This is a genomic window from Streptomyces sp. NPDC058751, from assembly GCF_042746485.1.
In the GTDB taxonomy this organism is placed as follows: domain Bacteria; phylum Actinomycetota; class Actinomycetes; order Streptomycetales; family Streptomycetaceae; genus Streptomyces.
In genome coordinates, this window is record NZ_JBHYPZ010000030.1 from 1 (window position 1) to 54,423 (window position 54,423).

The following is a 54,423-nucleotide window of genomic DNA, read 5'->3' on the forward strand; positions in this document are numbered from 1 at the left end:
AGCCACAGAGAACCCCGCCGCTTCGCGGCTCCGGGCCAAGGATGCATTCCCTCCCCTGCTAAAGCCGGGGATACCCTGCAAGATCAGGGATGGAGGTGGCGCCGAGGCCGGTCAGGGAGGTGGACTTGCCCGTGCGGGCCATGCCCGCGAAGGCCGTGGCGCCCTCTGTCTTCATTCCGGCAGTGGTGCCGTTCGCCTGGGCGCGGGCCTCGCGCATGGTGTCGCGGAGCCGGGTGATGTCGTCCAGCATCTGGCCCACTACGGGGGAAGCAGGCCCTCTCCCCCGTCGCCACCGTCTCCGCTCATGCCGGCTCACCGCCTTCCGGACGTCAGCGGGCGGTCCCTCTGCCGTCGGCCCGAACGAGTCGGACGAGGAAAGGGCTGCCGGTGGGTATTGGTGGGACAAGGGGATCCACTGCAGCCCTCTACCGATCAAGGGTGGGACCGTGGAGCATGGACTCCCGCGATTTGTTCGGAGTCCATGTGTCGAAAAAGAAAAGGAACCGCGAAAGCGCCCAGGCGGCGGCCGGCGCGGAGGCTGAAGAAAACTCCAGTTCTCGGATGCAATCCCAAGAAGAGAAGCCAAGGAAGCGAAACTATCCAGGGATCGTCATGGAAGACGTCTATGACGGCATGAATCCGTTTCCCGACTACGACCCCGACCTGGATCCCGAGTAGTTAGGAAGTCGCGTGACCGCAGGCGAAGTGATGACCGCCTACATAGAAAAGGGGCTCGCTGGAATGCAGGCCAGGAAAGCCGCGGTCGAAGGCCGGGGCGTAACGGTCATCACTTCGTCAGGAACCCTGGTCACCCTGCTCCTGGCGTTCCTCGTCGTGTCTCCCGGCAAAATGGAGCACAACACGGGGGCGAAAATTCTTGTCGCCCTGTCCCTGCTCGGCTTCACGCTGTCGTCGACATTCGGAGTCCTCGTCAACGTGCCGCGCAAGGGGCAGGAACCCCGGCCCGATTCTCTCCACGGGCACTTGGCCGAGCCCTACTGGTCAGCCAGTGCGAACGAGGCGCAGAAGGTGATAGCCACGGCTCAACTCCACACATGGCAGACGACATTCGATGCCTGGCGCAGCAAGTCGAAGCTGCTCCTCTACGCCTTCGTCTCACAGCTCTTCGCCGTTTTGACCCTCGGCCTTGGGGTGCTGCTCGTGGTGTTGTGACGGGAGCCCACCTCGTTGCGGACAAACGAGGTGCTGAGCAGGTGACGCTGTCGGGGATCTCGGAGATCGCGGTCGGGCTGCGGTCGGGGCGATCCGGTGCTGTGGCCGGGTTCATGGCCGGTCCTGTGGTCAGGGTGTGTCGCCGGAGTGGTAGAAGCGGCACGCGACGCCGGGCCCCTGTGTGCGGGGTTCGCCGGGGCGGGGGTCGTACAGGGCGCGGCCGCCGGGCCACCGCGACAACTCGGTGGGCAGGGCCACTCCGTCGTCGACCTCCTCGGTCCGCCACCCGTGGATGTCCAGCAGCAGACCGTCCAGCGGCCCGCCGACCAGTTCGGCATAGGTCCGCTGCGGAAGCGGGCCGGGATTGGGGTCCTCGTGGTCCGCACCGTAGACCCGGCCGTTCAGCAGCTGCTCGTCACCGTTCATCCGATCAGCTTCGCAGCCACCACCGACAACGCCGGCCCGCCCAGAGCCACTGCGGGCCGCCCGCGTGACCGGTCGCCGCGGACCGCCCGGACCGGACACGAAAGCGGGAAGCCGGCCGCCGGCCTTCTGCGCGGCCTGCTCGGCATCCTGCTCCTGGCGGCGGCGTCCTGTTCCTGGTACTCGCATTCGTCGGCTCCGGCCTGCGCCCGCTGAGGGCATCCGGTACCGAGCAGCCGTGACGGCACCTGAGACGTGTGTTTTCGCGGTCGAGCCCGAGAGCTGGTCAAGAGCTATCGAACGAAGACCTTCGTTCGCGAGACACTCGGAACGGCCCCGACACCGGTCCAGATCGGTGCGGCTCACCCGACGAGAAAGCCGTCACGACCGCGATGTCCGGCGGGGAGGGAGGGCCGTGTACCGGCCGGCTTCCTCTGTGTCGCACAGTCGCCCGAGCCCGTGTCGCCGATCCGCTCACGGTAAGGAACGAGGTTTCTGCTTTGGCTGCGTCCGCTTCCACGACCGGGTCCGCTCTGCCGTCGCTGCTCGGTGTTTTCGCCCACCCCGACGACGAAAGTCTGCTCGCCGGCGGTGTGCTCGCCCGGCATGCCGCAGCCGGCGCCCGCACGGCCGTCGTCACCACGACCTGGGACCAAGGCACCGCGCGGGCGGCCGAGCTGGCCGCGGCGTTGAGGGTTCTGGGCGCGGGCGAGCCACGCCTGCTCGGATACGGTGACACCCGTAACCCGTCCTCGGCGCCCGGCCGGCCCCGTTGGTGCGAGGTGGACCTGGACGACGCCGTCGCTCAGATCGTGGCGCACATCCGGCGGTTCCGTCCCGATGTCGTCGTCACGCACGACGCGCTCGGCCAGCTCACCGGCCACCCGGACCACCGTCGGACCCACCAGGTGGTCCTGCTCGCCGTGGAGGCCGCCGGAACCGGTCGGCTCCACGACGGGGCGGGTGAGCCGTGGCGGACCGGCGCTCTGTACGGAGCCACGCACCCGCACTCCGCGATCGGCGACCTCGGGCCGCTGCTGGCGGGCGTCGGCAAGACGCTGCTCGCCGTGGCGGACGAGGACGTGGCCGCGACCGTGGACGTGACGCCCTGGCTGGCGCAGAAGTGGGCCGCGATCTGCTCACACATCAGCCAGCTCGAAGGCGAGCGGCCCCTGCCCGCACTGCTGGCCCGCCTCGACGAGGCAACGCGCGACCGGATCCTGGCCACCGAATACTTCACCCGTATCGGTGCCGTCCCCGCTCCGGCCGTCTCGCACGTGCTGTCGCCGTGATCTTCCCGTCCGTGCTCCTGAAGGGGCGCGGGTCCGTGCCGCAGCCCGGTTCTTCGCTGTCGCGCTCCCGCAGGAACCGGAACGCCTGCTCCTACGCGCCTTGCGTCCGGCGCCGCGAGAACGTTCACGGCTTCCAGCACTGCCCCGCCGCTGGGGCGCCGAACGGTCCTTCGCCTGGCTCCTGTGCAGTACGACACCCCTGCCCAGACCGCAGAATCCCCCGACCGGCACGTCACCTGCCCAGTGATCACTACCGGATTCGCCACATGGCCGGCCTTCAGGACAGCACTGTCCGGCACTCCCGCCAGGCATCTTCGCTCAGCAGCGGGCGGAAGCGGCCGAACAGGCGGAGGAGGCCAGGGCCCCATTTCTCGCGGAAAGCACTGTCGACGCGGGCGATGTCGAGTTCGTTCGCCGCGGACAGCTCAGCGAAGTCCCGTCGCAGTTGCAGGGTCGGGGTGTAGACGCGGTCGGTGAACCGGTCGCGGAAGGCCGCGTCGGTGTCCGTGAGCGTGGGATGGGAGGCTTTGCGGTCACAACTGGCGTAGAGGTACACGACGGCCTCGGCCTCGGCGCCGATCACCGCCGCGAGTTCGGCGCGGTGGCGGTGGGAGAGCAAAGCGGTGGCGAAGCCGTCGGTGCCGTAGAACGCGTGGCACAAGCCTGCGAGTTGGAGGGCGGGGCGCGCTCCCCATTCAGAGAGGTGTGCCTGTACGCGCTGAAGGTGGGCGAGGAGAGTACCGCCGGGGTGGGGCAGGTCTTCGGCACCGAGCTTGCGCAGGAGCGCGACGGCCTGGGCGGTGGCGTCGGTCGGCAGGGACACGGGGTTGTTCTCCCTTTCGGTCTTGGCGGGTCGGCACCCGCCCCTGTCCTCACATGGGGTCCGGACCGCCGCGAAGACTCAGACGGGTTGCCGCCCGGACCCTGCGCCGATCGTCGCGACCGCCGGCGCCCAAGTCAATCCTGCAATTCTCTATGAACCCCCAAGCGACAGCTTGGGTTTGTGGCCCTCGATAATCCGCGTACTTTTGCGGCGGACGGTTTCGCCCACGTCGTGGTGGGGCGCCCGTCTCCGCAGGTCATTGCCTTGAGGGATGGCCGACGAGGGGTTTCGTGACGCTCCTCCCGTGTCCGCTCGGATCGGTCAACGGCGCACCCGATAGCGCAGGTGAAGCACCCGGTCGCCCTGGATCACCGCGTCAGGATCCTCCAGCAGGTGCTGTGCGTGGACCGACCCGAAGTAGCGCTTGCCGGACCCGAACACGACGGGTACGACGTCCATGCGCACCTCGTCGACCAAGCCCGCGGCAAGCACCTGGCCACCGACGTCTCCGGCGGCGACCTCGACCGTGCGCTCCCCCGCGAGCTCCTGTGCCTTGGCCACGGCCGCCTCGACGCCGTCGACGAAGTGGAACGGCGCCTCGGGGTCCCAGCCCTCGGGTTCCGGCCGGTGCGTCACGACGACCACGTGGTCGATCCCGCCCGGCGGCTTCCCGTCCCATCCGTCCGTCATGTCGAAGACGTGGCGGCCGACGATCGTGACTCCGATCTGGTCCCAGTACGGCCGGGTGTAGTCGTAGGACGTCCGCGACACCTTCAACCCGCCGCTCTCGTCCAACGGGACGTCACCGCTGGACAACCAGTCGAACAGCGGGCCGGGCCGGTCGTTCTCGTCGGCGACGAAGCCGTCCACCGACACCGAGCTGTACATGACCACCTTGCCCATGGGGCTCTCCTCCGCTTTGGGGTGCCCCCAAAATTAGCGGGTCGTGAGCTGTCGCTCTCGTAAGAGATCAATCGGCCGGCAGCCGACAGGACTGTCGCATCCCGCATGCACAATCCGCCCGGAACTCCCAGGCGGCTACTGAAGGAGCGCAGGCGCCGAGAACCACCCCACCCCGGCCTGTCGACATCGCGTCCGTGTTCCCGGAGCTGGCGCCGTCGGCCAGGCAAGCCGTCCGCCTACTACCCGTACGAGCTCTCGGTCGCTCCTGGCTGGAAGGTCGGCGGCTGGAGCCCGTGGAGCTTCTGCGATCCCAAGCCTCTGCACTGCGACACCTGCAACGCCCGGTACGAGCCCCTGCTCACCATCGCCTCCGGCGAAGGCAACTGCTGGAGCGACGGCTGGACCCCTCTGAAAGACCTCGAGGAGCCGTCAGGTCCCACCGGGCTGCGCACTCCCGCCGATGCGCCGATGGCGAAGATCGGCAGGGGCTACGACATGCAGATCTACGTCTGCCCGACGTCGTTCGGCCATCCGCATCTCGAAGTCACGCAGTGAGCGCGTCCGCGTCCCGCCCGCCGGGCGACCAGTTGGCGCCGATCGGCCTGAAGCCCGAGCAGGTCCCCGTGACCGCCGGCTCAGGAGCGACGGCGTCCGTCACGCGATGCCCGGCATCGCGCGCCCGCACAGCCTCGTACTCGCCGGGTGACGGACAACGGCACCGGTCACCCCTCATGCCGTAGATCATTTGCCGAGGGGCCGGCTGACGGCGCCGGCGAGGACGGTGGCGGCCGGCGCGCCGGGGGCGCTGTGCGGCGGCCCGGTCGGCGGGGGTGTGCGTGTGGGCGGCGAGGTCGGTGGGGTGGTCAGTCCGTCGCACCGCGGGGGAAGACGGTGTCACCGGTGCGGTCCTCGCTCGCGGGTTCAGGCGAGGGCGGCGGCCAGCAGGGTGAAGGCGGCGATGATGACGGCGACGCGGATGTAGTGGTAGCGGTTCCAGCGGTTCAGTTGCTGCTTCCAGTCGGCGGGCCGGTTGTCGGGGGTCCAGGTCTTGTTCCGGTTGTTGATCGGGACGAGCAGCAGGATCGACATGACCACGCTGACGATCAGCAGGCCGACGGCGGCGGTGACGAGTCCGGCATCGTGGTGGTGCCGTTCGGCGGCGGCCCAGATCGCGCTGAGGACGAGTGAGCCGATGTACCAGAACGGCATCAGGGCGCCGAGCATCCGGCCGCCGTGGGCGTGGCCGAGCTGGCCGCTGTCTTCGGGGAGCGCGTCCAGGATCCGGTTCATGATGAAGGCGACGGAGAACTCCACCCCCACCATCACGCCGACGACCACGGTGGTGATGACCTCGAGTGCGTTGAGCATGACGACCCCTTCCGGAATCTAGCATTGCTAGCTGATGATGCAACGCTAGCGCTGCTACTGCTTGTTTGTCTAGCAGTGCTAGGATCCATTCATGTCGGTACAGGAACGCAAGCAGCGCGAACGGGCGGAGCGCGAACGCCTCATCGTGGCGACGGCCCGCGAACTCGCCGAGCAGCAGGGCTGGGACGCGGTCACCACCCGCCGGCTCGCCGAGCGCATCGAGTACAGCCAGCCCGTCCTCTACAGCCACTTCCGCGGCAAGCGGGAAATCATCGGCGCCGTCGCCCTCGAGGGCGCCACCGAGATGGCCGCGGCGGTGCGGGCCGCGACCTCCGCCGAGGAAGGCCCGCGCGGCAGGGTCACCGCCCTGGCCCGCGCCTACCTCGACTTCGCCGAACGCAACCCGGCGGTCTACGACGCCTTGTTCCAGCTCGACGGCGGCCTGGCATACGCGCAGGAGGACACCCCCGAGCCGCTGAAGGACGCCTTCGCCGCCCTGCTCGAGTGCCTTGCCGAGGTCGCCGGGGACGGCATCGACCCGGGGCTGTTCACCGAGGTGTTCTGGGCGTCCCTGCACGGGCTCGCCACCCTGACCCGAGCGGGCCGCCTGCTGCCCGGGGAAGCCGAGCAGAGGGTGCGGCTGCTGGTGGACCGGCTCGCCATGGTCTGACGCGCCCTGCGGGCAGGCGGCCGGGGTCCTGCGGGCAGACAGCCTGTCGGCGACGTCGGCGAAACCCCGATCCCGGCACCGGCTTCTCCGCCCCCGGGCCTCGCGGGCACGGCGGACGGGCCGGGGTGGGGCGGGGCGGGGCGGAGGCCGGTGATTCACGTGACCGGGCGGAGGAGCCGGCCGGCCTCGAAGACGGTCTCACGACGACCGCGCGCGGACGGCGTCCCTCTTCGGCCGACGGTCCTCGAGTCCGGCGGCGTGCCGCCCACGACCCGCCTCAGCCCGTCGGCGACCGCGCCTCCCAGGGCCGCGGTCCCGTACCCTCCTGCCAGCACCGCAGCTGCGGACCGTCGACGCACACGATGCCGCACTGCTCCGCGTAGTCGAGCGCGGGGGCGGTGAAGTCGCTGGTGGTGACCACGGCGGCGACGTCGGCGCCGTGAACGGTGAAGCAGGTGCCGCCGAAGCGCTGCAGGTCCTGTGAGCCGACCCGGTTGCCGTCGCAGTACCGCTTGCACTGGATGACGACCGAGCGCCCGTCGGGCGTCCTCGCCACGACGTCGGCGCCCAGGTCGCCGGCCCCGCCCACGACGTCCACGTCGAGACAGCCGTCGCGTCGGCACAGTTCGGCCACCGCCTGTTCGAACTCGTCCGGGTCCAGGGCCTCGTAGGCGGTCTCCACCGTGTCCGCGGGCGCCTCGGGCACGGTCCCGGGAAGCAGGACGGTGGGTTCCGTGCCGCCGCAGGCGCCGGCCCCGGCGGGGACCAGGCCGACGGCGGGAGCCGGTGACGCCGCGTCGAGCGCTTCGACCGCCGTCCGTGTGGCTTCGTCCAGCGCTTCGGCCGAGCGGCGCGCGATCCTGGCCGCCGATATGCGGCGCTTCCCGCGGCAGCCGGCCATGACGGCGCCGACGCCCATGAGGGCGAGCGCCGCAGCCCAGGCGGGACGGTGCGCCGCGGCCGCGACCACGGTGCGGACGGCCGCGCCCGCCAGAGCGAGGATGATGGCGAGGAGGGCGAAATAGACGGCCGTCGACCGGAGTTCGAACCGGCGGGGGCGGCGCGCGGTACGCCGGGGGCGTGCGGGAACGGCCATGGTGATGTTTCCTCCCCTGGGACGTCAACGAAGATCGATTCGCGTCTTCCCGGGCAGCGGCCGTTCTACCGGGTTCCGTCGTGCACACCTCTTCCGGCCCGCCGGCAGGCGCGGGCCCGCCGCCGTCGGCAGGCACCTCGGGGTGGACCTGCGCGCCGGCATTCCGCGCCCGCGGACACCGATCGGCAAACGCGTCATCGCTCTGGTCGCCCTCACCGCACGGCCAACGGCCGGCTGAATCGGTTCGTCACAAGAGCCCCCTGCCGGACTGACGCTCCCGAGCCGACGTGCTCTCGACGGCTCGCCCCGGCCTGTCGTAGTGAGCCGGGTCCTCTCCTCGACGGTGCCGCAGGCACGAACGCCGATGACGGCGGCTCCGGACACAACTTCTGCGTCCGGCCCAGCAGCGGCCACCACGTGCCGGGGCAGCGGTCCGGCGCGCAGGCCGCTTCGGCCGGGTGGCGATCTGGATCAGGTCGCCGCAGGTGCCGCCGAAGACGGCGGTGGTGACGGGACCCCGTCTTCGCCCGCTGCAAGCGTCGTTGGAACGCGACGGGCTCGTCGAACGCCGCGGTCAAGACGTCGAGCACGGGCTGAAACGCCTGAGCCGGACCGCGCCCCTTCTCGATGCACGGCTGCACGGATGTCACGGACCGAGCCGTTGCTTCGTCTCAGGTGCGGAAGTCCTCGATCACGGAGTTGCCGATGAGCAGTGCGCTGTGGATCACCGCCGGAGTTCTCGCGTCCCTCTGCCCCATGGGCAGCTCCCGGAACGACCGTCGCCGGCAAACCGCTGACCGCTGTTCTTGCCGTCTTCTCCACCGGGGCCTTCTCGGCCCACGCTCGCACCGGCTGAGCGCGGACGGCACCCGTCAAGGTGACACGGGGACGGCCGAGTTCCGCTCGAAAAGACCGTCAGGTTGTTCTGTCTCTATAGAAAGATCACTGGCATGGAGATCCTCAGGTACGTGTTCCTCGTCTTCCACCTCTTCGGGTTCGCCGCGCTCCTGGGTGGCGTCTTCTACCAGCTGCGCGGCAAGGACCTGGTGACCGGCGGTTACATGGTGACCAGCGCGATCGTTCAGCTGGTCACGGGCGCCGGACTCGTCTGGACCCGCATATCCCTGGATCTGCCGGTGGCTCACGCGAAAACGGGAGTGAAACTGGCCCTGGACGTCCTGGTGGCGGTGACAGCGCTGGTGGGCATGCGGAACAAGCAGCCGTGGGCCTTCTTCGCCGTGGCGACCTTCACGGCCGCTGCGGCCGTCGTGGCGGTCGTATGGAAGTAGCCGCCAGGTGCGAAGCGGGTCCGCACAGTGCGGTGGGCATCGTTTCACCTCCCTGCAGGCTGTCTCACTACGATCGCGGGGTGTTCGAGTACCACGGATGGATCACGGTCGGGGAGTCCGCGGCCGAGGACGACGAGCACAGGCTGCGGCGGACCGTCGACGGAGGGGTTGCTGTCTCCGTGCGTCCCGACGGTGGAGGATCCCTTCACGGGTTGAGGCGTCGTCGGCGCGTCCCGCTCAGGTCCGGAGCCGGACGCGCCGACTGCACGGCCACGGGCAACGGACGGTGGAACACTCATGATCCGCCGGACATGCCTTGGCTGCGGATCCGTAGCCCTCCATCGGGCAGCAACCGTCCTGTCGCCTCGACGGCGAGGGTGGGTCCGGAACGTCCGGCACAGGAACTGCACCGCGGTGTCACAGCGTCCGGAGCATGCAGCACCGAGACCATCGGTCCAGGCCGTGTGCGGCCTCGCGTTCACGGATTCTCCGCAGCCCGGGCGTGAGCTGGTCGTCGTCCAGGAGCCGGAAGCCACAGCGCGCGTAGTAGGGGGCGTTCCAGGGGACTTCGGTGAACGTGGTGAGAGTCAGGGCGGCTGCCCCTTGGCTCGTGGCTTGATCCGCCAGACGGTCCAGCAGCAGCCGGCCGACTCCGCGGCGTGCGCTGCCCGGGTGCACCGAGACCTGTTCGACATGAAGGTTGCCGTCGACCCGTTCGGCGATCAGGTAGGCGACCGGGAAGTCAGTGTCGTCGACCGCGACCCAGGCGAGCCCGGCCTCTTGGCAGCGGGTGAGTTGTCCGAGCGGGAGCGGTTCGTCGTCGGCGATCTCCGGCATGCCGATGTCGTGGAAGCTCTTCCCGGCGGCCCGTTCGATGTCCTGCAGGAGGGGCAGCTCGTCCGGACGTACGGCTCGAATACGCATGGGAGGCATTGTCCAGGACCGGCGTACCGCGGCGCCGGGCCCGGCGATGTCGATGTCGACACCGCCGGATGCTGCCGCCCTGCCCGCCGGGGCGCGGCTGCCGGGCCTGCTCGCCCCGTCCGCTGCGGCCACTCACCGGCCGGCCATCCCCCGGCCTGCCGTGCCGCCGCGGATCAGGACGTCGGTGCGGTTGCCCATGGCCAGGTCCATCCGGTCCAGGGCTACGGGCTCGGTGAAGGTGACGCCGTCCTGCGCGATCTGGTGCATCGTCAGGCTTCCGCGCTCCCCCGTGATCTGGAGCCGCAGTGCGGTGAAGGCGGTCGCGGCGACCAGGCGCCAGCGCTGGACCTCGCCCGGGCGCAGGTGGAGGGTGGGGTTGAGCGTGCCGTTGACCGTGAAGGTGGAGGGGACGCCGGTCACCCAGCCGCCCGAGGTGAAGGCGGGAACCCTCCCGTCCTTGAATTTGAGTTCGTTGATGCAGACGACGATGTCGGCGGCCGCCTTGACCTGAGGGACCTCGTCGACGTCGCCTTCGACGATGATCACCCCTGCCATGCCTCCCACCATCTGCTCGGCGATGGATCCGTGCAGGTGCGGGTGGTACCAGTAGGTGCCGGCCGGATGGTCGGCCGGGGCGTGGACGATCGTCACGTACCGCGGCTCCGCGGCGCCGGCGGCGGCCTCCTCCGCCGTGCGTGGCGCGAACTCGCGCAGCACGTTGTCGGCGTGCCCGGACGGGCAGACGTGCATTCCGTGGGTGTGCAGGTTGAAACTGTTGGCGTGGTGCGGCGTGTTGTGACCGCCGCTGTGGGGCGTGTTGGGCGGCACGCCGTTGACGTGCGTCAGCCGCAGGGTGTCACCGCCGCGTACGCGCAGCGTCGGCCCGGGGATCGTCCCGTTGCAGGCCCGTGTCCGTACCGGTCCGTACCCGGGGACGGAGACGTTTGTGAACCGGACGTCGAGTGTCTGTGCCACGACCGGCGACGGCGAGCCGGGCGTCGGCCGCCGGGCCGACACCGCCGGCTGGAGAAAGGGCGTCGCCCCCGTCGTCGCGCGGTGCCCGGCCGGGCTCCTGTCGATCGCCGCCGCGAGGCCGACGGCGGGGATGGCCTTGAGCATCAGTCGGCGACCGATTCCTCCACTTTGTCCCATGACCGGCCAATCTAGATCAACTCGGCCGGGAGCCCGGGCCGCGCACCGGGGTCCTGCGGGCGGGGCCGCCCGTCTTTCGGGCATCGGCGCGGGACGGACCGGGTGCGGGCGGCGCCGTCGTCGTCCCGGGGTGGCGGCGAAGAGGCGGGCCATGGCCCCGCACGACTCCTCGGGGGGTGTACTCGGGCACGCCGTGCGTGCCGCCGCCGACGGGTGTACGGCGGGAAGGGGTCTGCTTGGATCGGTCCATGATTTCTGTCGATACGCCGGACGAGGGACGAGAGAGAGCAGAGCTCGCGGTCTGGTTCGGTGGAGCGTCCTTGGCGTGCTGGTTGTGCTGCCCGTTCTGGGTACTGGTCAGTTTCGTCACGCTGCCTCTGGCACTCGCCGGTGTCGTGCGGGCCTTCGTCGAGTACCACGCGTCGAAGTCGGGGCGGGCGAACGGGACGCGCGCCGTGGTGGGGGGTGTGTTGTCCCTCCTGGGGGCGGCAGCGGCGATCGCCTACATGGTCTTTCTGGCCACCCATCCCGATCTTCCCGTCCAGGGGTAGCGGTCGAGGATGCCGCCGCGTCGGTGGCCCTGCTTCGGCACGGCCGGGCGGACGAACAGCCACCGCTTCAGGAGTCCGGCCGCCGGGCCACGGTGCCCGGCGGGCCGCAGGGCGGTACGTACGAGCGGGCCGACAGCCGTGAGGTGAATCACATACCTCCCGCTCGCGGGCGGGGAGTTCCGCTGTCTCGCAACCGTGCTGGACTGCTTCAGCCGCAAGGTCGCCGGCTGGTCCGTCACCGACCACATGCTCACCGGCCTGGTCGCCGACGCCCTCCGGATGGCAGCCGCGACCCGCGGCGGCCTCGACGGGGCGGTGTTCCACTCCGAGCACGGAGCGCAATACGGATCCCGGGCCTTCGCCGGCCTCCGCGACCGGCTCGGTGTCACCCGGGCCGGGCTTCCCCGTCAGTGGGCCCGGCCGCTCTTCGGCCCGGTGCCACTGGTCCTGGCCGGGGTTCCGTCCGGGGCGAACGCGTGGCGGAAGGTGAAGGCGTGCGGCGCGGGGCCGTGGTCGTGGAGGTGCTCCAGCCGGGAGACCCCGTCCCGCCAGGTGGGTGTCACGCCGTCGGGGACCCACCAGGACACGTGATTGGGGTGCGCTGTCCTCTCTAACCAGTCGTGACGCCTGTTCAGCGCCTCGCGGTGCGGACCGGTGTAGACGGCGTCGGAGGCGGGGCGCAGGCCGGTCCACAGCGAGAGGCTCGCGGCCAGGGCGGTGGTCTGCGGGGTGCGGCCCTCGCCGTACCAGGTGGGTACGGCGAACTCTCCCCACGCGCCCCAGTCCGCCTCGAAGAGCGCGCCCCGGTCGCCGTCCGCCGCCTCGGCGTGCGCGAGGTGTCCGGGGTGCCGGCCGATGTTCCGGTAGACGGTCTCGCCGGTGTCGTAGAACTCGCGCGTGAGGGGTGCGGGACCGGCGAGAGGTGACTTCAGGACGCCGAACGTGTACAGAGCAAGATGGGGCATGCGTCTCTCCCTGGTCGGGGCTGTCTGGCGTGGACCCGGTCGGTGGCTTGCGCAGGGGGCGAGGGTGCGTGGGGCGTGACCGGCTCGTCCCGTCGCGGCCGGCCCGGCCCGGAGGAACCCCTGTGCGGCCGTGGGCGGCCACCGAAGACCGCTGAAGGTAGCCGCCTGTGCGAGCCCTGTCGAAGTTGCGATTTCCCTGTCCACGTGGCCTCTTGGACAAGTCCTTGTGGGAACTGGCCCGGCCGGCGTCGCCGGTCTTCGGTTCCCTGGCGGGTGCGGCGGGTTCGGTGCCGCGACCGGGTCAGCGTCTGCGGCCGGCGTGCAGTTCCAGCCGCTCGGCTTCGAAGCGCGCGCGGAAGCCGCGGTCGTGCGAGACCGCGACCACCGCCCCCGGGTACGCCGCGAGCGCCGCCTGAAGGTCCTCGACCAGGTCGAGTGCGATGTGGTTGGTCGGCTCGTCGAGGACGAGGAGGTCCGCGGGCCGGGTCACCAGGGTCGCGATCTGGAGCCGCCGCCGCTGTCCCACGGACAGGGCGGCGACCGGGACGTGCAGGTCCTGTTCGCGGAACAGGCCCAGGGACAGGAGCTGTTCGGCGTGCTCCTCCGGCGGCCCGGGCCGTCCGGCGGCGAACGCGGCGAGCAGCGGCAGCCGAGTGGTGCGCGCGGACAGTTCCTGGGCGAGGTAGCCGATGCGGGCGGGGCGGCGCACCGTGCCGGCGTCCGGCCGCAGGTCGCCCGCGAGGACGCGGAGCAGTGTCGTCTTGCCCGCGCCGTTCTCGCCCGTGACGAGGAGGCGGCCGCCGGGCTCGATCGCCAGGCGTCCGTCCAGGCACAGCCGTTGCCCGACCCGTACGTCGTCGAGTTCGGCGAGTGTGCCCTGGGCCGGGGCGTCGGCTGCCGAGGGCAGGGCCGTCGTGAACCGGAGCGGTACCGGCGGCTTCGCCACGGGGTCGCGCCGCAACCGCTCCAGGCGCTCGCGCACCGAGCGCACCTGTCCGCCGAGCTTGGCCTCGCTGGAGCGGCGGTGCTTGCCGAAGCCCTGACCGGGATCGCGGCCGGTGGTGGACAGCCGCCTGCCCGCGGCCTCCAGCAGTTCCTGCGTGAGGGCCACTTCCTCGGTCCAGTCCTCGTACCGCTGCTGCGCCGCGCGCCGGGCGGCGGCCTTCGCGGCGCGGTAGCCGGCCCAGCCGTCGCCGTACCGGCGCACGGTGTGCTCGTCCCGGTCGACCTCGAGGATCGTGGTGGCGATGCGCTCCAGGAAACCGCGGTCGTGGGTGACCGCGACGACGGTGCCGCGGTGTGCGCGCAGGTGTTCCTCCAGCCAGCGCACGGCCGTCGCGTCGAGGTGGTTCGTCGGTTCGTCCAGGAGCAGCAGTTCGGGGGCGGCGGCCAGGACGCAGGCGAGCGCGAGCCGGGACTGCTCGCCGCCGGACAGCGAGCCGAGCGGGCGCTGCCGGGTGGTCCCGGCGAGCCCGAGCCCGTGCATGGCGGCGTCCACCCGGGCGTCCGCCTCGTATCCGCCGCGTTCCTCGTAGGCGGTCAGCAGTTCGCCGTACGCGGCGAGTTCCTCCCCCGAGGCGTCCGCGAGGGACTCCTCCGCCGCACGGAGTTCTCGCTCCATGTCGCGCAGTTCGCCCAGGGCGAGGTCGACGGCGTCCTGCACGGTGCGGTCCGCGTCGAGGCCGAGGGTCTGGGCGAGGTGGCCGGTTCCGCCGGGGAAGCGGACGGTGACCTCTCCGGCGTCCGGCGTCTCGGCCGTGGCGAGCAGCCGCAGCAGGGTGGACTTGCCGGAGCCGTTCTCACCGATGACGGCGGCCTTCTCGCCGGGCCGGACGGTGAAGGAGACCTGGTCGAGGACCGTGCGGGTGCCGTACGACTTGGTGACGGACTTGACGGACAGCTGCGCCACGGCGGTGGCGGTGGCGGGCAGGGCGGTATGGGCGCGGTCGCGCATGTGGCTTTCCCTGGGCGTGTGAAGGGTCTACGGGCGGCAGAAACGGCGGCGGGAGCCGTGCCCGGACTCAGACGAAGAAGAGGAAAGCCATGCCCCCTACCGTAGCAAGCAAGGCGGATCGCCTCGCCTCAATTTGCGCGGGGGCGCGAAAGGGCCCGGTACGACACGGCCCGGCTGCATGCGCCGGGCCGTGTCGTACCGGCCGGGAGGAGCGGGGGCACCGCGCCGTTGTCCCCGCCGGTCGGTTCGACGAGCGGGATCGGGGCCTGCCGCGGCTGCCGGCCGGGGTGTGCGGCGGACCGGTCCGGCCGTGCCCGGGGCTTCAGTGGTTGCGGTCGAGTACGACCACGTCGTCGCCCATGCCGATGACGAGGGCCTGGCCGGCGGCGGTCACGCACTGGGCCCTCGCCGGCAGTGCGATCTTCTCCCGGAGCCGGGCCGGGGCGAGGTCCCAGACGTGGAGCGTGCCGCTGCCGTCCACGGTGACGGCGTCCGTGCGGTCGTCCCGTGCGGTGCAGGCCACCGCGAGGACTCCCGAGGGGTGTCCGGGGAGGGTGGATCGCAGGGTGCCGTCCGTCAGGTCCCACACCTGTACCGCGGTGTCGTTCGCGCCGACGGTCAGCGCGTGCGGGCGGCCGTCCAGGTCGGTGACGGCGAGTGCCCGTATCCAGTAGTGCCCCGTGCGGACGGTGGCGGTGACGCGCCGGCCCTTCCCGGTGAGCCTCCACAGCCGCAGTGCGGCGTCCTCGCTGCCCGTGAGGAGGTGCGGGCGGCCGTCGACGGTGACGGGTTCCATGGCCCGTACCGCCGAGCGGGTGCGGTCGGTGAGGAGCGGGCGTTCCCCGTCCTCGTCCAGGTCCCACACGCGAACGGTGCGGTCCTGGTCGGAGGTGACCGCGTGGGGGCGGCCCTCGACGTCCGCCCACGCCACGCTCTGCACCCGGTGGTCGGGGCCGGGAAGGGCCCGAAGTCCGGTGCCCGCGGCGAGGTCCCAGACCCGGGCGGCACCGCAGCAGCCTCCGACGACGGCGTACGGGCTGCCGTCGACCGTCGTGCACGCCAGCGCCTCCACGCGGTGTCCGTGGGACAGGGTGCGTCGCTCCGTCCCGTCGGCCAGGTCCCAGAGCCGGATCGTGGTGTCGTCGCCCCCGGTGACGGCGTGCGGACGTCCGTCGATCTCCACGGCGCCCACGGCCCGTACGGTTTCGGTGTGGCCCTCGCGCGGGGCGGGCAGGGCGGCGTCACCCAGGTCCCACACGCGCGGGCTCGCGGAGTGCCCACCGCTCACGGCGTACGGGCGCCCGTCGATCTCCGTGCAGGCCAGCACGTCCACATAGCCCTGGTGTCCGGTCAGGACCGCGCACTCCGTGCCCTCGGTCAGGTCCCACACGCGAATCGCGCAGTCACCGCCGGCGGTCAGCACGTGGGGGCGTCCGTCGAGGTCGACGCAGCTCATGGCGGACGTCCACGAGGCGTGCCCGCCCAGCACGGCGCGCTCCGAACCGTCGGTCAGGCACCAGACCCGTGCCGCGCACTCCCCGCCGCCCCCGGTGACGGCATGGGGGATGCCGTCGATCACCGTGCAGGCCACCGAGTAGACGGCAGAGGTGTGACCGGTGAGCACGGCCCGCTCGACGCCGTCCTCCAGGTCCCACAGCCTCACTGTGTCGTCACAGCCCCCGGTCACGGCCACGGGGCGGCCGGCGACCTCGGCGAACGCCACCGCTCGTACCTCCTCGGTGTGGCCGGGCATCCGCGCCCGTTCCGACCCGTCGACCAGGTCCCACACCCGGACCAGACAGTCCTCTCCCGCGGTGACCGCGTACGGCCGGCCGTCGATCACCGTGCAGCCCACCGCGCGTATCCAGCCCTTGTGGCCCTTGAGGGTGAACCGCTCGGCCCCGGTCTCCAGGTCCCACACCCGTACGCCGCCGGAGCAGGTTCCGGTGACGACATGGGGGCGCCCGTCGATCTCGGCGCAGTCCAGTGCGTAGACCCCGTCGTCCTCGGTGATGACGAGGCGTTCGGTACCGTCCACCAGGTCCCACACGCGGACGCTCGAGTCGTAACAGCCGGTCACCGCGTGGGGGCGCCCGTCGATGACGGTGCACGCGGCGGCGTCCACGCCAAGTCCCGTCCGGGTGAAGCGCAGTGCGGGATGGACCATCGCGCCGGTCGCCCAGCGCGGTCGCCACGGGCGGCCGCGGGACAGCTCCCGGGCGAGGCCGCTCTCGCCGTGGCGTGCGGCGTCGACGGCGAGGATGTCCCGTCTTTCGGGCAGGGTCGCGGTGGCGTGGACGTGGACGGATGCCCGGTAGACGCCGCGCCGCACCCGCCCCTGGGCGGAGCCGGGGACGTTGAGCGCGCGGAGCAGCCCCCGCGGGGCCGCGTGCACCAGGTATTCGGCGTCCTCCAGTACGTCGTCCAGGACACCGGCCGCGGCGGCGTGGGCGGCGAGGTGGTCGACGATGTACGGTGCGGCGGCCGACCAGTCGCGGTGCCCGCCGGCCCCGTCACGGGGAACCTCGGCCAGCAGGGCGTTCGTGATGGTCCGTTGCGTCCGCCGCTCGTCCGGCCGGTCTCCCCCGGCACGCAGCCGGTAGACCACGCCCGCCGGTGTCCGCGTCTCGGCCAGGAGTTCGCCCGCCCGGTCCCGGAACGCGCTCACGTCCTGAGCCGTCCACGGGCGGCCCGACAGGGCGCGTGCCAGGACCGCCCACAGGGCGAGGGGCAGACCCGCGCCTTCGGCGAACGCCAACGGCCGCAGCAGCGCGGCTTCGTCACCGGAATCCGGCACCGGCCCGCCGGCCCCGTCGCTGTTCGCCATCGCCCCACGCTCCTCGCAGCCCGTTCACGACTCCGTGCCCTCCCTAGACGGGCGGCCGGATCACCAACCTGGCCACGGATGCTACCGACGGCCACTGACAGCGGCGGCGGAGGCGTCGTGCGCGGCCGTTGCGGTCATGCGGCCCGGGAGAAGGAGCACCGAGTCTCACTCATCGGAGTCGGGCCACGTCGCGGCGAGTGCCCGCCGGTCCGGGAAGCGGGGGCCGGGGACTGTCTCCTGGGTGGGTTCGCCGTCGAGCCAGCACACTTGCTCCGGGGCACCGTCGCCCGTGTCGAACAGGCAGCACACTCCCGCGCTGTCGGCGGTGAGGCCGGTGAACGCCTTCCTGATACTGGCCGACCGCGCGAACAAGCGGCTCATCTCCGATGTCGCCGCCCAGCACTCGATCGACGCGTAACCGGGGTGCCAAGAGGACTCGAACCGGATCGTCGCGTAGACATACCCGATCTGGACGCGCCCGTCCGTCCCGGGTTCGAGGCCGTTCGTCTGCGCGTACTCCCGCAGCGCGTCATCGGCGTCGAACATGAGGGAGGTGTCGAGCTCGAACGTGCCGCTCGTGGAGCAGTCGACCGGCTCGCTCTTGAAATCGGACGTGAACGGCAGGACGAGCCGGTCGCCGCCGGGCAGGGTGATCTCGAGCGGCGGCACGGCACGGGCCGGTGGCGCCAGCCCGGCCAGACCGTTCAGCGCCCTGGCGACGTTCCGGCGACGCAGATGGATGTCGTAGCTGTAGATGAGCCCCACGCTTCCCCCCTGTCCCCGGTGGAACCGCACCCTCTCACGGCCCGGTCCTCGGACGCTTGTCCAATTGGCCGGTCCGGTCGGCCGGAGCGCTCCGGTTCAGGGGCCGGGCGGTGCACCCGTCTTCGACGGCATGGACGTGCGAGGCGCGCGGTGCCGGTCAGGCGACGCGTTCCAGGCCCGCCCTCACCGACTGCCGGGTGCCGTCCCGTTTGATCGTCTCGTAGGCGAAGTCCACCGTGCCGCCGGGGCGCAGCGTCAGGACGATACGGCCGTTCGTGACGCAGTCGCCGGACTGGATGCTCTCCCCGAGGGTCACCCGGTCCGTGCCGTCGACCGAGGTCAGGGTCGCGGTGCCGTAGCAGTCGGAGGACTCCATCGCGTAGTGGACGCTGCCGACCTGCTCTCGCAGTGTGCCCTGGTCGAGTTCCACGGTGACGCGGTAGTGGTCGGTGCGGGTGGCGTCGACCTCCTCGGCGTAGCCCTGCCAGCGTCCGAGGAACTTCTCCGGCAGGCCGACGGACGTCGGAGCGGTGGGGGTCGGGGCGGCCGGGGTCCCGTCGGCTCCGCCGGACGCTCCGGAGGCCGCGAGTGCGCTCGGCGGGAGGGAGCCGGGAGCGGTGGAGGTGTCGGGCGCGCCAGGGGTCTCGGAGGCGGGTGGCGCGCCGCCGAGCGACGGGCCTGAGGCGCGTTGCTCGGTATCGCCGCTCAGTTGCACGAACAGTCCGATCAGGGCCGCGACGATCGTGGCCGCGGCGCCGATCAGGGCCACGACGAGCGCGCTGCGGTGGGATTCACCGGGGGCCTGACGGACCGGGCGCTGCGGCCTCGCGTAGGGATCCGGCGGGGACTGTGGTCTGGTCATGGCGCGGCCTCTGGTGCGTGGTTCGGGGAAGATCAGGCCATATTGCCGTCCAGACACCGCGACTTGTGCGACTTTCAGGCAAATATGCCGAATAGATCATGTCGAATCGATTCGCCTCGCGCGCCGTTCCGGTGCGGTGCGCCCACCGGCTCGCGGACACCGGCCCCACCACCGGATCCGGTCCGGGGCGGGTCTCACTGCCGTGCCTGCTCACTCGCCGGGTGGTCCGGTTCGTTTATCTTCCCGAAGGGGATGTGCACGCTGGGCGTGCTGCGGGCGGTTCCGGTCAGGTGGCCGACCTGGTCGTCGAAGAAGATGTGGGGTCTGAGGACCTCCATGATCGCGCTCTTGTCTATGCCGCCGAGGAAGAAGGCGTCGTTGACGGCCACGCCCCAGTTCTTCAGGCTGCGCACCGGGCGTTCGTGAGCGGGTGCGTTGCGGGCGGTGACGAGGGAGACGTGGACGCGGATCTTGTAGCCGGCGTCCTGCGCCCGCCGTTCTTCTTCGCGCCGCTGGAGCCGGTTGACGCCCGCGAGGAAGTCACGCAGAGGGCCCGGGTCGTGCGGGGTGGCGGCGTTCGCCGCTTCGTGGAAGCGGAAGTCCTCGAGGCCGCCGGCCTGGTAGACCTGTTCCGAGGCGTCGTCGGCGAGGACTCCGTCGAAGTCGAAGGCGATCCGCAGGTCCTGGTCGTCGTCCTCGTCGGCCACCGCCGGGCCGAGGACGCGGCCGGCGGGCAGGCCGAGCGCGACGGCCTCGCGGACGTCGTCCTCGTTCGCGGAGAGGAACAGGGACATGTTCAGGGCGGGCATGAAGCGGTGGGGCGAGCGGCCCTGCATGAAGACGGCCCGGCTGATCGGCAGGCCGTGGGACTGGATGGACCGCATGACCCGCAGGCCGGTGTCGGGATCGTTGCGGGACAGGATGATGACCTCGACCAGAGGATCGTCGGGTGAGAGGTCGTTCAGGGACAGCAGCCTGCGGATGAAGGGGAAGGCCGCCCCTTTGTCCAGCGTGTCGTCCAGGTGCCGCTCCTGGTAGGCGCGGTAGGCCTCTTCTCCCTGATCGCGGAAGACGGCGTCCGCCTCCGCCAGGTCGAACAGCGCGCTGGAGGCGACACCGACGACCAGGCGGTTCTTGAGTTCGTAGACGGCCACGTCGTACCCCCCGGCACCGATTCGCATACATGCCCCGATGATGTTAAATCACCGCAGTCACCGGCCTGATGGCCACCCCGATGGCACGGGCTCCAGGGGCTGTGTGATGTCGTGATCAGTTGGTGGGTTCTTCCCTCTTCGGGCGAAGGGGGCGGGCCGCAGGGACGGCTGACCGCCGCCTCGCAGGAGGCAGCGGTCTTGTCGCGTCCGGCGGCGGTGCCAGGTGGTGCGGCTCACCGGGTGTTCCCTCCCCTGCGCCGCCTCGGGCTCGAACGCACCACAAGTGCCCGGCCGTTGGCGGCACGGGTACACGGGAGGAGGACAGGACGACGGCGCGACGGCCGTGCGGGGCGACCGCCCTCGCCGGACCCGTCCGCGGCCACGGCTCACACGCTGAGTGCCGCCCGTACGGTCTGCTCGGCGGCTGTTCCGCCCTCACCCGAGGACGTCACCCGCCCGGCCTCCAGTACGTAGTACCGCTGGGCGGCGCGCATGGCGAAGCCGACGTGCTGTTCGACGAGGAGGACGCCAAGGCCGCCGCGCCGGGTGAGCGCGAGGATCGTCTCCTCGATCTCGGTGACGACCGACGGCTGGATGCCCTCCGTCGGCTCGTCGAGCAGCAGGAGCCCGGGGCGGGTGATCAGCGCGCGGGCGATGGCGAGTTGCTGGCGCTGGCCGCCGGAGAGCAGGCCGGCGCGGCGGCCGGACAGTGCGCGCAGGGCCGGGAAGAGGTCCAGTGCCTCGGCGGTCGCCGCTCTGCCGTCGGGGCGGCCGTCGGCGACGAGTTGGAGGTTCTCGGCGGTGGTGAGGTGGGGGAAGGACTGCTGGCCCTGGGGGACGTACGCCATCCCGCGGGCGACCCGCTGGTGCGGGGCGAGGTGGGTGATGTCCTCGCCGTCGAGCCGGACGGTGCCGCTCCTGGGCTTGATCAGGCCCATGGCGGTGCGCAGCAGCGTGCTCTTGCCGGCGCCGTTGTGGCCGAGGACGGTGGCGACAGCGTCGTTCGGGACGGTGAGGGTGACATCGTGCAGGACCGTGGTGCGGTCGTAGCCGGCCTGGACGGAGCTGATCTCCAGCATCTGGCTCACGCCTCCTCGGCGACGGCCACGGCAGTGGCGGGAGCAGACCCTGGTTCCGCGGCGCGGCCGAGGTAGACCTCCTGGACCTTGGCGTCGGCCTGGACCTCGGCGACGGTGCCCTCGCTGAGGACCTTGCCGGCGTGCAGGACAGTGACGCTGCGGGCGTAGGAGCGCATGAAGTCCATGTCGTGTTCGATGACGACGACCGTGCGGTCCGCGCTGATCCGCTGGAGCAGCGCACCGGTGGCCTCGCGCTCGTCGTGGCTCATGCCGGCGACCGGCTCGTCGAGCAGCAGCAGCCTCACGTCCTGGACGAGCAGCATGCCGATCTCCAGCCACTGCTTCTGCCCGTGGGCGAGGACGCCGGCGGGGCGGTCGCGCAGGTGGGTCAGTCCGGTGGTCTCCAAGGCCTTCGCGACCGGCTCGGGGATGTCCTTTCGGCGCCTGAGCATCGTCCACGGGCTGCGCCCCGCGCCCGAGGCGATGTCGAGGTTCTGCAGGACGGTCAGTTCCTCGAAGACCGTGGCCGTCTGGAACGTACGCCCGATCCCCATGCGGGCGATCTTGTGGACCGGCCTGCCCAGCAGGTCCTGGTCGCCGAAGCGCACCGAACCCGTCGCCTTCACCAGGCCGGTGACGGCATCGACCAAGGTGGTCTTGCCGGCGCCGTTGGGGCCTATGAGGAAGCGCAGGTCGCCGGGGCGGACGTTCAGGTCGACACCGCCGACGGCGGTGAAGCCGTCGAAGGTCACCCGCAGGTCGCGGACGGTCAGTTGCTCGCCGTTCATGCCGTCTCTCCCGTCGTACGAGCAGTGGTGGCGGTACGGCGTCTGCGCAGGACGACGCCCAGGGAGGCCAGACCGCCGGGCAGGAAGCCGACCACGACCACGAACAGCAGGCCCTGGAGGTAGGTCCACGCGGCGGGGAAGGCGTCGGACAGCGTGCTCTGCGCCCAGGCCACCGCGATCGCGCCGAGCACCGCGCCCACCAGCGAGGCCCGGCCGCCGACCGCCGCGCCGATGACGAAGCCGATGGAGGGCACGATCCCGATCAGCGCCGGGGAGATGATCCCGACCGCCGGGACGAAAAGGGCGCCGGCCAGGCCCGCCGTTCCGGCCGCGAGGACGTACGCGAGGAGCTTGACGTTGGCCGGGTCGTAGCCGAGGAAGCGCACCCGCTCCTCGGAGTCCCGTGCGGCGACGAGGAGTTCACCGAACCGGCTGACGAACAGCTGGCGGGTGCCGGCCATCAGGAGCAGCAGGACGGCGGCGATGACGAAGTACACCATCCGCTGGTTGACGGGGTCGTCGAGGGAGTAGCCGAAGAAGCCGTGGATGTCGGTGAGGCCGTTGGTGCCGCCGGTGGTGGCCTGCTGGCCGATCAGCCAGATGGACAGGGCGGCGGCCAGGGCCTGGCTGAGGATCGCGAAGTAGGCGCCCCTGACCCGGCGGCGGAAGACGAAGAAGCCGAGCAGCGCGGCGACCGCCATCGGCAGCAGCACGGTCATGGCGAGCGCGAAGGCCGGATCGGCGAACGGCTTCCACCACCAGGGCAGGGTGTCGCCGGTGCCGTAGAGCTGCATGAAGTCGGGCAGGGTCTCGCCGGTGGCAGCCGCGTCGGTGAGTTTGAGGTGCATGGCCATGGCGTAGCCGCCGAGGCCGAAGAAGACGCCCTGCCCGAGCACCATGAGCCCGCCGCGGCCCCAGGCGAGGCTGACGCCCACCGCGACGATCGCGTAACACAGGTATTTGGCCAGGAGGTTGAGGCGGAAGTCGGAGAGTGCGGCTGGCGCGACGCCGAGGAGGAGTACGGCGCCGGACACGAAGGCGGCGGGGACGCGCAGCCGCTTCGGCAAGGAGGGGGACGGCGGCTTCGCCGTGGCGGGGGTGGGGGTGGTCGTTGTCGTCATGCCAGGCTCCGGGTGCGCAGCGTGTACAGGCCCTGGGGTCGCCACTGCAGGAAGGCGACGATCGCCACGAGCACGATGACCTTGGCGACGCTGAGGGTCGTCGAGTATTCGAGGACCGATTGGAGGATGCCCAGCGCGAAGGCGGTGATGACGCTGCCCTTGAGCTGTCCGATGCCGCCCACGACGACGACCAGGAAGGCGTCGACGATGTAGTTGGTGCCCGTCGTCGGGCCGATCGGGCCGACCAGGGTGAGGGCGACGCCGGCCACGCCCGCGAGGCCCGAGCCGATGAAGAAGGTGATGCGGTCGACCCGCCCGGTGGCGATCCCGGAGGCCTCGGCCAGGTCGCGGTTCTGGACGACGGCCCGGATACGGCGGCCCAGTGGCGTGAGTTTCAGGGTGAGGGCGAGTGCGAGGACGCTCAGCAGGGCCAGGCCGAGGATGAACAGGCGGTTGTTGGCGAAGGTGATGCCGCCGCCCAGCGAGATGTTGCCGGTGAGGACGTCGGGCGCGGCGGTCTGCACGTTGGGGGCGCCGAAGATGTCGCGGGCGAGTTGCTGGAGCATCAGCGAGACGCCCCAGGTCACGAGCAGCGTGTCCAAGGGACGCGTGTAGAGGCGGCGGATGAGCAGCCATTCGAGCAGGGCGCCCATGGCTCCGGCGGCGAGGAAGGCGATCGGCAGGGCGACGAGCAGCGAGACGCCCGCGCCGCTGATGGACTTCTGCAGCACGTACGTGGTGTAGGCGCCGGCCATGATGAACTCGCCGTGCGCCATGTTGATCACGCCCATCTGACCGAAGGTCAGGGTCAGGCCGAGGGCGATGAGCAGCAGGACGGCACCGATGCTGATGCCGGTGAGGGACTGGTTGAGGATGACCGTCATGGGTCGGCTCCGGGTCGGGGACGCGGGTGCGGGTGTGCGCGGGTGCCGTGGGCTCGGCCCGGCCCCTGGAGAGGGGCCGGGGCCGGTGACGGGCGGGTGGGGCTCAGGAGAGCCGGGAGGCCCAGGGGTAACCCTTGAGGTAGGGATCCGGCTTGATCGGTTTGCCGGAGTTCCACACCTCGGTGATCAGACCGTCGGAGCCGACCTTGCCGATCCGGGCGGTCTTGTAGACGTGCTGGGTGGCGCCGTCCACGGTGACCTCGCCTTCGGGAGCGTCGAGTTCGATGCCGTCACAGGCGGCTTTGACCTTCGCCACGTCGAAGGACCCGGCTTTCTCGACCATCGCCTTCCACAGGTGGACGGAGATGTAGGCGGCCTCCATCGGGTCGGAGGTCGGCTTGCCCTTGCCGTACGCCGCTTGGTAGGCGGCCACGAACTTCGTGTTGGCCGCGCCCGGGGTGGTCTCGTAGTAGTTCCAGGCCGTGAGCTGGCCGTCCAGGTACTGGGTGCCGATGCTCTTGACCTCTTCCTCGGCGATGGAGACCGAGAGCACCGGCAGGCTTTTCGCGGTCAGGCCCGCGGACTTGTACTCCTTGAAGAAGGCGACGTTGGAGTCACCGTTGAGGGTGTTGAACACGGCGTCGGCGCCGGCGTCCTTGACCTTGTTGACGATGGTGCCGAACTCGGTGGAGCCGAGCGGGGCGTAGTCCTCGCCGACGACCTGCATGCCGTTGGCCTTCGCGTACGCCTTGATGATCTTGTTGGCGGTGCGGGGGAAGACGTAGTCGCTGCCGACCAGGTAGAGCTTGGTCAGGCCCTGCTTCTTGAGGTAGTCCAGTGCGGGCACGATCTGCTGGTTGGTGGTGGCGCCGATGTAGAAGATGTACGGCGACTGCTCGAGTCCTTCGTACTGCACGGGGTAGAACAACAGGGACTTGTACCGCTCGAAGACCGGCTTGACGGCCTTTCGGCTGGCCGAGGTCCAGCAGCCGAAGGTGGCCACGACCTTGTCGTCCTTGATGAGGGTCTCCGCCTTCTCGGCGAAGGTGGGCCAGTCGGAGGCGCCGTCCTGGCTGACGGCCCCGAGCTTCTTGCCCAGCACGCCACCGGCGGCGTTGATCTCCTTGACCGCGAGCAACAGCGCGTCGTGGACGGTGACTTCGCTGATCGCCATGGTGCCCGAGAGCGAGTTCAGCAGACCGACCCTGACGGTGTCGCCGGACGTGTCGGCCTTGGCGCCGGAGCCGGTGGACGTGGTGTCGCCCGTCTTGGCGCCGCACGCGCCGACGGCGGCGGACGCGCCGGCGGCCGACAGAGCGGCCAGGAGAGCGCGTCTGCTGATGCTGAGCCCGGACATGCACAACCTCCTTGCCCCGAAGGGCGGTACGAAGAGAGCGGAAGACTCTGGGGAGGGAATGAGGGGGCGGCGCTTCAGGGGCGGCGGTGTCGACGCATGGGTTCCCCAGCCGTTCCGGGGTGCGTTTGGGCCGGTCGCTGAAGTGCGACCACAGCCTGCGGGGAAACTGTTTCAACCGCGTTTCGGAGCAATTGATGAAAAGTTTCCAGTGAAAGTAACGCGGTCGACCAAAACCGAGGAAGCCGCCGCCGAATACTCTCGGCCGAGAGCATGAAAGCAAGGCGATCAATGCTTCCCACAGAAAGGATCAGTTATTCTGATTCCCCCTTTTCCGAGAGGCCGGTGATCGGCGGTAGGCTCGAGCACCGGTCGGCGAGCACGAGTGGAGGAGCACGATGGCGAGACGGCCCCAGGAACTGCTCCGCCTGCTCACGCGGGCCGAACGGCTCGCCGTGCGCCGAGTGCAGTCCGTCCTCGACGAGTTCGACTGCTCCGTGGATGCCTGGCGGGTACTCGACCTGCTCTCCGACGGAGGGGGTCACAACATGACGGCCATCGCCGACCACGCCTTCCTGCCGGCCCCGAGCCTGACCAAACTGATGGACCAACTCGTCGACCAGAACCTGGTCTACCGTCGCATCGACCCGGCCGACCGGCGCCGCGTCCTGGCCCACCTCACCCCACGGGGCAAGCAGCGGTGGCAGTTGCTGGCGCGTGAAGTGCGGGCCGACTGGGGGGACTTGGAGCATCTGCCCGAGAGCGAGGAGCTGGGCCACCTGCTCGCACAGCTGGCCGAGGCCCTGGAAGGACGGCCCGTACCCGATCCGGCGCATGTCACGACAGGTCGTGCGGGGAAGGCAGTTGGGCGAGCACGTTGAAGTCGGACCCGGCCGCCTCCGCCAGGTAGATGCGCTGGCGGACATGCCGGTCATGAAGGTGGAGCAGGCCGCGCGGACCCTCGTAGGAGACGGTCTCGGCGGCGGCCGAGATCGCGGAGACGTCCAGGGTGCGGGCCCGCTCGATGAGCGAGGCGAGCAGCAGCACCCCCTCGTAGCACGACTCGCCGAGGCTTCCGGGGGCCGGTGCCTCGAAGCCGAAGCGGCCGGTGTAGCGGCCGTGGAAGTCCAAGGTGTCCTGGTTGGCCAGTGAGGCGAAGAAACCGGCCGTGCTGAACAGGTCGACGGTCGCCTCCGGGCCACTGGCCATCAGCATGTTCTCGTCCATCAGCGTGCTCAGCCGCAGACACCGCTGATCGATGCCCGAGGCGGCGAAGGCCCGGTTGAAGCGGACCGCGTCGCTGCCGACGAGCAGCATCAGCACACCGTCCGCGTCCGTGTGCTCGATGCGCCGCAGCACGTCGGCGAAGTCCTCGGTGCCCAGCGGCAGATACGCCTCGCCGCAGACCCGTCCGCCCCGCAGCGCGCGGGCGTAGCGGCGGGCGGCCCGGGCGGTGCGCCGGGGCCAGACGTAATTGTTGCCGACGACGAACCACCTGCGTACCCGCCGTGTCTCGGCGAGCAGCCGCATGGCGGGCTGCAGTTGCCAGTCCGGCGTCTCGCTGGTCATGAAGACGCCGTCCGTGCGTTCCCCGCCCTCGTAGAGGGCGGTGTACACGTACGGCACCCGGTGCGCGATGCGCGGCGCCACCGCCTGCCGGACCGAGGAGATGTGCCAGCCTGTCACCCCGTGCACCGCGCCGGTCACCACCAGGGCCTCGACCTCCTCGGCGACCTTCTCCGGCCGGGCTCCGCCGTCGACCTCCAGCAGCCGCAGCTCCCTGCCGAGTACGCCGCCGGCCTCGTTGATCTCTTCGGCGGCCAGCCGCGCGCACGTCTCGCAGGCGGGACCGAAGATGCCGGCGGGCCCTTGCATCGGGTACACGAGCGCGACGTTCAGGGTCGAGCCGTCGACCGTCAACCACTCTGGGCTGTGGAGGTGGAGCGGCCGGCGCATGTCCACATGATTGCCCGACGGCGATCGGCGCCCAAGCACCGGCCGGGATCGAAACCGATTCGTAGGCGCGAGGAAGGGGCGCGCAGCCGCGGCTCCCGCCGCACCGTGCACCGCTCTCCCCTCCCGCCCCCGCCATCGTCCGCCCCCGGGGGGCCGGGACCCGGCAGACGGCCGGTGAGGCGGCCGTCCGCCTGCGGCCGGCACCGCTCGGTCCGTTCGGCAGGTACGTGCACGTCCTGGGCCGTCGTCGACGGCCGCCTCGATCCGGTTCAGCATCCGCCGGACACGGTCCGGGCCGCCATGACCCGCCTCCTCGGCCGGAATCCAGCCGTTCTTGCGCCGCAACGGAGCGATCAGACCCCGTCTATGGACCAGTGCCGACTCCTGCGGCTCCGACCGGCTGAACCGGTGCACGAACCGCCCATGCACAACAGCCGGTTCGCTCGCCCGCACGCACATCAGCACCGGCCTGACGCATCCGACGAGGATGACATGATGCGTCCATGCCCGAGTACACGATCAGCACAGCAGACGGCGACGCCTGGCCGGCCCTTGGCGCCGGCCTTGCCGCGGTTCTCCAGCCCAGATCCCGCCAGTGCGAGATTCTGCAGGACGACGCCCTGCTCAGACTCCGCACCGAAGGCACCGACGTCGAAGCGTCCTGGGAACTGGCCGGCACTTGGTACGTCTACGTCGAAGGCGCGCCGTCGTTGGAAGCCGCCGATCAGATGGTGAACGAGATGGCCGCCCAACTCGGCGAAGCGACAGGGAAGCAGGCCGTCCACCACAGGATCACGGACTAGCGCAGAACGACCAAGCTCAAAATCACCGGACTCTTGAACCGGCCATCAGAACTCCACCGACCTCGGTCGCCCAAGTGTCGCTTCAGCGCAGCTCTTCTCGCAGCAGGCCCATCGTGTACTGGTCGTACCACTGGCCGTCCCGGTAGAAGACCTGCCGAAGCCGCCCCTCTTCCACGAAGCCGATCTTCTTGTAGACGTGACGCGCCGCGTGGTTCTCCGTGACAACGGTCAACGAAATCTTGTGCAGTCGCATGGTGTCGAACCCGTACCGGCACATGGTGCGAAGCGCGTCGGTGGCGTAGCCGCGACCCCAGTGGTCCTTCTCGCCCAGATAGATGTCCAGCTCGGCACAGCCCGTCTCAGGTTCGGCGTCTCGCAGACGCACGAGTCCGACAAGGGTCCCGTCGCCCTGCACTTCGATGCCGTACAGCGTGTCCCCGTAGCTGTTCGGCCCCCGCTCTTCGAGACGCTTGCGCACTCCGTCGAGGTGCTGGTCATAGTGGGCGTCCATCCAGCGCATCACCTCGCGGTCGTTGTTCCATCGCCACAGCGCTTCCGCGTCGGACGGCGCCAGAGCCCGCAGACGTACAAGATCTCCAAGGGTCATGGCGCGCATTGCAGCACAAAGCGCACGGGGAGTCCAACGGAATTTCCCCCAGGGAAGGACGGCCGGCGCCGGGCGCCGGGAGGACCACGGCGCGGGACGACGATCCGGCCGGTCACTGAGCACACTCGTCGGCACTTCCGTGCCCAGTGGGCGAAGGGCATCTGTTCAGTCGAGGATCGCGGTGGCCTCTATCTCGACCAGATGGTCGGGGACGTCCAGGGCCGCAACACCCAGCAGCGTGGCCGGCGGGACCGGGGTGACGCCCAGCTTCACGGACGCCCGGGAGATGCCCTCCAGGAGCGCGGGCATCTTGTCGGGGGTCCAGTCGACGACGTAGCAGGTCAGTTTCGCCACGTCGTCGAAGGAGCCGCCGGCCTCGGCCAGAGCGGTGCCGATATTGAGGTAGCACTGCTCGACCTGCGCGGCGAGGTCGCCTTCGCCGACCGTGATCCCCTCGGCGTCCCAGGCGACCTGGCCGGCGATGAAGACCAGCTTCGACCCCGTCGCGATCGACACCTGCCGGTAGACGTCGATCGTGGGCAGTCCACTCGGGTTCACCAGGTTGACGGCCATGCTGCCTGCCTCCTCGTCCTGAGCGCCTGGGGGCTCGTGTCCACCCGGCCAAGGCGCCCTCGGTCTCTTGTGGTTACTCAGGAACCGTAGGAGAGTGGGCGCCGACATGGAAGAACGCACTTTCCAGTGACTGGGGAACCCGATGGTGACCAACCAGATCAAGGGCCCGTCCGAGGAAGCGGACCTCAGGCGCGCGGACTCGTTGGCGCGGGAGATCTTCTCCGACATCGCCAACAAGTGGGCGTTCCTGATCATCGAGACTCTCGGTGAACGCACCCTGCGCTTCAGCGAACTGCGGAACGAGATCGAGGGCATCAGCCACAAGATGCTCACCCAGAACCTGCGCATGCTGGAGCGCAACGGCCTGGTCGACAGGAACGTGCACCCCACCGTCCCGCCGCGTGTCGAATACACCCTCACCGAGCCGGGCCAGGGCCTACGCGCGACCGTCGACGGAATGTGCGACTGGACGCACCGCTACTTCGGGCACATCGAGGCCGCCCGCCACCGCTTCGACGCCTGACGGCTCCCGGCTCCCGGCTCCCGGCTCCCGGCCCGATCCTGCCGCACTGCGCACGCCCGCCGGAGCCGGGGTCCTCACGTTCTTCATGCGCTGCACAACGAGCGCCACCGGCCGCCGGCCAGGCCCGCGGCCGGGGTGCCCCGGGGCGCCGTCCGGTCTCCTCAGGACCGGAGGGCCTTGCTCCGCGCCGCCGCGCGGGCCTTGGCCCAGGCCTGCGGAAGCTGTCGCTCCCGGGTGCCGGCCGCGGCCCCCTCCTGGCCGTGCAGGACGCCCCAGGTGAAGCCGGGCTCCCCCGACGCCTGGGCGGAGACCGCGAGTCGGCGCAGGGCCTCACGCGTCACCACGCTGTCGTGCTGGGCCCCGCTCACCCGCTGCACGGCCTTGGCGCGCTTGCCGAGGCGCCGTACGGGCCCGCCCAGGGCCGGACGGGCCGCCTCCGCGGCGTAGCGGAGCCTCTTGGCGGTCTTGCGGGCGTCGTGGATCGCGGTGTCGCGCTCGGGGCCCGGTGCCATGTCGAGCGCCGGGTCCATGCGCCGGGCGAGGCGGCGGTATTCCTTCCGGAGTGCCTTGCCGAGGACCTTCCCGGGTTTTCCGGCCGCCTTGGCGGAGCGCAGCGGTGGCGCTTCGGTGAGGGACTTCAGGTCCTCCAGCAGGCTCAGGTAGCGGGGCGAGGCGAGCGCGTCGAGCGTGCGGCGGCGGGCCTCGGTCCGCCGCGCCACGTCCCAGGCCTTGAGCCGTGCCTCGACCGGGCCCAGGACCAGTTCGCCGGGCAGCTCCCGCACGCCCGAGGTGAGCCTCTCGCGAAGCACTTCGTGGTCGCGTTCCACGCCGAGTTCGTTGGCGAGCCACTTCAGATCGCGCCGGACGGGGTCGGTGGCCTCCCTGTCGAGGACGGAGCGGTAGGAGCGCAGGCAGCCGCGCAGACGGCGCGTCGTGGTGCGCATCCGGTGGACGGAGTCGGGTGCGTCGCGGCGGACCGCGGGGTCGAGGTCCGTGAGAGCGCCGACGAGTCGGTCCACGTAGGCGAGCACGTACGCACCGGCCGATCCCTGGGCGACGTCGGGGTGCGCGCCAGGTGTGTCCTTCAGGAGCGACGTGGTCTCCGTCAAGGCCCGGACCACCTTGGACGGGCTCTGCGCCCGGTCGAGACCGTGCCGGTGCAGCACCTTCTCGACATCGTCCAGGAGGGCCGGGTCGCCGTCCTCGACGAGTTCGACCTCCATCTCCGTCCAGACCGCGCGTCCTTCGTCGTCGAGGAGCGCCTCGGCGGACACCTCGTCCATGCTCAGCTCCGCCAGGACGTCGCCTTCCGCGTCGAGGAGGTGGTGCAGTGAGCGGCTGGAGCGGACGCGTACCACGGGTCGCAGCGCCGTGCCGTGGGTGCGGGAGAGGGTGAGGTCCCGCAGTTCGTCAGGGACGTCCTTCGAGGCCAGGGGGGACTCGATCTCCTCGCGGCTGTCGCCGGGGAGGGGGAGTTTCAGGTGCCAGCCGGGATCGGTGCCGCCCGTCCTGCGCCCCAGGGACGCGCGGGTGCCGGTCAGTCGCAGGTCGTCACTGTCGTAGTAGACGGCGTCGAGTTCCTGCATCCCCTGGTCCGCGACGGAGGCGACGGGTCCCGTACCGGCCAGGTCGGACAGCCAGGAGACGTCGGCGTCGGGCGCCGCGTATGTGCGTTCTGTCTCTCGCGTCGAACGAGCCATGTCATCCGCGTAGACCCATTCACGGGATTCAAACCCTTTGGCGACCGGTTGTGCGCTTTCGGCGGCGGGCAACCCGGGCCGGGCCGCGCCGCTCCGGCCGGAGAACATCGGGAACCCCATTGCAGGGCACAGCAGTTGATGTATTGGCGTTCGCCGGGCGTCCCGGCCCGCACGGGCGGCAAACCGGCGCCGCTCCTCGACCGGCGGCGGTGTTCCCGGCGCGTCACGCCCGGAACACCGCCGGTGTCCTACCTGGTGAGACCGGTCGGTTCGTCGAGTCGTGTCAGCTTCCGCGGGTTGGACGTCGCGAAGATCCGGGTGATGAGCCCGTTCTCGATCAGGAGGCTGACCGCGGCCCGTCCGCCGACGGATTCGATCCGGATCGAGGGAGCGCCGTTGAGCCACACCGGCACGGTCTCGGCCCCGGCCCGTTCCGTGCCGGCGAGCAGCTTCGCCACGAGCTCGGCCCCGTGGACGGGGGCCAGTGCGGCGGCCGTGAGCCCGCCCCCGTCGGCAACGAGGACCACGTCCGGCGCCATGATCTCCATGAGGTCCTGGACACGACCGGTGTGCAGCGCGGCGAGGAACCGGTCCATCACGGCCTTGTGTTCCGTCGGGCTCACGCTGACGCGCGGCCGGCGGGCGGTGACGTGGTTCCGGGCCCGTCTGGCGATCTGCCGAACCGCGGCCGGGGTCCTGCCCACGGCCTCGGCCACCTCGCCGTGCGGCACGTCGAAGACCTCGCGGAGCACGAACACCGCGCGTTCCACCGGTCCGAGCGTCTCCAGGACGGTCAGCATGGCGATGGAGACGTTCTCCGCGAGTTCGACGTCGTCGGCGACGTCGGGGTGGGTCAGCAGGGGTTCCGGCAGCCACTCGCCCACGTAGTCCTCGCGGCGGCGCGCGAGCGTGCGTATGCGGTTGAGTGCCTGGCGGGTGACGGCCCGGACGAGGTACGCCCGCGGGTCGTGGACCTGCGACCGGTCGGCGTCGGCCCAGCGCAGCCAGGTCTCCTGCAGCACGTCCTCCGCGTCGGCCGCGGAGCCGAGCATCTCGTAGGCGACGGTGAACAGCAGGCCGCGGTGGGCGACGAACGGGTCCTCGGTCATGCCGTGCGCCCTACGGCACGGGACGTCGCCGGGCGCTCTGCCAGCGGGATCTCGCAGGCGTCGGAGAAGCCCTGCGAGGTGACCCCGTTGGCCACGTTCGCCCTGGTCGCCAGGTTGACGAAGGCGATGAAGGCGGTGAGCTCCACCATCGCCGGCGTTCCGAGCCGTTCCAGGAGCGCGGCGTACTGCCCGTCGGTGACGGTCGGCGGCGTGTTCGTCATCGCCTCGGCATACTCCATGACGTCGCGCTCCAGCGCCGTGAACACGTCCGACTCCCGCCAGCACGGCACCTGGCTCGCCCTGGCCAGGTCCAGGTTCTCGTTGCGGGCCTGGAAGTAGCCGACGTCCAGGCACCAGCTGCAACCGACCTGCGACGCGACGGCCATGTGCGCGAACGACTTCAGGCTCGGGTCCACCCCGTCCCACGCACCCACCTTGGCGCCGAACTCCAGGTTGTCCCGGGTCACCCGGGGGCTGTGCCACAGCACCTCGACGTTCTCGGGCACGACACCCAACTGCTCGATCATGTTCTCCTTCAGCTCGGCGGGAAGCTCGGCCTTCGGCAGGCGCAGCGTCATGACGTCTCTCCTCGAACGCGTCTTCGTGGGCTGTTCGGCATGAAGACACCGGCCGGTCCGCACATGTGACAACCGCTGAACCCGGTCCTCACGCCTCCGGCGTCGGCGGCAGCGCCGTCGGCCGGCCGGCCGGCGGCATCGGACCCGTCGCCGTCACCTGGTACGCCCCCTGCTGTTCCTCGAAGATCAGCGCGCTCGAAGGCACCATGGCGCGCAACTCGTGCAGAACGACCAGGGCGGCGTGCAGCCGGTCCGTGCCCTCGTAGGCGTCGTACGCGAGCACCAGGCGGGCGCGGCCCTCCAGGTTCTGCCAGGCGTAGCGGCGGCGGAGGTTCGTCATGTGGCGGGCGTCGGAGCGCAGGAAGGTCGCACCGGCGGAGAAGCCCGCCGACAACAGGGCGAGAACGGCGGCGGGGATGCGGGCGCCCTCGGAAGCCAGACCGGCCGCGCCGGAGACGCCGGCCAGGACGGCGGCCGGAAATCCGAGACTGAGGTACACGGCGTGCCAGAGTTTGGCACGGCGCTGCGCCCGGCGCGCGCCGATGTGCGCCTCAGAGATGATCTTCTCGACCTCGGCACGCAACGCGAGCAGCTGCGAGCCCTCTCCCGCACCGGCGCCGGCCCTGTCCCCGGCGTCACTTCGGGCCATCAATCCCCCTGTTTCGTACGGGAGTTGAGAACTACCCGGGCTGGGATTGTACGAGTGCGAGCCGGGTCCGCGACAGAGGACGACCCGTGTGACCGCTCCTCGGCGTCCTGGCCGCGCGCCGGGCGCCAGGGATCGAGGGCGTGCTTGCCGTGGGTCCGGCCCGCCTCGAGTTGCCGCAGCACCTCCGGCCCCTCGGCCAGGGGGTGGATCCGAGGGGTGCCTGGCGGGTAGACGCCGTGGGCGATGAGTGCCCCGAGCTCTACGAGGAGCGACTCGTAGAGGGACGGGGCCGCGGTGGCCAGCGCGCCGATGTGCAGGCCCTTGATCTGGACCTGATGAGCGAAGACCAGGTCGTGCGTGTCGAGCGTGGCGTCGCCGGAGGCGGCGCCGAACACGACGACGCGTCCGGTGAAGGGTTTGGTGACCGACAGGCTGACCTCGAACGTGGCTCGTCCCACCGATTCCAGGACCAGGTCGACGCCGCCGGTCAGGCGGGTGATCTCGGCGGCCAGGTCGGGGCGGCGGCCGTCCAGGACCTCGTCGGCGCCGAGCGCTTCGACGATGCCGTGCTTGGCCGGTGACGCCGTGGCGATCACGCGCGCGCCGTAGTGGCGGGCGAGACGGACGGCGGCCTGCCCCACCCCTCCGGCCGCGGCGTGGACGAGCACCACGTCGCCCGTCGCGATCTCGCCCAACGGCTTCAGTGCCGCCAGCGCGGTCGCCCAGTTCAGCACCAGGCCGAGGGCTTCGGCGTCGCTCCAGCCGGACGGCACGGGAAGCGCGCCCGCGGCCGGCATCGTCATGTACTGCGCGAAGGCGCCCGGCCCGACCCCGACGACGTGTGTACCGACCGGCAGTGGGCGCTCGGTCTCCGGGCCGACGCCCACGATCTCGCCCGCGGCCTCGAAGCCCGCCACGTAGGGCGCCCGCGGGCCTCCGCCGTAAGCTCCGCGGGCCTGCATGACGTCCGCGAAATTGACCCCGGCGGCGCCGACGCGGATCAGGTACTCGCCGGGTCCCGGGACAGGGCGGCGGTGACCGGTCGTGAGGGTCAGGTCCTCCGGTCCCCGGTGCGACCGCTGGACCAGTGCTCGTACCGTCTGCTCGGCGGCGTGCCGCCGCTCGTCGATCTCCATGCTCCGAACGTAGGAGCCTGACACTTGTGTCAAGGTCAAGCGGCTGTCGTCGAGCGGCCATCCGAGCGACCGTCAGGAACCGGCGCGGCGGGCCTCCCGCAGATAGGCGTCGAGTGCGTCCCGCTGATCGCTGAGAACGGCGATGCGCGCGGCGAGCCGGTCGCGGTGGCTCTGCACCTCGCGCAGGAACTCCGCACGCACCGCGTCCGTGCCGGCACCGGGTCCGTCGGTGAGGCCGGGCAGAACGTCCCTGATCAGCCGCACGGGCAGCCCGGACTCCAGCAGCGAGCGGATGACGAGCACCCGGTCGACGGTGGACCGGCAGTAGTCGCGGAACCCGTTGCCGAGACGCCCGGGGACGATCAGGCCCTCGTCCTCGTAGTACCGCAACGAACGCGCGCTCACGCCACTGACCCTGGACGCCTCCCCGATCTTCATACCCGGAATCAACGTCCAGGAGCTCCGCGGTCTTCCGGCACCGCCGCCCGAAGGCGTGCCCCCGGGGACCGGCGCGGCGGGGCTCAGTGCGCGGGGGCGCTCGGCTCGTGCACCGGCAGCCGCACCTCCGGGTCGTCGAGGCTGACTCCCGTACGCAGGTCGAACTCCTGCTTGTACATCGGGGAGGCGATGACGGGGCGGCCGTCGCGGGTGCCCATGATGCCGTGGGCCATGACGTCGGCGCCGGAGTAGGGGTCGTGGTTGCCGACCGTGTACAGGTTGCCCTCGCTGTCCTTGAAGACCGCCGCCTCGGTGCCGTCGGGGAGGACGGCCACCCTGCCGCGGCCCGGTTCCAGGTCCTCGGCGTCGGGCTCACCGGTCAGGTGTCCGAAGCGGCTGAGCTTGGCCGGGTCGGCGAGGACCGCGGCCCATTCGTCCTGGTAGCCGGCGACGTGCCGGTCCATCTGCGCCTCCAGTTCCGCGCACAGGCCCAGCGAGTCCTCGATCAGGACCTCCTTCAGGTGCTCGACGCCACCGTCCAGGCGTTCCAGCCAGGTGGAGGTGCGTTCCAGGCGTTCGGCGGTGCGGACGTAGTACATGAGGAAGCGGTCGATCAGCTTCAGCAGCGCCTCCCGGTCCAGGTCGGCGGCCAGGAGTTCGGCATGGCGGGGACGGGTGCCGCCGTTGCCGCCGACGTAGAGGTTCCAGCCGCCCGCGGTGGCGATGACCCCGAAGTCCTTGCCGCGAGCTTCGGCGCACTCGCGCAGGCAGCCGGAGACGCCGCCCTTGAGCTTGTGCGGGGAGCGCAGGCCGCGGTAGCGCAGCTCGATGTCGACGGCGAGCTGTACGGAGTCGCCCTGGCCGAAGCGGCAGAAGCGGGAGCCGATGCAGGACTTCACGGTGCGCAGCGACTTGCCGTACGCGTGGCCGGACTCGAGGCCGGCCGCCACCAGCCTGCGCCAGATGTCGGGGAGTTGTTCCCTGCGGGCGCCGAACATGTCGATCCGCTGGCCGCCGGTGATCTTCGTGTAGAGGCCGAAGTCGTCGGCCACCTGGCCGATGGCCACGAGCTGTGCGGGGGTGATCTCGCCGCCGGGGATGCGCGGGACGACCGAATAGGTGCCGTCCTTCTGGAGGTTGGCGAGGTGGAGGTCGTTGGAGTCCTGAAGCGTGGCCTGTTCGCCGTCGAGGATGTGGGTGAGGCCCAGCTCCGGGGACAGGGTGCCGAGGACGTTGGCGACCACCGGCTTGCAGACCGTGCAGCCCTCTCCGCCCTTGCCGTGACGGTTCATCAACTCACTGAAGGAGCCGATGCGTTCGTCGCGTACGACGGCGTAGATCTCGGAGCGGGAGAGGGTGAAGTGTTCGCACAGGGCCGTGCTGCGTACGACGCCCTCCGCGTCCAGGATCGCCTGGAGCGTACCGAGGCAGCCGCCGCAGCCCGTGCCGGCCTTGGTGCACTTCTTCACCCCGGCCACGTCGGTCAGGCCCTCGGTGGCGATGGCCGCGCGGACCATGCCCTTGGTGACGTTGTGGCAGGAGCAGACCACGGCCTCGTCGGGGAGCGTGTCGGCACCCGGCAGTTCGGCGGACTCCGACGGGCCCACGTAGGCGGCGGGCGGGGCGGGCAGCGAGCGGCCGGTGTGCGGCCTGAGGGTGCCGTACGCCTGCGCGTCGCCGACGAGGATGCCGCCGAGCAGCCGCCCGTCGGGGGCCAGGAGCAGCTTCTTGTAGACGCCCTCGCTCTCGTCGGAGAAGACGACCGCGGTCGCCCCCGCCTCGAAGGGGTCGCCGAAGGAGGCCACGTCGGCGCCCATCAGCTTGAGCTTGGTGGAGGTGTCCGCGCCGGTGAAGCGGGCGGTGCCGGTGCCGGTGAGGGCGTCGGCCGCGGCCTCGGCCATCTGGTAGCCGGGTGCGACCAGGCCGTACACCCGGCCGTCGACGGTCTGCGCGCACTCGCCGACGGCGTACACGTGCGGGTCGCTCGTGCGGCAGTGCTCGTCGACCACGACTCCGCCGCGGTCGCCGACGGCGAGGCCCGCCTCCCGGGCGAGGCCGTCGCGGGGCCTCACGCCCACGGAGAAGACCACCACGTCCGCGTCGATCGTGCGGCCGTCGGAGAGCTGGAGCCCGCGGGTGACACCGTCCGTGTCCGTCTCCACCCGGCTCGCGGCGACGCCGGTGTGCACGGTGACGCCCATCTCCTCGATGGTGGTCCGCAGCACCGCCGCGCCGCCGTCGTCGACCTGCATCGGCATCAGCCGGGGCGCGAACTCGACGACGTGCGCCTCCAGTCCGAGGGTGCGCAGCGCTCCGGCCGCCTCCAGACCGAGCAGGCCGCCGCCGACCACCACGCCGGTCCGCTTGCCCCGCGCGTACGCGGTGAGGGCGGCGACGTCGTCCAGCGTGCGGTAGGTGAAGGCGCCGGGGGCGTCGGTGCCCTCGACGGGCGGGACGTAGGGGTCCGAGCCGGTGGCCAGGACCAGGGTGTCGTAGGGCTGGACGTGGCCGGAGGCCGTGGTGACCGTGCGGGCGGCGGTGTCCAGGTGCTCGGCGGGGTCGCCCAGGCGCAGCTCGATGCCGTGCCGGTCGAGGAAGTCCTGGGTGGTCAGGGCGAGGTCGGCGGGGTCGGTGCCGGTGAAGACCGAGGTCAGGTGGACCCGGTCGTAGGCGGGGCGGTCCTCCTCGGCGAGGACCACGACCGGCCGTCCGGCGGTGCCGTCGCCTCCCAGCGCCCCGCGGTCCGCGAGGACCTCGAGCAGGCGCTGGCCGACCATGCCGTGGCCGATCAGGACGAGGGGCTGCGGCTGCGGCATGAGGGTCACACTCCTGGGCGGGGGGCGCAGTGACGTCTGCGGGTCTGTACGTCCTTTCGACCGTAGGCCGCCTCCGGGGCGGAACCGACGCGCAAACGTCCCCATCTGCGGGACCTTCGGCCGGTGGGCCCGGGGCCCGAAAGTCCCGACGGGTCGTGACCGGACGGCCGTACCGGCGCGTCGGCGGGCTCCGTAGCGTCGGGAGCATGGCCACCAGCTCCCCCGCCCTCGTACTCGCCGTCCACGGCAGCGCCGACCCCGCGGCCGCGGCGGTGACCGGTCTCCTCTCCGATGCCGTGGCGGCGCTGGACGGTGTCCGGCCTCAGGTCGGCTGCCTCGACGAACGAAAGCCCTCCCCCGGCGTCGGCCCCGACCTGCGGTGGCCCTCGCTCGACGGGCTGCTGGACCGGCTCGCCGCACGGGGGCACGGGCACGCCGTGGTCGTGCCCCTGCTGCTCGGGGACGGTTTCCACCGCAGGGTCGACGTGCCGGCCGTGCTGGCGAAGCCCCGGACGCTGCGCTGCGCCCTCACGCGGGGACTGAGCGGCGAGCCGGACGTGGCCCTGGCCCTGTACGACAGGCTGCGCGCCGCCGAGTCGGCGGCGGGCGGACGGGCCGACGCCGTGGTCCTGGCCTCCGCCGGCTCGCGCCGCCCGGACGGCACCGCCGGGGCCAGGATCGCGGCCGGACAGCTGCGCGCCCTGCTGACGGCGGCTCACGGCGGTGAGCCCGCCGTGCCCGTGCTGCCCGCCTACTGCTCGGCCGCACGGCCCACCGTGCCGGAGGCCGTGGCCGGGCTGCGCGCGGCGGGCCACCGGCGCGTCGCCGTCGCCACCCATCTGCTGGCACCGGGCCGCTTCAGCGGGGAACTGCGCGACGCCGGAGCCTGGACGGTCGCCGAACCGCTCGGGGCCCACCCGCGCATCGCCCGCCTGGTGGCGCGGCGCTACGCCCGGGCCGCGGACGCGGCACGCCATCCGGCGGCCGCCTGAAGCCGGTGCGCCGGCGGAGTGTCCGGAGCGGCGGGCGCCGGGGGAACCGGTGGCTCCCCCGGCGTCGTGATCAGAGAGCCCGACCGGCCACCGGCGGTCTGGCGGTGTCCTGGGCGGTTCCCCCGCGCCGGGCCAGGGCGGACAGGGACAGGGCGCCGGGTCCGAAGAAGACCAGGAGCAGGAAGCCCCAGCAGAACAGCGCGGGCGACAGGCCGCCGTTCTGCAGGGGGAAGAGGCCGTCCTTCTGGTGCTCGGTGAAGTAGGCGAAGGCCATGGCCCCCGAGCTGAGGAACGCGGCGCCGCGCGTCACGACCCCCAGGAGTATGAGGACGCCGCAGACCAGCTCGATGACCCCGGCGTACCAGAACGGCCAGTCGCCCACGGGGCTGCTCTCCCGCCCCAGTATCCCGAAGAGCGTGGCGGCGCCCTCGCTGGCGAAGAGCAGGCCGAGGACGATGCGGAACAGACCGAGGACGAGGGGCTGGTGACTCGACAGCCTGCCGCTCAGGCGTGCGTCGCTCATGGGTGCGTACTCCTTGGATCGGCCGGGCGCGTGCCCGGCTGGTATGAGGGACCGCGCATTGTACGAGGGCCCGTCCCTCCCCCTTTACGTATGCGCGGGACCGTCGGTTCAGCGCGATGGCCCGGCGCCCACCGCCCCGGCCGGGCCGGTCCGCGTGTCACGTCGACCGGATCAGCCGGGCCCGCACTCCGTAGTGGTCGGACAGGTAGGCCCGGCGGCCGTCGTCCAGGGTCACCTCGTCCTGGAACACCAGGTCGGCGCCGCCGGTCAGCGTCTCCCCGGCCGCGGCCCGGACCAGTACGTGGTCCAGGGCCGGCGGCGAGGGCCACCGGGGGGTGGGCCGGTAGGTCGGACGCGTGTCGCCCGCGAGGACGTCGCGCAGCCCCGCCGCGGCGAGGAAGGCGTCGAACGGGGCAGAGCCGCGCGGGAGGTTCAGGTCACCGACCACGGCGACGGGCAGGGACGGGCCGACGCCCGCGACGAGTTCGGTGAGCCGGGCCAGCTCGGCCTCCGCGATCCGCGTGTACCGGTTCGCGGGTGACCAGTCGTCATCGCGGTTGGCCGACAGATGGGTGTTCACGACCACCAGTTCCCCGTCCGGGGTGGCGACGGACGCCACCTGGGCGCCCTTGCGCATGAAGAACTCGCCGCGCACCGGACCCGTCATCGGGTACCGCACGAACCGCGACCGGCTGATCGGCCACCGGGACAGCAGCACCAGGCCGCCCTTGAGCAGGACCGTGCCCGAGCAGGCGAAGTGCCGGTACGAGGGAGCGGCACGGCGGATCAGCCGGACGTTGCGGCGGAACATGACCTCCTGCAGACAGACGATGTCGTGGTCGGACCGCTCGAGCGCCGCGCCGAGGGCACGCAGCCGGGCCGGGACGTCGCCGGTGAAGAGGGTGTTCATGGTCAGCAGTCGCAGGGCCTTCACGAACTCGCCGCCTTCCGTCCGGTGGTCTGTCGGGTCGTACGGGAGCCGATCAGGACGTTGATCGTACTGTCACCCATACAGCCGGGGGACTTGAAGCCGGGGGCGGACACCGCCGCGAGAGGGGCGGTCGCGTACGGCCCCGGCCCGCGACGATGCCGTACGCGCCCTCGGCGGCCTCGCTCCGCAGGACACGACCGCCGCTTCGCCCGGCGTTCCGCGCGTCCGATCGGATGACCGGCCGGTGCGGCGCGCGGGGTGAAGCCGGGCGCGGACCTAGCCTTTCGCACGTCCGGGTCCCCTCCACTCTGTCCCGGATCTCCCCGCACGGGTCCGGAAGGAGTGAGAATGGCGCTTTCGTCCGGCACTCGTGGCCTCCCTCGGGTCCTGCTCGCTCTGTCCCTGTCGGCGGCCCTGCTGGCCGGCTGCGACAGCGGGGGCGGCGGGCCGGTGACACTCAACTGGTACAACTTCCCCGATGATTCCGGTGCGCTGGCCAGTGCCGCCGACGCCTGCTCCAAGCAGTCCGGCGGGCGCTACCGCATCAGTTACAACAAACTGCCCCGCACCGCGGACGGCCAGCGCCAGCAACTGGTGCGCCGGCTGGCCGCCAAGGACGACACGGTCGACATCATCGGACTGGACGTCACCTGGCCCGCCGAGTTCGCGGAGGCCAAATGGATCCTGCCGTGGACCGGGAAGAACCGCGCCGCGGCCGTCCGGGACACCCTGGAGGTCCCGCTGCAGACGGCCACGTGGAAGGGCCGTCTGTACGCCGTCCCGTACAACACGAACACCCAGCTGCTCTGGTACCGCAAGGACCTGGTCCCGACGCCGCCCGGGACCTGGGCCGAGATGATCCTGATGGCCGAACGCCTGGCCAAGCAGGGCAAGCCGCACTACGTGGAGATCCAGGGCGCGCAGTACGAAGGGCTCACGGTCTGGTTCAACACGCTGGTGGAGAGCGCCGGCGGCTCCATCCTCAACGCGACCGCCACGGCTCCCAGGCTGGGCCCGCCCGCCGTGCGCGCGGCCACCGTCATGAAGACGCTGGCCACCTCGGCCGCGGCCGACCCGTCCCTGTCCAACCAGATGGAGGACCAGAACCGGCTGGCCATGGAGTCCGGCAGTGCGGCCTTCGAGATCAACTACCCCTTCGTGTATCCCTCGATGAAGGCCAACAACCCCGAACTCTTCAAGCAGTTCCGGTGGGCGCCCTACCCGGGGGTCGAGAAGGGAAAGCCGGCCAAGCCCACCATCGGCGGCATCGACCTGGCCGTCGGCGCCTACTCCCGTCACTCCGCGTCCGCCTTCGAGGCGGCCCTGTGCCTGCGGAACCGGGAGAACCAGTTGACCGCGGCACTCAAAGGCGGACTGCCGCCCACGCTGCGCCCGCTCTACTCGGATCCCGCACTGGTCAAGGACTACCCCTTCGCCTCCACCGTTCTGGCGGCCCTGGAGAACGCCAGCATCCGGCCCAAGACCCCCGCCTACCAGAACGTGTCCATCGCGATCTCGCACACCCTGTCGCCGCCGAACGGGATCGACCCGAGACCGGACGTGCAGGAGATCGGTGACCAGATCGAGGACGCCCTCGCCTCGAAGGGGCTGATCCCGTGACCCAGTCGGCTCCGACCACCCCTCAGGACGCACCGGCGCCCAAGGACGGCCGCGCGCTGTCCGAAGGAGCCCGCCAAGAGCGCCGGCTGGGCTGGCTGCTCTGCGCGCCCGCCGTGATCGTCATGCTCGCCGTCACCGCCTACCCCATCGTCTACGCGGTCTACCTCTCGCTCCAGCGGTACGACCTGCGCTTCCCGCAGCAGGCGGAATTCGTCGGCCTCAGCAACTACGGCGCCGTCCTGTCCTCCGAGTTCTGGTGGCAGGCCCTGTGGGTGACGGTGTTCATCACCGTGGTCTCCGTGGCCGTCGAACTCGTCCTCGGGTTCGCCCTGGCGCTGGTCATGCACCGCACCATCTTCGGCCGCGGGACGGTCCGCACCGCCATCCTGGTCCCGTACGGCATCGTCACCGTGGTCGCCGCCTACTCCTGGCAGTACGCCTGGACCCCGGACACCGGCTACCTGGCCGCCCTCCTGCCCTCCGGTGACGCGCCCCTGACCGAACACTGGCCGGCCATCGGCCTGATCATCCTGGCCGAGGTGTGGAAGACCACCCCCTTCATGGCCCTGCTGCTGCTCGCCGGTCTCGCCCTGGTGCCGGAGGAGACGCTGCGCGCGGCCCAGGTGGACGGCGCCGGAGCCTGGCAGCGCTTCTTCCTGGTGACCGTGCCCCTGATGAAGCCGGCCATCCTGGTCGCCCTGCTCTTCCGGACCCTGGACGCCTTCCGGATCTTCGACAACATCTACATCCTGACGTCCGGCGCGCACGACACCGGCTCGGTGTCCATCCTGGGATATGACAACCTCTTCACCGCGCTCAACCTCGGCATCGGCTCGGCGATCTCCGTCCTGATCTTCCTGTGCGTGGCGCTGATCGCCTTCGCCTTCATCAAACTCTTCGGGGCGGCCGCCCCCGGTGCCCAGGAAGGGGGACGCTGATGTCCGCCACCGGACGACGAACGTCGGCATGGACCGTGATCAACATCCTGGTGATCGCCTACGCGCTCTTCCCGGTCTGGTGGATCATCGCCCTGTCCTTCAAGGACCCCAGCACCCTCACCGACGGCAACTTCGTCCCGACCAAGTGGACGTGGGAGAACTACCGGGGGATCTTCCAGACCTCCGAGTTCACCCGCGCGCTGATCAACTCCATCGGCATCGCCCTCATCGCCACGGTGATCGCGGTCGTGCTGGGCACCATGGCGGCCTACGCCGTCGCCCGGCTCCGGTTCCCCGGCAAGAGCCTGCTGATCGGGATGTCCCTGCTGATCGCCATGTTCCCGCCGATCTCGCTGGTCTCGCCGTTGTTCAACATCGAGCGGATCATCGGCATCTTCGACACCTGGACCGGTCTGATCATCCCGTACATGACCTTCTCCCTGCCGCTCGCCATCTACACCCTGTCCGCCTTCTTCCGGGAGATCCCCTGGGACCTGGAGAAGGCGGCCAAGGTGGACGGGGCCACCCCGGCGCAGGCGTTCCGGCTGGTGATCGCCCCGCTCGCGGCGCCGGGGGTGTTCACCACGGCGATCCTGGTGTTCATCTTCTGCTGGAACGACTTCCTCTTCGCGATCTCGCTGACCTCGACCTCGGCGGCCCGGACCGTGCCGGCGGCCATCGCCTTCTTCACCGGGAGCAGCCAGTTCGCCCAGCCCACCGGTTCGATCGCCGCCGCCGCCGTGGTGATCACCATCCCCATCATCGTCTTCGTGCTGCTCTTCCAGCGGCGCATCGTGGCCGGGCTCACCTCCGGGGCCGTCAAGGGCTGACCGGCGGCAGCCGTTCGTCAGGACAAGAAGGACCGACCGTGGCAGAGATCGTTCTCGAAGGCATCACCAAGCGCTACCCCGATGGTGCGGTGGCGGTGAAGGACGTCGACCTCCGTGTCGCCGACGGCGAGTTCATCATCCTCGTCGGGCCCTCCGGCTGCGGCAAGTCCACCACCCTCAACATGATCGCCGGGCTGGAGGACATCACCGAGGGAAACCTCCTGATCGACGGACAGGTCGTCAACGACAGGACTCCGAAGGACCGTGACATCGCCATGGTCTTCCAGAGCTACGCCCTCTACCCGCACATGAGCGTGCGCGACAACATGGGTTTCGCGCTACGGCTGGCCAAGGTGGACAAGGCGACCATCCGTGAGAAGGTCGAGGAGGCCGCCCGCATCCTCGACCTGACGGAGCACCTGGAACGCAAGCCCGCCAACCTCTCCGGAGGCCAGCGCCAGCGCGTGGCCATGGGGCGGGCCATCGTGCGCGACCCCAAGGCGTTCCTGATGGACGAACCGCTCTCCAACCTGGACGCGAAGCTCCGCGTCCAGATGCGCACCCAGATCTCCCGCCTCCAGCAACGCCTGGGCAGCACCACGGTCTACGTCACCCACGACCAGACCGAGGCCATGACGCTGGGCGACCGGGTGGTGGTGATGCGCGGCGGGGTCGTGCAGCAGGTCGGAACCCCGCAACACCTGTACGAGCAGCCGAAGAACCTCTTCGTCGCCGGGTTCATCGGTTCGCCCGCGATGAACTTCCTGCACGCCACCGTGGAGGGCGGCCGCCTGCGCACGTCGGTGGGCGACCTCGACCTCGGCGACCGGCTGCGCCGCGCCCTCGAACGGCAGGACGCCCCCAGGGACCTGATCGTGGGGTTGCGCCCGGAGGCCTTCGAGGACGCCTCCCTGGTGGACCCGGGAAGGATCGGATCGGGTACGGCCTTCAGCGTGGACGTCGACGTGGTCGAATCCCTGGGATCCGACGTGTACGCGTACTTCACCGGGGACGAGTGGCAGCCCACCGCCACCTCCGAACTCGCCGAGCTCGCGGCCGACTCGGGGATCACCGACACCGGTGCGGGCGGACACCAGATCGTGACCCGTCTCGACGCCTCCACGCGGGTGCGCGAGGGCGGCCGGGCCGAACTCTGGGTGGACACCACCAAGATGCACGTCTTCGACCCGGCCTCCGGGACCAACCTGACGCCGGCCGGCGAGCCCGCCGGCTGACCCCTCGGAGCCGGCCGCGCCGACGCCCGTACCGCCCCCGGCACCGGGGTCGGGTCGGGGTCGGTAGCGGCGGGGCCGGGCCCTGTCGGTGGGATCGGCTACCTTCTTCCCGACCGCCGCGCACCCGGAAGACAGGAGGCCCGGACGTGACGTTCACGCCCTGGTTCACCGCCCTCGGCACCATCGACCGCGTTCCCTTCGCCGAGGCCGCCGACCGGTACGCCGCGTACGCCCCGGACGGGCTCGCCGACACCAACAGCGACTGTTTCGGCGGCGACCTGGAAGAGGTCCTCGTCCACCGCGGTACGGTCCACCACGACGGCGACCTGGTCATCGGGTCGGAGACCCATCAGCCCATCTGCCACGGCGGCGACTGCGGCGTCCACGTCGTGGACGGTGATCTCACGGTCGACGGGACGCTCGTCTTCACCGAGTGGGACCAGACCAACGTTCTGGTGGTCACGGGAGACGTGCGGTCGCGCGGCCTGCTGATCGAGGACGAGGCGCACCTGTACGTCGGGGGCTCCCTGCGGGTCGAGGGGCTGCTGGTCTCGGGGCTCTCCCACGGCGGGATGCTGGCCGTCGCGGGAGACACGACCGCCTCGGCGTGCCTGTGCGCCGGGCCCGTGCACGAGCCGATGGTCCTCTTCGGCACTCCCCCGGCGCATCCGCGCGACCCCGGCCGCCCGGTCGACCTCACCGGCGCGGACCAGGCCGGGCTCGTCCTGCCGGAGTTCCTCGACGCGTCGGGGCACTGGGCCGACCGTGCCAAGGTCCGCGCGGCTCTGCTGGAGGGCCGGTCGGTGCTGAGGACGTCCGGAGGGTGAGCGGACCCTCCGGGTGTCACCGGGCGGGCCGGCCTGACGGCTTTCGCGCGCGATCTCGTCGACGGACCGGCCGACGGCCTCCGGGAGCCCTCAGACGGTGGAGCGGGCACCCGGGAGCGCTTCTCCGAAGCCGATCTCGGTCATGGCGAACGCGTCGCCGCCCTCGGGGGTTCCGGGCACGCCGCCGGTGTCCTGAGCGTAGGCGCGCGAGCCGGTCGCGGTGAGACCGGCGGCCGATCCGCGCAGCAGTGTCGCCTGTCCGGCGCCCTCGACCGGTCCCAGGGACTCCCAGGGAGCGCCGACCACGACGTCGGCGTACTTGTCGGTGTCGCCGACGACGACTCCGCGGTTGGTGCCGAGGCCGTTGACGAAGTTCCGTGCGGTCGGGGTGCCGCCTCGGGCGACGGCTCGTCGTTGTAGAGGCGTCCGGGGATGGTGACCCGTCGGCCTTCCACCTCGACCGAGAAGGGGGCGACGAGCGACCCGAACCGGGAAGTGGGCATGACCTCCAGCACTGCCCGGACATCATCCGCGAGCTCGGCCGGGAACGCCGCGATCAACGGGGCGTTGCTGTCGGAGGAAGACGGCGGCACGAGCTGATCATAGGCGCAGGGCCCTTCGCCCCAGGGCGGGAACCCCCTTGTCCCCGGCGGGCCGTGCCGCCGAGCCCAGGAAGACACCGGTCGGCGCAAATTCGAAGACTTCAGAAAGAAATCGGAATATTCCGCAGGTGGTGGCTGAAAAGCGGAATATTGATTCGGGCGAACTCCCTGGATCCGATCGTGTTCCGCTCCCCTGGGCGGCTTTTCACGGAACGCCGTAGACCACGCGGACCACGAGGACCGGGGAATCCAAAGCACCCCGCGTTCCGGCCGGTAAGCGGACACGGGTGTTCCAGGCGGTGTTCCGTGCCGCGCCCGGGAAGACAGGAATTCGTACATGCCACATCGATGCAGTCCACGCCTCGGGCAACGTCCGCCGGAGCTCTCCGCGCCGGCCCCGTGCGAGGCGGGTCTCACGCCGGGGGGTGCGTGATGCCGCGGGTACCCGGCAGGACCGGCAACCAGAAAGAGTTCCGGGACGACCTGACGAGGCTGCGCGACGAACTCGGTCTCTCGCTCGCCCAGCTCGAGCAGGCCGGCGGACGACTGGGCAAACGGCTTCCGCCGGCCACCGTCTCCGGTGTGCTGGGGCGGGACGGACTGCCGGAGTGGGAGTTCGTCGCCGACTTCCTGACCGCCTGCGGGCTGAACGAGACGGAACGCGTCCCTTGGCGGCAGGTCTGGCAGAAACTGGCCGCGCCGCCCCAGGACAGAGAGGGCGGCATCCCGGCCCCGCCGCCTCCGCCGGTCTCTTCCCCGCCGAAGAGCGCGGACGGCCGGGGGTGGAGCAAGGTCCGCGCCGCACTGCTGCGCCACCGTACGGCCGTGGCCATCACCACCGCGCTCGCGCTGACGGTCTCCGTCTGCGCGTACGCGGTGGCCGTGCACACCCCGAAGGACCGGCCGGGCGCGCGGGCGGGCAAGAACCGGGCACCGGCGGACCGGAAGGGCAAGGAGTTCAGGAAGAAGCACTGCGGGACCCCGAACCCGGCGCTGACGACCGTGGTCGGCGGGGAGTGCACGGGGGTGACCGACGGCGGCGACGGCCCCGGCGTGTTCGGTTCCGCCCTCGCCCCCGCGCTGAGCGCCATCGGCGAGGAGAACGCCGACGCGACCCGCGGCGGCCGGTACGTCACCGTCGCCTTCCTGGCACCGCTGACCTCGGTGGGCAAGAGCAAGGACCTGACGCTGGACCAGTTCGTCGGGGAGGTCGAGGGCGCCTACACCGCCGTGGAGCGCGCCAACGAGGGCGACAGCCCGCTGAAGATCCGTCTGGTCCTGGCCAACATGGGCAGCGGGGAACTGCACTGGAAGGACACCGTCGAGGCACTGAAGGACGACAAGAGCCTGGTCGCCGTCACGGGCATGGGGCTCAGCCAGCAGGAGTCCGTCGACGCAGCCCGCGCGCTGAGCAGGCAGGACCTCCCCATGGTCGCCGACCTCATCACCGCCGACGGGTTCGACACCACCGGCTCCATCGACAGCCAGGGACGTACCCCCGAGCCCATCAACGGACTGGTCCGCGTCACCCTGACCAACGCGGCCCAGCTCGAAGCACTCGGTGAGGAACTCGCCGACGACACGCGCACCGCGGCACTGGTGCGCACGGCCGTGACGCCCAACGGCTCCACCGACTTCTACACCAACTCCCTCTACCAGGACTTCCGCACCGTCAAGGGGCTGAAGAAGCACCTCGACCCCGACGCGGACTTCTCCTTCGACCCCCGCGGCGGAGCGGACTCCATCCTGGACAGCATCGGCCAGAACATCTGCAACGCGGGACATCCCATCGACACCGTGTACTTCGCCGCCCGGGAGAAGTACCTGCCCGACTTCCTCCAGGCCCTCAGCCGGCGCGGCTGCCACCGGCAGCACATCACCGTCGTCGCCGGATCCGACACGGCGGCCCTGGACCCGAAAACCCTCAGCGGGCTGAACCAGCAGGGCGAGGCACCCATCACCGTGCTCTACGCCTCCCTGCCCGGCGCCGCCGCACTGCGCGCCCGCGGCAACAGCGACCACGAGCTGTACACCGAGTTCACCGAGGCCTTCGCCGCCGACCACCACGGACAGAGGTTCCCCGCCGATCACGCCACCCGCGGCCACTGGCCCGTCCTCGGCCACGACGCCGTCCTGACCGCCGCCACCGCCATCCGCAAGGCCACCACCCCCGCCACTCCCCTGCCCAACCGCTACGCCGTCCGCGACCACCTCTACGCCCTCGCCAACCACGCCGTCCCGGCCGCCACCGGCCGCTTCGGCATCGACCCCACCGGAAACCGCACCCCCGTCCCCACCACCGTCCACCGCCTCGGCGCCACCCCCTGACCCCGCCCGCACACGTCGACAGGCCCGGCGGGGCCGGATGCCCGGCGCATCCGGCCCCGCCGGGCCCAGCAGCTCTTCCCCTCCTCTCCTCCCCTTCGGTACGGGACGAATCCCCCATCGCACCGGGGCGACCCAGCGGCCTGCGCGATCACCTGCACCCGAAATGAACTGTGCCGATGCCGTACGGATGATCTAAGGTCGCGCTGTTCTTCAGGGAGGGGACGACGCGTGCTGCGGGGGAAACGGTGGGCTGTGCTGTGCGTGGCCACCGTGTTGATGCTGGCGGGGTGCGGGCACCAGCCGGCCGAGGTCACATTCGCGTTCGAGAACGCGGAGCAGCTGCCGGAGAAGCTCGGGAAGGACGGCACCACCATCCTGGTGGGTGATCCGGACGCAAACGTGACCGTGCACCTGTACGAGGATCCGCGCTGCCCGGTCTGCAAGGAGTTCGAAACCACCGGCGGTTCCCCGCAGTTGCGGCAAGCGATGCTCGCCCGGCGGGCGACGGCCGAGTACACCCTGGCCTCCTTCCTGGACGACCGGCTCGGCGGCAGCGGCTCGAAGAAGGCGGTCAACGCGCTGCGGGCGGCACTGGAGAAGGGCAGGTTCGTGGAGTACCACGAAGTGCTCTACGCCAACCAGCCCGAGGAGAGCCTCGACGAGTTCACGGATGCCCGTCTGCTGGAACTGGCCGACCAGGTGCAGGGGTTGCGCGGTCCGGAGTTCGACGCGGCCGTCAAGACCATGAAATACCGCTCCTTCGTCACCGCCTCCGAGAAGGCGTACGAGCGGGCCGGGGGCGCGAAGGACCCCCAAGGACCGGGAACGCCCACCGCCGTGATCAACGACAGGCGGATCCCGGACGAATACAACGGCCTGCTCTTCGACGGCGGCACCTTCGCCGAACTGCTGCGGGGGATCCACGACAGTCCCTGGGAGTGGGAACAGACCGCTCTGTGAACCACGTCCAGTGCCGCGTCGGTCAAGGCCGGCCGCGGTCCTCGGCGAGTGACAGCGGCCGTCCCTGCCCCGGTACGGCTAGCCGTCGATGTCGAGCACCGTGCCGTACAGCCGGTCCACCTTCATCCGGATGACCACCCGGCGCTCGGCGACCAGTTCTTCCAGGAACGCGGATTCGTCCTCGGGCCTCCCGGCCTTCGGGATCATCCCGAGCAGTTCCCGCCCGACCGCGTCCCCGGGAACAGTCGTGCTCTCGGAGACCACGGCCTCGCCCTCGGCGACGGCGAACGACCACACGTCGCCGCCCTGGACGTGCAGTGCCGCGTGTGGATCGTGCCGCAGGTGCTGGACCTTGACCCGGTCGGCCGTGGTCGAGAACCGCAGGATGCGGGCTTCGGGGTCCCAGCTGTACACCATGGTCGTCAGATGGGGGTGGCCACTGCGCTTGACGGTGGCGAGCGTGCCGAACTGCTGCCTGCCGAGCAGTTCGGACAGGGCTTCGTCGGACAGGGGGCGGGGCGCGGGTCGTTGAGTCATGAAGGGATCAACCACCCAACCCCTCCGGTAATTTCGGCTGGGGTCGCACGGCCGTCCCGGGCGGCGTCGGCTTCGTCACGCTCGAGGACGGCCCGAGTCTGCGGAGCGACCGGTTCGGTACCCCCGACCGGGCCCGTGACCGGGTGCGCGGCAGACTCGATCCCGTCGTCACCGCGGCGGTCCTGCCGGCGACGACGGACATCGGCGAGGTGGTCTCGCGCAACGTGACGCTCCCTGACACGCGTGGGACCGACTCGAGCGACAGTACGCAGGACAGTACGCAAAAGGGCGACGAGGGCAGGATTCGAACCTACGTCCACCCGGGATCAGAGCCGGGCGCTCCTCCACAGAGCTTCCTCGTCGCCACAACGATCATGGCCGGAGCCGCCGTTCCGGGCAACCCGTTTTCCCGGGGACCCGGGAAAACGGGGCTTCGGGGCACTGGGGAACGCTGTCACGGCCGCTCGGCGGTCACAGCCACTCGCTCGCCGCCGCGCGCTTGCCGTTGCCGGAGAACACTCCCGCCGACCGGAGGGCACTGGCCATGAGAGGGTCCGCCACGGCGACGCCATGGACGAGTTCGGGCGTCCGGCGGAAGGCGACGGCCTCGGCGGCCGGCCGGGGAGCGGTCCAGGCGCCGGCGACGGGATCCCTCCGGTACCGGGCGCAGACCGCCTCGACCAGCGAACGCGGGCATTCCCTCTCTCCCCGGAGCACTTCCCAGGGCAACGGCAGCTCTGCCCAGATGTAGGTGTCGGGGTGCAGCCCGCCACCGCTCATACGGTGCCAGTACGCCACGTCGGCGGCCATCAGGCGGGGGACCTTGCCCGGGCAGAACTGGTCCAGGATCCGTTCCTGGCCCAGTTCGAACAGGATCGCGAACCAGTGCGCCCGGGCGGTGTTCCACGCCTGCGCGGCCTGGTTCCACGTCGAGGAGTCGTCGCCGCGGCGCACGATCATCGTCTCGCGCTCCAGGGGGTGCCGGTTCCACGCGTCCTCCAGCAGGTCGGCGACCTGGCGCAGGAAGGCGTTCCATCGGACCAGCAGTCGCGTGAGGTCCTGGTCAGGGACCTCGGCCAGCACCTCCGGGGTGGGATGCACGTGCGCGAGGGCGGTCCAGCAGGTCCGCTCGGGCCGCGCGCGCAGGCGCTGGAACAGCGCCTCGGCGACCTCGTCGTAAGCCTGGCGCTGGCGGCCGTTGGTGAAGACGCTGCGCATGTGGCCCCGCGCCGTGATGTACGCGATGAAGGCCGCCGTGTCCGGGTCCGCGGCGAAGAGGTCGTACGGCAGCTCGTGCGCGAGCGCGCCCTTGCCCGTCATCGTCACCTCGCGGCGCTGCTGTTCGTGGATCAGCCGCGCCAGTTTGGCCTCCATGCGGCGCAGGAGACGGAAGCGCTTGTTGTACTGGCGTTTGGAGACCTCGCCGAGGCCGGCGGCTTCTCGCCCGGCCCGGTCGAGACGGTCCAGACCGAAGTCGTTCCGGCCGTACGCACGGCCTATGGACTCGCCCGCGCGCCGGATCGCCGCCTCGATCCGCTCCGGGTCGTCGCCCGCGCCGTCCGCAAGCTCTGGCATGTCCGTGAACAGACTTGCCATGCGGGTCAGTTGACGCTGTGCGCCGACCGGGCGGGCGAAGTCCTCCCGCATGGAGGTGTAGCCGTGCCAGAGGTTGCGCAGCGAGTGTTCGGCGGCCTTGGCGAGTGCGGCCTCGGTGGCCTCGTCGAGTTCGGCGCCCTGCGCCGCGTACAGGTCCTGGACGATCCGGGCCACGTCCTCCGGACGCTTGCGCAGGGCGAGCGAGGCGTGCAGTTCCCGCAGGAGTTCTTCGACGGTGGGCGACGGCATGGGCCTCACCTTGTCATTTCCCCGCCGAGCGCCCAACCGGATATTCACGGGCGCGGCGAGGGGGACGAGGGACACCCCACCGTGCCCGGCCGGCGCAGCCGACCGCTGCGGCGATGTCCGCCCGGCACGTCATGGCACCAGCACGCGTCCGGGCATCCGGGATCTCGTCAGCGACGCGGACGACGGCCGGTGTTCCCCAGCAGCCCGGCCTGCTCGCTCTTCAACTGTGTGAACCGGTCGCGGGTGTACTCCCGCAGTCCTCGGCCCGGGAACGGCACGACCGACAGATGTTCCGTGAAGTCGCCCTGCGACCAGCGCGCGGCGGTGATCTCGTAGCCGGAGACGTGCGCGCACAGCTGCAGCAACGCCTCGGGCATCTCCTCCTCGACGAGCAGGTCCGCCCTGGTGACCACTACGTCCCGCATCGCCCGGATGTTGGGGATGAACACGCTCGTGGCCCATGTGCGCCACTGGGCGAGTTCCTCCTCGGTCGGCGGTACGTCGTGGTCGAACGGGTCCCGGCCGTCCTCGCGGGCGTACATGGCCGAGAAGGTGTCGTAGACCCGGCTGTTGGACTCCATCAGCGCGAACAGGGGGCCGTAGAAGTCGTTCAACTGTGCGTTGACCCGGCTCAGTCGGGCCTGCCGTTGATTGAGACGCAGGCCGTTGGCATACGTCGCCAGGTAGCCGAGGAACGCCAGCCCGACGGTGAAGATCATGGTGAGCATGGGAGGTGATGGTAAGGCGCTTTCCTCACCTCGGCATGTGAACACCTCTTTCCGCAAAGGCATGTTGCCCTGCTCGTCCGGGACACCCACCCGCACCCCGCCGTTCCGGGCCGTCGTCACGACGGCTCGACGAAGGGCAACAGGACCCCGGGACACGCCGAGGCCCGGCACGCGGTGCGGCCGGTCCCGGTGCCGGGTGCCGGTCAGCGGCGGCGGAAGAGGCAGATCAGCGCCGTACGTTCGCCGGACAGCGCCTTGCCCTCGGCCGCCGTCATGGTGTCGAGGGCCCAGCCCTGCCGTTCGACGGCCTCGATCTGCTCGCCGACGCCGCGCATGATGCCGGTGTTGCGTGAGCCGGCGTTCGCTTCGATGATCTTGAAGACGATGACGGAGCGGCCTTCCGCATGGGCGTCGGCGGCCTGGCGCTCGGCCTCGTTCGCCTTGGCCTGGTTGATGAATCCCATGATCCCCCCGCGGCGGTGTGATGCGATGTGGATCAGTGTGACCGCACGACGCCCAGGCCGCGAGCGGTTTGACGAGATCAGGACAGTTCGCACGAACGTCGTGCCGCGAGAGGGGTGCGGCGTCCCGCGACGGCGCGAAACCGCCGCCCATCCCTCACCCCCACCCCTTGCCCCGTCTATCGATATTCGATAGATTCCCATCGCAATTCGATGGAAGGGTGGGTCATGGGAAAGCTGGCAGTGCGTGCGCTTCGTGCCGTACTCGTGGTGGTGCTCACCGGCACCGTGTGCGTACAGGCAGGAATGGTGTGGGTGTTGGTCACCGGGAACGACCCGGAGGACGGGTCGCTCCCGCTGACCCCGCTGCGCGTGATCACGATCCTGGGCATGGCGTCGGCCCAGGTAGCCCTGGTCTGCGTATGGCGGCTGGTGACGATGGTGCGACGCGGAACGGTGTTCTCCCACGCCGCCTTCCGGTACGTGGACGGCGTGATCGGCGCGATCGTGGCGGCCGCCCTGTTGTGGTTCGCGGTCACGGCCATCAACGCGCCGGGCCAGCGGGACGACCCGGGCGTCACCGTCATCATGGGCGGGGTCGGCGTGGCCATTCTGGGGGTCGCGCTCATCGTGCTCGTGCTGCGGATGCTGCTCGCCCAGGCCGTCGCGCGCGACGGCGAAGCGGCGCAGATGCAGGCCGAGTTGGACGAGGTGATCTGATGCCCATCGTCGTCGACATCGACGTGATGCTGGCCAGGCGG

General features: G+C 70.9%; 56 protein-coding genes, 1 tRNA gene and 2 pseudogenes (1 of these 59 only partly in view). 21 read left to right on the plus strand and 38 right to left on the minus strand.

Annotated features, from left to right (window positions below; genetic code table 11):
- Positions 1 to 58 precede the first annotated feature (58 nt).
- Positions 59 to 250, minus strand: coding sequence for a hypothetical protein (locus ACFW6B_RS25855; RefSeq protein WP_386599244.1), 192 nt, complete (start codon positions 248 to 250; stop codon positions 59 to 61).
- 203 nt (positions 251 to 453) lie between these two features.
- Here ACFW6B_RS25855 and ACFW6B_RS25860 point away from each other — a divergent pair, with 203 nt between their 5' ends.
- Entirely contained in the window at positions 454 to 678 is a 225-nt protein-coding gene (locus ACFW6B_RS25860) for a hypothetical protein (protein ID WP_386599246.1), read from the plus strand.
- Positions 679 to 690: 12 nt separating this feature from the next.
- Positions 691 to 1,173: a hypothetical protein gene (locus ACFW6B_RS25865; protein WP_386599248.1), complete on the plus strand. Its 483-nt coding sequence runs from the start codon at positions 691 to 693 to the stop codon at positions 1,171 to 1,173.
- 129 nt (positions 1,174 to 1,302) lie between these two features.
- Here ACFW6B_RS25865 and ACFW6B_RS25870 read toward each other — a convergent pair whose 3' ends face one another.
- Positions 1,303 to 1,599, minus strand: coding sequence for a hypothetical protein (locus ACFW6B_RS25870; protein ID WP_386599250.1), 297 nt, complete (start codon positions 1,597 to 1,599; stop codon positions 1,303 to 1,305).
- A 497-nt stretch (positions 1,600 to 2,096) separates the two neighbouring features.
- On the opposite strand from ACFW6B_RS25870, the gene ACFW6B_RS25875 reads away from it, so the two are divergent.
- Entirely contained in the window at positions 2,097 to 2,888 is a 792-nt protein-coding gene (locus ACFW6B_RS25875) for a PIG-L deacetylase family protein (RefSeq protein ID WP_386599252.1), read from the plus strand.
- Positions 2,889 to 3,165: 277 nt separating this feature from the next.
- Here ACFW6B_RS25875 and ACFW6B_RS25880 read toward each other — a convergent pair whose 3' ends face one another.
- Both ACFW6B_RS25880 and ACFW6B_RS25885 read right to left on the minus strand, forming a co-directional pair.
- Positions 3,166 to 3,711 carry a DUF6817 domain-containing protein gene (locus tag ACFW6B_RS25880; RefSeq protein ID WP_386599254.1) on the minus strand — a complete coding sequence of 182 codons (546 nt, stop codon included), beginning with the start codon at positions 3,709 to 3,711 and terminating at the stop codon, positions 3,166 to 3,168.
- A gap of 321 nt (positions 3,712 to 4,032) precedes the next feature.
- Entirely contained in the window at positions 4,033 to 4,614 is a 582-nt protein-coding gene (locus ACFW6B_RS25885) for a dihydrofolate reductase family protein (RefSeq protein WP_386599256.1), read from the minus strand.
- A 105-nt stretch (positions 4,615 to 4,719) separates the two neighbouring features.
- Between ACFW6B_RS25885 and ACFW6B_RS25890 the strand changes: the two genes are divergently transcribed.
- Positions 4,720 to 5,169 carry a hypothetical protein gene (locus tag ACFW6B_RS25890; protein WP_386599258.1) on the plus strand — a complete coding sequence of 150 codons (450 nt, stop codon included), beginning with the start codon at positions 4,720 to 4,722 and terminating at the stop codon, positions 5,167 to 5,169.
- A gap of 366 nt (positions 5,170 to 5,535) precedes the next feature.
- On the opposite strand, the gene ACFW6B_RS25895 is transcribed toward ACFW6B_RS25890, so the two are convergent.
- Entirely contained in the window at positions 5,536 to 5,982 is a 447-nt protein-coding gene (locus ACFW6B_RS25895; RefSeq protein ID WP_386599260.1) for an anthrone oxygenase family protein, read from the minus strand.
- 91 nt (positions 5,983 to 6,073) lie between these two features.
- Here ACFW6B_RS25895 and ACFW6B_RS25900 point away from each other — a divergent pair, with 91 nt between their 5' ends.
- Entirely contained in the window at positions 6,074 to 6,652 is a 579-nt protein-coding gene (locus tag ACFW6B_RS25900; RefSeq protein ID WP_386599262.1) for a TetR/AcrR family transcriptional regulator, read from the plus strand.
- Positions 6,653 to 6,929: 277 nt separating this feature from the next.
- Here the strand turns inward: ACFW6B_RS25900 and ACFW6B_RS25905 are convergent, their stop codons facing one another.
- Positions 6,930 to 7,748, minus strand: coding sequence for a restriction endonuclease (locus tag ACFW6B_RS25905; protein WP_386599264.1), 819 nt, complete (start codon positions 7,746 to 7,748; stop codon positions 6,930 to 6,932).
- A 950-nt stretch (positions 7,749 to 8,698) separates the two neighbouring features.
- Here ACFW6B_RS25905 and ACFW6B_RS25910 point away from each other — a divergent pair.
- Positions 8,699 to 9,037, plus strand: a complete 339-nt coding sequence (locus ACFW6B_RS25910) for a hypothetical protein (protein WP_386599265.1) — start codon at positions 8,699 to 8,701, stop codon at positions 9,035 to 9,037.
- A gap of 417 nt (positions 9,038 to 9,454) precedes the next feature.
- Here the strand turns inward: ACFW6B_RS25910 and ACFW6B_RS25915 are convergent, their stop codons facing one another.
- Both ACFW6B_RS25915 and ACFW6B_RS25920 read right to left on the minus strand, forming a co-directional pair.
- Complete coding sequence (locus ACFW6B_RS25915) at positions 9,455 to 9,961, minus strand: GNAT family N-acetyltransferase (RefSeq protein WP_386599267.1); 507 nt, start codon at positions 9,959 to 9,961, stop codon at positions 9,455 to 9,457.
- A 132-nt stretch (positions 9,962 to 10,093) separates the two neighbouring features.
- Positions 10,094 to 11,080 carry a multicopper oxidase family protein gene (locus tag ACFW6B_RS25920; RefSeq protein WP_386599269.1) on the minus strand — a complete coding sequence of 329 codons (987 nt, stop codon included), beginning with the start codon at positions 11,078 to 11,080 and terminating at the stop codon, positions 10,094 to 10,096.
- 281 nt (positions 11,081 to 11,361) lie between these two features.
- Between ACFW6B_RS25920 and ACFW6B_RS25925 the strand changes: the two genes are divergently transcribed.
- A complete protein-coding gene (locus ACFW6B_RS25925; RefSeq protein ID WP_386599271.1) occupies positions 11,362 to 11,664 on the plus strand; it encodes a hypothetical protein in 303 nt (100 codons plus the stop codon).
- 147 nt (positions 11,665 to 11,811) lie between these two features.
- Positions 11,812 to 12,042: pseudogene (locus ACFW6B_RS25930) on the plus strand (DDE-type integrase/transposase/recombinase); the annotation flags it as partial.
- Positions 12,043 to 12,071: 29 nt separating this feature from the next.
- Here the strand turns inward: ACFW6B_RS25930 and ACFW6B_RS25935 are convergent.
- From ACFW6B_RS25935 to urtA, 11 genes are all read right to left on the minus strand, one after another.
- Positions 12,072 to 12,629: a DUF3291 domain-containing protein gene (locus ACFW6B_RS25935; protein ID WP_386599272.1), complete on the minus strand. Its 558-nt coding sequence runs from the start codon at positions 12,627 to 12,629 to the stop codon at positions 12,072 to 12,074.
- Positions 12,630 to 12,930: 301 nt separating this feature from the next.
- Positions 12,931 to 14,583: a ribosomal protection-like ABC-F family protein gene (abc-f, locus tag ACFW6B_RS25940; protein WP_386599273.1), complete on the minus strand. Its 1,653-nt coding sequence runs from the start codon at positions 14,581 to 14,583 to the stop codon at positions 12,931 to 12,933.
- A gap of 322 nt (positions 14,584 to 14,905) precedes the next feature.
- Positions 14,906 to 17,410 carry a WD40 repeat domain-containing protein gene (locus tag ACFW6B_RS25945; RefSeq protein ID WP_386599275.1) on the minus strand — a complete coding sequence of 835 codons (2,505 nt, stop codon included), beginning with the start codon at positions 17,408 to 17,410 and terminating at the stop codon, positions 14,906 to 14,908.
- 165 nt (positions 17,411 to 17,575) lie between these two features.
- On the minus strand, positions 17,576 to 18,175 hold the full coding sequence (locus tag ACFW6B_RS25950) for a hypothetical protein (protein WP_386599277.1): 600 nt from the start codon (positions 18,173 to 18,175) through the stop codon (positions 17,576 to 17,578).
- 157 nt (positions 18,176 to 18,332) lie between these two features.
- The gene (locus tag ACFW6B_RS25955; RefSeq protein ID WP_386599279.1) at positions 18,333 to 19,037 is read right to left on the minus strand and encodes a hypothetical protein; all 705 of its coding nucleotides are present in this window, start codon (positions 19,035 to 19,037) and stop codon (positions 18,333 to 18,335) included.
- Between the two features lie 194 nt (positions 19,038 to 19,231).
- Positions 19,232 to 20,218, minus strand: coding sequence for a 5'-nucleotidase (locus ACFW6B_RS25960; RefSeq protein WP_386599281.1), 987 nt, complete (start codon positions 20,216 to 20,218; stop codon positions 19,232 to 19,234).
- A 359-nt stretch (positions 20,219 to 20,577) separates the two neighbouring features.
- Positions 20,578 to 21,270, minus strand: coding sequence for an urea ABC transporter ATP-binding subunit UrtE (gene urtE / locus ACFW6B_RS25965; RefSeq protein ID WP_386599467.1), 693 nt, complete (start codon positions 21,268 to 21,270; stop codon positions 20,578 to 20,580).
- A gap of 5 nt (positions 21,271 to 21,275) precedes the next feature.
- Positions 21,276 to 22,058: an urea ABC transporter ATP-binding protein UrtD gene (gene urtD / locus ACFW6B_RS25970; RefSeq protein ID WP_386599283.1), complete on the minus strand. Its 783-nt coding sequence runs from the start codon at positions 22,056 to 22,058 to the stop codon at positions 21,276 to 21,278.
- Positions 22,055 to 23,179 (minus strand): urea ABC transporter permease subunit UrtC, encoded by a 1,125-nt coding sequence (urtC, locus tag ACFW6B_RS25975; protein WP_386599284.1) that lies wholly within the window; start codon positions 23,177 to 23,179, stop codon positions 22,055 to 22,057. Before urtC ends, urtD begins: the two co-directional genes overlap by 4 nt.
- Positions 23,176 to 24,063, minus strand: coding sequence for an urea ABC transporter permease subunit UrtB (urtB, locus tag ACFW6B_RS25980; protein ID WP_386599286.1), 888 nt, complete (start codon positions 24,061 to 24,063; stop codon positions 23,176 to 23,178). Before urtB ends, urtC begins: the two co-directional genes overlap by 4 nt.
- Before the next feature lie 103 nt (positions 24,064 to 24,166).
- Positions 24,167 to 25,420, minus strand: a complete 1,254-nt coding sequence (gene urtA, locus ACFW6B_RS25985) for an urea ABC transporter substrate-binding protein (RefSeq protein ID WP_386599288.1) — start codon at positions 25,418 to 25,420, stop codon at positions 24,167 to 24,169.
- Positions 25,421 to 25,815: 395 nt separating this feature from the next.
- Here urtA and ACFW6B_RS25990 point away from each other — a divergent pair, with 395 nt between their 5' ends.
- Positions 25,816 to 26,298, plus strand: a complete 483-nt coding sequence (locus tag ACFW6B_RS25990) for a MarR family winged helix-turn-helix transcriptional regulator (protein WP_386599290.1) — start codon at positions 25,816 to 25,818, stop codon at positions 26,296 to 26,298.
- On the opposite strand, the gene ACFW6B_RS25995 is transcribed toward ACFW6B_RS25990, so the two are convergent.
- Positions 26,255 to 27,373: a substrate-binding domain-containing protein gene (locus ACFW6B_RS25995; protein WP_386599469.1), complete on the minus strand. Its 1,119-nt coding sequence runs from the start codon at positions 27,371 to 27,373 to the stop codon at positions 26,255 to 26,257. The two genes, ACFW6B_RS25990 and ACFW6B_RS25995, sit on opposite strands and share 44 nt — an antisense overlap.
- A 243-nt stretch (positions 27,374 to 27,616) precedes the next feature.
- Positions 27,617 to 27,832: pseudogene (locus ACFW6B_RS26000) on the minus strand (IS701 family transposase); the annotation flags it as partial.
- Between the two features lie 44 nt (positions 27,833 to 27,876).
- On the opposite strand from ACFW6B_RS26000, the gene ACFW6B_RS26005 reads away from it, so the two are divergent.
- Positions 27,877 to 28,176, plus strand: a complete 300-nt coding sequence (locus ACFW6B_RS26005; protein ID WP_386599292.1) for a hypothetical protein — start codon at positions 27,877 to 27,879, stop codon at positions 28,174 to 28,176.
- A gap of 82 nt (positions 28,177 to 28,258) precedes the next feature.
- Here ACFW6B_RS26005 and ACFW6B_RS26010 read toward each other — a convergent pair whose 3' ends face one another.
- The gene (locus ACFW6B_RS26010) at positions 28,259 to 28,783 is read right to left on the minus strand and encodes a GNAT family N-acetyltransferase (protein WP_386599295.1); all 525 of its coding nucleotides are present in this window, start codon (positions 28,781 to 28,783) and stop codon (positions 28,259 to 28,261) included.
- A 165-nt stretch (positions 28,784 to 28,948) separates the two neighbouring features.
- Complete coding sequence (locus ACFW6B_RS26015) at positions 28,949 to 29,356, minus strand: RidA family protein (RefSeq protein WP_386599297.1); 408 nt, start codon at positions 29,354 to 29,356, stop codon at positions 28,949 to 28,951.
- 142 nt (positions 29,357 to 29,498) lie between these two features.
- Between ACFW6B_RS26015 and ACFW6B_RS26020 the strand changes: the two genes are divergently transcribed.
- Positions 29,499 to 29,879: a winged helix-turn-helix transcriptional regulator gene (locus ACFW6B_RS26020; RefSeq protein WP_386599298.1), complete on the plus strand. Its 381-nt coding sequence runs from the start codon at positions 29,499 to 29,501 to the stop codon at positions 29,877 to 29,879.
- Between the two features lie 161 nt (positions 29,880 to 30,040).
- On the opposite strand, the gene ACFW6B_RS26025 is transcribed toward ACFW6B_RS26020, so the two are convergent.
- The 7 genes from ACFW6B_RS26025 to nirB form a co-directional block, all read right to left on the minus strand.
- Positions 30,041 to 31,579: a CHAD domain-containing protein gene (locus ACFW6B_RS26025; protein ID WP_386599300.1), complete on the minus strand. Its 1,539-nt coding sequence runs from the start codon at positions 31,577 to 31,579 to the stop codon at positions 30,041 to 30,043.
- 248 nt (positions 31,580 to 31,827) lie between these two features.
- Positions 31,828 to 32,688 carry an RNA polymerase sigma factor SigJ gene (gene sigJ, locus ACFW6B_RS26030; protein WP_386599302.1) on the minus strand — a complete coding sequence of 287 codons (861 nt, stop codon included), beginning with the start codon at positions 32,686 to 32,688 and terminating at the stop codon, positions 31,828 to 31,830.
- Entirely contained in the window at positions 32,685 to 33,266 is a 582-nt protein-coding gene (locus tag ACFW6B_RS26035; RefSeq protein ID WP_386599304.1) for a carboxymuconolactone decarboxylase family protein, read from the minus strand. The genes sigJ and ACFW6B_RS26035 overlap by 4 nt, the downstream gene beginning before the upstream one ends.
- 88 nt (positions 33,267 to 33,354) lie before the next feature.
- A complete protein-coding gene (locus ACFW6B_RS26040; RefSeq protein WP_386599306.1) occupies positions 33,355 to 33,915 on the minus strand; it encodes a hypothetical protein in 561 nt (186 codons plus the stop codon).
- Positions 33,915 to 35,051 (minus strand): zinc-binding dehydrogenase, encoded by a 1,137-nt coding sequence (locus ACFW6B_RS26045; RefSeq protein ID WP_386599308.1) that lies wholly within the window; start codon positions 35,049 to 35,051, stop codon positions 33,915 to 33,917. The genes ACFW6B_RS26040 and ACFW6B_RS26045 overlap by 1 nt, the downstream gene beginning before the upstream one ends.
- 72 nt (positions 35,052 to 35,123) lie before the next feature.
- Complete coding sequence (locus tag ACFW6B_RS26050) at positions 35,124 to 35,489, minus strand: MerR family transcriptional regulator (RefSeq protein ID WP_386599310.1); 366 nt, start codon at positions 35,487 to 35,489, stop codon at positions 35,124 to 35,126.
- 83 nt (positions 35,490 to 35,572) lie between these two features.
- Positions 35,573 to 38,305 (minus strand): nitrite reductase large subunit NirB, encoded by a 2,733-nt coding sequence (gene nirB, locus ACFW6B_RS26055; RefSeq protein ID WP_386599312.1) that lies wholly within the window; start codon positions 38,303 to 38,305, stop codon positions 35,573 to 35,575.
- A 206-nt stretch (positions 38,306 to 38,511) separates the two neighbouring features.
- On the opposite strand from nirB, the gene ACFW6B_RS26060 reads away from it, so the two are divergent.
- Positions 38,512 to 39,297, plus strand: coding sequence for a sirohydrochlorin chelatase (locus ACFW6B_RS26060; RefSeq protein ID WP_386599314.1), 786 nt, complete (start codon positions 38,512 to 38,514; stop codon positions 39,295 to 39,297).
- Between the two features lie 70 nt (positions 39,298 to 39,367).
- Here the strand turns inward: ACFW6B_RS26060 and ACFW6B_RS26065 are convergent, their stop codons facing one another.
- On the minus strand, positions 39,368 to 39,820 hold the full coding sequence (locus ACFW6B_RS26065) for a DoxX family protein (RefSeq protein ID WP_386599316.1): 453 nt from the start codon (positions 39,818 to 39,820) through the stop codon (positions 39,368 to 39,370).
- Positions 39,821 to 39,977: 157 nt separating this feature from the next.
- Positions 39,978 to 40,754: an endonuclease/exonuclease/phosphatase family protein gene (locus tag ACFW6B_RS26070; RefSeq protein ID WP_386599317.1), complete on the minus strand. Its 777-nt coding sequence runs from the start codon at positions 40,752 to 40,754 to the stop codon at positions 39,978 to 39,980.
- 345 nt (positions 40,755 to 41,099) lie between these two features.
- Between ACFW6B_RS26070 and ACFW6B_RS26075 the strand changes: the two genes are divergently transcribed.
- The 5 genes from ACFW6B_RS26075 (at position 41,100) to ACFW6B_RS26095 (ending at position 46,201) form a co-directional block, all read left to right on the plus strand.
- The gene (locus tag ACFW6B_RS26075) at positions 41,100 to 42,371 is read left to right on the plus strand and encodes an ABC transporter substrate-binding protein (protein WP_386599319.1); all 1,272 of its coding nucleotides are present in this window, start codon (positions 41,100 to 41,102) and stop codon (positions 42,369 to 42,371) included.
- Complete coding sequence (locus ACFW6B_RS26080; RefSeq protein WP_386599321.1) at positions 42,368 to 43,309, plus strand: carbohydrate ABC transporter permease; 942 nt, start codon at positions 42,368 to 42,370, stop codon at positions 43,307 to 43,309. Before ACFW6B_RS26075 ends, ACFW6B_RS26080 begins: the two co-directional genes overlap by 4 nt.
- On the plus strand, positions 43,309 to 44,139 hold the full coding sequence (locus ACFW6B_RS26085) for a carbohydrate ABC transporter permease (RefSeq protein WP_386599323.1): 831 nt from the start codon (positions 43,309 to 43,311) through the stop codon (positions 44,137 to 44,139). Before ACFW6B_RS26080 ends, ACFW6B_RS26085 begins: the two co-directional genes overlap by 1 nt.
- A gap of 38 nt (positions 44,140 to 44,177) precedes the next feature.
- Positions 44,178 to 45,374, plus strand: a complete 1,197-nt coding sequence (locus ACFW6B_RS26090; RefSeq protein ID WP_386599326.1) for an ABC transporter ATP-binding protein — start codon at positions 44,178 to 44,180, stop codon at positions 45,372 to 45,374.
- 146 nt (positions 45,375 to 45,520) lie between these two features.
- Positions 45,521 to 46,201, plus strand: coding sequence for a hypothetical protein (locus ACFW6B_RS26095; RefSeq protein WP_386599328.1), 681 nt, complete (start codon positions 45,521 to 45,523; stop codon positions 46,199 to 46,201).
- Between the two features lie 90 nt (positions 46,202 to 46,291).
- On the opposite strand, the gene ACFW6B_RS26100 is transcribed toward ACFW6B_RS26095, so the two are convergent.
- On the minus strand, positions 46,292 to 46,507 hold the full coding sequence (locus ACFW6B_RS26100) for a hypothetical protein (protein ID WP_386599331.1): 216 nt from the start codon (positions 46,505 to 46,507) through the stop codon (positions 46,292 to 46,294).
- Positions 46,508 to 47,235: 728 nt separating this feature from the next.
- Here ACFW6B_RS26100 and ACFW6B_RS26105 point away from each other — a divergent pair.
- Positions 47,236 to 49,131: a hypothetical protein gene (locus tag ACFW6B_RS26105; RefSeq protein WP_386599333.1), complete on the plus strand. Its 1,896-nt coding sequence runs from the start codon at positions 47,236 to 47,238 to the stop codon at positions 49,129 to 49,131.
- A 261-nt stretch (positions 49,132 to 49,392) separates the two neighbouring features.
- Positions 49,393 to 50,091, plus strand: coding sequence for a DsbA family protein (locus ACFW6B_RS26110; RefSeq protein WP_386599335.1), 699 nt, complete (start codon positions 49,393 to 49,395; stop codon positions 50,089 to 50,091).
- A 78-nt stretch (positions 50,092 to 50,169) separates the two neighbouring features.
- On the opposite strand, the gene ACFW6B_RS26115 is transcribed toward ACFW6B_RS26110, so the two are convergent.
- The 5 genes from ACFW6B_RS26115 to ACFW6B_RS26135 all read right to left on the minus strand — a co-directional run bounded on the left by ACFW6B_RS26115 (position 50,170) and on the right by ACFW6B_RS26135 (position 53,665).
- Positions 50,170 to 50,628 (minus strand): pyridoxamine 5'-phosphate oxidase family protein, encoded by a 459-nt coding sequence (locus tag ACFW6B_RS26115; RefSeq protein WP_386599337.1) that lies wholly within the window; start codon positions 50,626 to 50,628, stop codon positions 50,170 to 50,172.
- 289 nt (positions 50,629 to 50,917) lie between these two features.
- A tRNA-Gln gene (locus ACFW6B_RS26120) sits at positions 50,918 to 50,990 on the minus strand.
- Positions 50,991 to 51,099: 109 nt separating this feature from the next.
- A complete protein-coding gene (locus ACFW6B_RS26125) occupies positions 51,100 to 52,473 on the minus strand; it encodes a hypothetical protein (RefSeq protein WP_386599339.1) in 1,374 nt (457 codons plus the stop codon).
- A gap of 167 nt (positions 52,474 to 52,640) precedes the next feature.
- Positions 52,641 to 53,201, minus strand: coding sequence for a hypothetical protein (locus tag ACFW6B_RS26130; protein ID WP_386599341.1), 561 nt, complete (start codon positions 53,199 to 53,201; stop codon positions 52,641 to 52,643).
- 203 nt (positions 53,202 to 53,404) lie between these two features.
- The gene (locus ACFW6B_RS26135) at positions 53,405 to 53,665 is read right to left on the minus strand and encodes a hypothetical protein (RefSeq protein ID WP_386599343.1); all 261 of its coding nucleotides are present in this window, start codon (positions 53,663 to 53,665) and stop codon (positions 53,405 to 53,407) included.
- Positions 53,666 to 53,890: 225 nt separating this feature from the next.
- On the opposite strand from ACFW6B_RS26135, the gene ACFW6B_RS26140 reads away from it, so the two are divergent.
- Complete coding sequence (locus tag ACFW6B_RS26140) at positions 53,891 to 54,382, plus strand: DUF2975 domain-containing protein (RefSeq protein WP_386599345.1); 492 nt, start codon at positions 53,891 to 53,893, stop codon at positions 54,380 to 54,382.
- Positions 54,382 to 54,423: the start of a helix-turn-helix domain-containing protein gene (locus ACFW6B_RS26145; protein ID WP_386599347.1), read on the plus strand. The gene runs 180 nt beyond the window's last position; only the first 42 of its 222 coding nucleotides appear in the window; the start codon lies at positions 54,382 to 54,384; the stop codon falls past the right edge of the window. Before ACFW6B_RS26140 ends, ACFW6B_RS26145 begins: the two co-directional genes overlap by 1 nt.

Coding starts and splice junctions, on each gene's coding strand:
- ACFW6B_RS25935 (WP_386599272.1), bottom strand. CDS start 12,629: ATGCCCCATCTTGCTCTGTACACGTTCGGCGTCCTGAAGTCACCTCTC.
- ACFW6B_RS25990 (WP_386599290.1), top strand. CDS start 25,816: ATGGCGAGACGGCCCCAGGAACTGCTCCGCCTGCTCACGCGGGCCGAA.
- ACFW6B_RS26015 (WP_386599297.1), bottom strand. CDS start 29,356: ATGGCCGTCAACCTGGTGAACCCGAGTGGACTGCCCACGATCGACGTC.
- ACFW6B_RS26065 (WP_386599316.1), bottom strand. CDS start 39,820: ATGAGCGACGCACGCCTGAGCGGCAGGCTGTCGAGTCACCAGCCCCTC.
- ACFW6B_RS25860 (WP_386599246.1), top strand. CDS start 454: ATGGACTCCCGCGATTTGTTCGGAGTCCATGTGTCGAAAAAGAAAAGG.
- ACFW6B_RS26025 (WP_386599300.1), bottom strand. CDS start 31,579: ATGGCTCGTTCGACGCGAGAGACAGAACGCACATACGCGGCGCCCGAC.
- ACFW6B_RS25960 (WP_386599281.1), bottom strand. CDS start 20,218: ATGCGAATCGGTGCCGGGGGGTACGACGTGGCCGTCTACGAACTCAAG.
- ACFW6B_RS25925 (WP_386599271.1), top strand. CDS start 11,362: ATGATTTCTGTCGATACGCCGGACGAGGGACGAGAGAGAGCAGAGCTC.
- ACFW6B_RS25945 (WP_386599275.1), bottom strand. CDS start 17,410: ATGGCGAACAGCGACGGGGCCGGCGGGCCGGTGCCGGATTCCGGTGAC.
- ACFW6B_RS26045 (WP_386599308.1), bottom strand. CDS start 35,051: ATGGAGATCGACGAGCGGCGGCACGCCGCCGAGCAGACGGTACGAGCA.
- abc-f (WP_386599273.1), bottom strand. CDS start 14,583: ATGCGCGACCGCGCCCATACCGCCCTGCCCGCCACCGCCACCGCCGTG.
- ACFW6B_RS25870 (WP_386599250.1), bottom strand. CDS start 1,599: ATGAACGGTGACGAGCAGCTGCTGAACGGCCGGGTCTACGGTGCGGAC.
- ACFW6B_RS26035 (WP_386599304.1), bottom strand. CDS start 33,266: ATGACGCTGCGCCTGCCGAAGGCCGAGCTTCCCGCCGAGCTGAAGGAG.
- ACFW6B_RS26135 (WP_386599343.1), bottom strand. CDS start 53,665: ATGGGATTCATCAACCAGGCCAAGGCGAACGAGGCCGAGCGCCAGGCC.
- urtE (WP_386599467.1), bottom strand. CDS start 21,270: ATGCTGGAGATCAGCTCCGTCCAGGCCGGCTACGACCGCACCACGGTC.
- ACFW6B_RS26040 (WP_386599306.1), bottom strand. CDS start 33,915: ATGGCCCGAAGTGACGCCGGGGACAGGGCCGGCGCCGGTGCGGGAGAG.
- urtB (WP_386599286.1), bottom strand. CDS start 24,063: ATGACGGTCATCCTCAACCAGTCCCTCACCGGCATCAGCATCGGTGCC.
- ACFW6B_RS26125 (WP_386599339.1), bottom strand. CDS start 52,473: ATGCCGTCGCCCACCGTCGAAGAACTCCTGCGGGAACTGCACGCCTCG.
- ACFW6B_RS26115 (WP_386599337.1), bottom strand. CDS start 50,628: ATGACTCAACGACCCGCGCCCCGCCCCCTGTCCGACGAAGCCCTGTCC.
- ACFW6B_RS25920 (WP_386599269.1), bottom strand. CDS start 11,080: ATGCTCAAGGCCATCCCCGCCGTCGGCCTCGCGGCGGCGATCGACAGG.
- urtD (WP_386599283.1), bottom strand. CDS start 22,058: ATGAACGGCGAGCAACTGACCGTCCGCGACCTGCGGGTGACCTTCGAC.
- ACFW6B_RS26050 (WP_386599310.1), bottom strand. CDS start 35,489: ATGAAGATCGGGGAGGCGTCCAGGGTCAGTGGCGTGAGCGCGCGTTCG.
- ACFW6B_RS26020 (WP_386599298.1), top strand. CDS start 29,499: ATGGTGACCAACCAGATCAAGGGCCCGTCCGAGGAAGCGGACCTCAGG.
- ACFW6B_RS25885 (WP_386599256.1), bottom strand. CDS start 4,614: ATGGGCAAGGTGGTCATGTACAGCTCGGTGTCGGTGGACGGCTTCGTC.
- ACFW6B_RS26060 (WP_386599314.1), top strand. CDS start 38,512: ATGGCCACCAGCTCCCCCGCCCTCGTACTCGCCGTCCACGGCAGCGCC.
- nirB (WP_386599312.1), bottom strand. CDS start 38,305: ATGCCGCAGCCGCAGCCCCTCGTCCTGATCGGCCACGGCATGGTCGGC.
- ACFW6B_RS25900 (WP_386599262.1), top strand. CDS start 6,074: ATGTCGGTACAGGAACGCAAGCAGCGCGAACGGGCGGAGCGCGAACGC.
- ACFW6B_RS25955 (WP_386599279.1), bottom strand. CDS start 19,037: ATGACCAGACCACAGTCCCCGCCGGATCCCTACGCGAGGCCGCAGCGC.
- ACFW6B_RS26105 (WP_386599333.1), top strand. CDS start 47,236: ATGCCGCGGGTACCCGGCAGGACCGGCAACCAGAAAGAGTTCCGGGAC.
- ACFW6B_RS26085 (WP_386599323.1), top strand. CDS start 43,309: ATGTCCGCCACCGGACGACGAACGTCGGCATGGACCGTGATCAACATC.
- ACFW6B_RS25910 (WP_386599265.1), top strand. CDS start 8,699: ATGGAGATCCTCAGGTACGTGTTCCTCGTCTTCCACCTCTTCGGGTTC.
- ACFW6B_RS26130 (WP_386599341.1), bottom strand. CDS start 53,201: ATGCTCACCATGATCTTCACCGTCGGGCTGGCGTTCCTCGGCTACCTG.
- ACFW6B_RS25995 (WP_386599469.1), bottom strand. CDS start 27,373: ATGCGCCGGCCGCTCCACCTCCACAGCCCAGAGTGGTTGACGGTCGAC.
- ACFW6B_RS25915 (WP_386599267.1), bottom strand. CDS start 9,961: ATGCGTATTCGAGCCGTACGTCCGGACGAGCTGCCCCTCCTGCAGGAC.
- ACFW6B_RS26010 (WP_386599295.1), bottom strand. CDS start 28,783: ATGACCCTTGGAGATCTTGTACGTCTGCGGGCTCTGGCGCCGTCCGAC.
- ACFW6B_RS25905 (WP_386599264.1), bottom strand. CDS start 7,748: ATGGCCGTTCCCGCACGCCCCCGGCGTACCGCGCGCCGCCCCCGCCGG.
- ACFW6B_RS25855 (WP_386599244.1), bottom strand. CDS start 250: ATGCTGGACGACATCACCCGGCTCCGCGACACCATGCGCGAGGCCCGC.
- ACFW6B_RS26140 (WP_386599345.1), top strand. CDS start 53,891: ATGGGAAAGCTGGCAGTGCGTGCGCTTCGTGCCGTACTCGTGGTGGTG.
- urtA (WP_386599288.1), bottom strand. CDS start 25,420: ATGTCCGGGCTCAGCATCAGCAGACGCGCTCTCCTGGCCGCTCTGTCG.
- ACFW6B_RS25890 (WP_386599258.1), top strand. CDS start 4,720: ATGCACAATCCGCCCGGAACTCCCAGGCGGCTACTGAAGGAGCGCAGG.
- ACFW6B_RS25895 (WP_386599260.1), bottom strand. CDS start 5,982: ATGCTCAACGCACTCGAGGTCATCACCACCGTGGTCGTCGGCGTGATG.
- ACFW6B_RS26005 (WP_386599292.1), top strand. CDS start 27,877: ATGCCCGAGTACACGATCAGCACAGCAGACGGCGACGCCTGGCCGGCC.
- urtC (WP_386599284.1), bottom strand. CDS start 23,179: ATGACGACAACGACCACCCCCACCCCCGCCACGGCGAAGCCGCCGTCC.
- ACFW6B_RS26075 (WP_386599319.1), top strand. CDS start 41,100: ATGGCGCTTTCGTCCGGCACTCGTGGCCTCCCTCGGGTCCTGCTCGCT.
- sigJ (WP_386599302.1), bottom strand. CDS start 32,688: ATGACCGAGGACCCGTTCGTCGCCCACCGCGGCCTGCTGTTCACCGTC.